The 56,005-nt window shown below is 39.7% G+C and carries 52 protein-coding genes; 19 read left to right on the plus strand and 33 right to left on the minus strand.

Annotated features, from left to right (window positions below; translation table 11 throughout):
- Positions 1-387: 387 nt before the first annotated feature.
- The 15 genes from ABIL39_00505 to ABIL39_00575 are packed head-to-tail and all read left to right on the plus strand — an operon-like array spanning position 388 to position 12,407.
- Positions 388-621 carry a sulfurtransferase TusA family protein gene (locus ABIL39_00505; protein ID MEO0164603.1) on the plus strand — a complete coding sequence of 78 codons (234 nt, stop codon included), beginning with the start codon at positions 388-390 and terminating at the stop codon, positions 619-621.
- A gap of 10 nt (positions 622-631) precedes the next feature.
- Positions 632-1,114: a DsrE/DsrF/DrsH-like family protein gene (locus tag ABIL39_00510; GenBank protein ID MEO0164604.1), complete on the plus strand. Its 483-nt coding sequence runs from the start codon at positions 632-634 to the stop codon at positions 1,112-1,114.
- Positions 1,115-1,121: 7 nt separating this feature from the next.
- Entirely contained in the window at positions 1,122-1,481 is a 360-nt protein-coding gene (locus tag ABIL39_00515; GenBank protein ID MEO0164605.1) for a DsrE family protein, read from the plus strand.
- Positions 1,478-1,828: a DsrE family protein gene (locus ABIL39_00520; GenBank protein MEO0164606.1), complete on the plus strand. Its 351-nt coding sequence runs from the start codon at positions 1,478-1,480 to the stop codon at positions 1,826-1,828. Before ABIL39_00515 ends, ABIL39_00520 begins: the two co-directional genes overlap by 4 nt.
- A gap of 3 nt (positions 1,829-1,831) precedes the next feature.
- A complete protein-coding gene (locus ABIL39_00525; GenBank protein ID MEO0164607.1) occupies positions 1,832-2,092 on the plus strand; it encodes a DsrH/TusB family sulfur metabolism protein in 261 nt (86 codons plus the stop codon).
- Between the two features lie 9 nt (positions 2,093-2,101).
- On the plus strand, positions 2,102-3,319 hold the full coding sequence (locus ABIL39_00530) for a DUF438 domain-containing protein (GenBank protein MEO0164608.1): 1,218 nt from the start codon (positions 2,102-2,104) through the stop codon (positions 3,317-3,319).
- Between the two features lie 8 nt (positions 3,320-3,327).
- A complete protein-coding gene (locus tag ABIL39_00535; protein MEO0164609.1) occupies positions 3,328-3,834 on the plus strand; it encodes a ferritin family protein in 507 nt (168 codons plus the stop codon).
- Between the two features lies 1 nt (position 3,835).
- Positions 3,836-5,056: a cysteine desulfurase family protein gene (locus ABIL39_00540; protein MEO0164610.1), complete on the plus strand. Its 1,221-nt coding sequence runs from the start codon at positions 3,836-3,838 to the stop codon at positions 5,054-5,056.
- A gap of 9 nt (positions 5,057-5,065) precedes the next feature.
- Positions 5,066-6,337, plus strand: a complete 1,272-nt coding sequence (gene rsxC / locus ABIL39_00545; protein MEO0164611.1) for an electron transport complex subunit RsxC — start codon at positions 5,066-5,068, stop codon at positions 6,335-6,337.
- Complete coding sequence (locus tag ABIL39_00550; GenBank protein ID MEO0164612.1) at positions 6,324-7,322, plus strand: RnfABCDGE type electron transport complex subunit D; 999 nt, start codon at positions 6,324-6,326, stop codon at positions 7,320-7,322. The genes rsxC and ABIL39_00550 overlap by 14 nt, the downstream gene beginning before the upstream one ends.
- Complete coding sequence (locus ABIL39_00555; GenBank protein MEO0164613.1) at positions 7,307-8,212, plus strand: FMN-binding protein; 906 nt, start codon at positions 7,307-7,309, stop codon at positions 8,210-8,212. Before ABIL39_00550 ends, ABIL39_00555 begins: the two co-directional genes overlap by 16 nt.
- A complete protein-coding gene (locus ABIL39_00560) occupies positions 8,209-8,787 on the plus strand; it encodes an Rnf-Nqr domain containing protein (protein MEO0164614.1) in 579 nt (192 codons plus the stop codon). The genes ABIL39_00555 and ABIL39_00560 overlap by 4 nt, the downstream gene beginning before the upstream one ends.
- Positions 8,784-9,356, plus strand: coding sequence for an Rnf-Nqr domain containing protein (locus ABIL39_00565; protein ID MEO0164615.1), 573 nt, complete (start codon positions 8,784-8,786; stop codon positions 9,354-9,356). Before ABIL39_00560 ends, ABIL39_00565 begins: the two co-directional genes overlap by 4 nt.
- Entirely contained in the window at positions 9,353-11,287 is a 1,935-nt protein-coding gene (locus ABIL39_00570; protein ID MEO0164616.1) for a UvrD-helicase domain-containing protein, read from the plus strand. The genes ABIL39_00565 and ABIL39_00570 overlap by 4 nt, the downstream gene beginning before the upstream one ends.
- Positions 11,259-12,407, plus strand: coding sequence for an aminotransferase class V-fold PLP-dependent enzyme (locus tag ABIL39_00575; GenBank protein MEO0164617.1), 1,149 nt, complete (start codon positions 11,259-11,261; stop codon positions 12,405-12,407). Before ABIL39_00570 ends, ABIL39_00575 begins: the two co-directional genes overlap by 29 nt.
- Before the next feature lie 128 nt (positions 12,408-12,535).
- On the opposite strand, the gene ABIL39_00580 is transcribed toward ABIL39_00575, so the two are convergent.
- From ABIL39_00580 to ABIL39_00610, 7 genes are all read right to left on the minus strand, one after another.
- Positions 12,536-13,717 carry an Ig-like domain-containing protein gene (locus tag ABIL39_00580; GenBank protein ID MEO0164618.1) on the minus strand — a complete coding sequence of 394 codons (1,182 nt, stop codon included), beginning with the start codon at positions 13,715-13,717 and terminating at the stop codon, positions 12,536-12,538.
- A 7-nt stretch (positions 13,718-13,724) separates the two neighbouring features.
- Complete coding sequence (locus ABIL39_00585; protein ID MEO0164619.1) at positions 13,725-14,315, minus strand: hypothetical protein; 591 nt, start codon at positions 14,313-14,315, stop codon at positions 13,725-13,727.
- Positions 14,316-14,747, minus strand: coding sequence for a hypothetical protein (locus ABIL39_00590; GenBank protein ID MEO0164620.1), 432 nt, complete (start codon positions 14,745-14,747; stop codon positions 14,316-14,318).
- A gap of 847 nt (positions 14,748-15,594) precedes the next feature.
- Entirely contained in the window at positions 15,595-16,047 is a 453-nt protein-coding gene (locus tag ABIL39_00595) for a phosphatidylglycerophosphatase A (GenBank protein ID MEO0164621.1), read from the minus strand.
- A gap of 99 nt (positions 16,048-16,146) precedes the next feature.
- Positions 16,147-17,043, minus strand: a complete 897-nt coding sequence (gene secF / locus ABIL39_00600) for a protein translocase subunit SecF (GenBank protein ID MEO0164622.1) — start codon at positions 17,041-17,043, stop codon at positions 16,147-16,149.
- A gap of 2 nt (positions 17,044-17,045) precedes the next feature.
- Positions 17,046-18,557: a protein translocase subunit SecD gene (gene secD / locus ABIL39_00605; GenBank protein MEO0164623.1), complete on the minus strand. Its 1,512-nt coding sequence runs from the start codon at positions 18,555-18,557 to the stop codon at positions 17,046-17,048.
- The gene (locus tag ABIL39_00610; GenBank protein MEO0164624.1) at positions 18,554-19,264 is read right to left on the minus strand and encodes a pyridoxine 5'-phosphate synthase; all 711 of its coding nucleotides are present in this window, start codon (positions 19,262-19,264) and stop codon (positions 18,554-18,556) included. Before ABIL39_00610 ends, secD begins: the two co-directional genes overlap by 4 nt.
- Before the next feature lie 87 nt (positions 19,265-19,351).
- Between ABIL39_00610 and ABIL39_00615 the strand changes: the two genes are divergently transcribed.
- Positions 19,352-19,993, plus strand: a complete 642-nt coding sequence (locus tag ABIL39_00615; GenBank protein MEO0164625.1) for a lactate utilization protein — start codon at positions 19,352-19,354, stop codon at positions 19,991-19,993.
- A 111-nt stretch (positions 19,994-20,104) separates the two neighbouring features.
- Here the strand turns inward: ABIL39_00615 and ABIL39_00620 are convergent, their stop codons facing one another.
- From ABIL39_00620 to ABIL39_00635, 4 genes are all read right to left on the minus strand, one after another.
- On the minus strand, positions 20,105-21,478 hold the full coding sequence (locus ABIL39_00620) for a T9SS type A sorting domain-containing protein (GenBank protein ID MEO0164626.1): 1,374 nt from the start codon (positions 21,476-21,478) through the stop codon (positions 20,105-20,107).
- 253 nt (positions 21,479-21,731) lie between these two features.
- Positions 21,732-23,828 (minus strand): T9SS type A sorting domain-containing protein, encoded by a 2,097-nt coding sequence (locus ABIL39_00625; GenBank protein MEO0164627.1) that lies wholly within the window; start codon positions 23,826-23,828, stop codon positions 21,732-21,734.
- A 146-nt stretch (positions 23,829-23,974) separates the two neighbouring features.
- Positions 23,975-25,525, minus strand: a complete 1,551-nt coding sequence (locus tag ABIL39_00630) for a DUF4139 domain-containing protein (GenBank protein ID MEO0164628.1) — start codon at positions 25,523-25,525, stop codon at positions 23,975-23,977.
- Positions 25,526-25,842: 317 nt separating this feature from the next.
- A complete protein-coding gene (locus ABIL39_00635; protein MEO0164629.1) occupies positions 25,843-26,592 on the minus strand; it encodes a L,D-transpeptidase family protein in 750 nt (249 codons plus the stop codon).
- A 189-nt stretch (positions 26,593-26,781) separates the two neighbouring features.
- On the opposite strand from ABIL39_00635, the gene ABIL39_00640 reads away from it, so the two are divergent.
- Positions 26,782-27,051, plus strand: coding sequence for an Hsp20/alpha crystallin family protein (locus ABIL39_00640; protein MEO0164630.1), 270 nt, complete (start codon positions 26,782-26,784; stop codon positions 27,049-27,051).
- A gap of 56 nt (positions 27,052-27,107) precedes the next feature.
- On the opposite strand, the gene ABIL39_00645 is transcribed toward ABIL39_00640, so the two are convergent.
- The 10 genes from ABIL39_00645 to ABIL39_00690 form a co-directional block, all read right to left on the minus strand.
- Positions 27,108-27,635: an NTPase gene (locus ABIL39_00645; protein ID MEO0164631.1), complete on the minus strand. Its 528-nt coding sequence runs from the start codon at positions 27,633-27,635 to the stop codon at positions 27,108-27,110.
- Entirely contained in the window at positions 27,628-28,395 is a 768-nt protein-coding gene (locus ABIL39_00650; protein MEO0164632.1) for a hypothetical protein, read from the minus strand. Before ABIL39_00650 ends, ABIL39_00645 begins: the two co-directional genes overlap by 8 nt.
- Before the next feature lie 239 nt (positions 28,396-28,634).
- On the minus strand, positions 28,635-30,197 hold the full coding sequence (locus ABIL39_00655; GenBank protein MEO0164633.1) for an AAA family ATPase: 1,563 nt from the start codon (positions 30,195-30,197) through the stop codon (positions 28,635-28,637).
- A gap of 172 nt (positions 30,198-30,369) precedes the next feature.
- Entirely contained in the window at positions 30,370-33,603 is a 3,234-nt protein-coding gene (gene carB / locus ABIL39_00660; protein MEO0164634.1) for a carbamoyl-phosphate synthase large subunit, read from the minus strand.
- Complete coding sequence (gene carA, locus ABIL39_00665; protein ID MEO0164635.1) at positions 33,581-34,675, minus strand: glutamine-hydrolyzing carbamoyl-phosphate synthase small subunit; 1,095 nt, start codon at positions 34,673-34,675, stop codon at positions 33,581-33,583. The genes carB and carA overlap by 23 nt, the downstream gene beginning before the upstream one ends.
- 48 nt (positions 34,676-34,723) lie before the next feature.
- Entirely contained in the window at positions 34,724-35,644 is a 921-nt protein-coding gene (locus ABIL39_00670; protein ID MEO0164636.1) for a hypothetical protein, read from the minus strand.
- A 166-nt stretch (positions 35,645-35,810) separates the two neighbouring features.
- Positions 35,811-37,451, minus strand: a complete 1,641-nt coding sequence (locus ABIL39_00675; GenBank protein ID MEO0164637.1) for a tetratricopeptide repeat protein — start codon at positions 37,449-37,451, stop codon at positions 35,811-35,813.
- Positions 37,452-37,521: 70 nt separating this feature from the next.
- Positions 37,522-38,241, minus strand: a complete 720-nt coding sequence (locus ABIL39_00680; protein ID MEO0164638.1) for a sugar transferase — start codon at positions 38,239-38,241, stop codon at positions 37,522-37,524.
- 295 nt (positions 38,242-38,536) lie between these two features.
- Positions 38,537-41,287, minus strand: a complete 2,751-nt coding sequence (ppdK, locus tag ABIL39_00685) for a pyruvate, phosphate dikinase (GenBank protein ID MEO0164639.1) — start codon at positions 41,285-41,287, stop codon at positions 38,537-38,539.
- A gap of 10 nt (positions 41,288-41,297) precedes the next feature.
- Entirely contained in the window at positions 41,298-42,620 is a 1,323-nt protein-coding gene (locus tag ABIL39_00690) for a cyclic 2,3-diphosphoglycerate synthase (GenBank protein MEO0164640.1), read from the minus strand.
- A 460-nt stretch (positions 42,621-43,080) separates the two neighbouring features.
- Here ABIL39_00690 and folD point away from each other — a divergent pair, with 460 nt between their 5' ends.
- Together folD and mtnA are read left to right on the plus strand one after the other, a co-directional pair.
- The gene (folD, locus tag ABIL39_00695; protein MEO0164641.1) at positions 43,081-43,968 is read left to right on the plus strand and encodes a bifunctional methylenetetrahydrofolate dehydrogenase/methenyltetrahydrofolate cyclohydrolase FolD; all 888 of its coding nucleotides are present in this window, start codon (positions 43,081-43,083) and stop codon (positions 43,966-43,968) included.
- Positions 43,969-44,985, plus strand: coding sequence for an S-methyl-5-thioribose-1-phosphate isomerase (gene mtnA, locus ABIL39_00700; protein ID MEO0164642.1), 1,017 nt, complete (start codon positions 43,969-43,971; stop codon positions 44,983-44,985).
- On the opposite strand, the gene ABIL39_00705 is transcribed toward mtnA, so the two are convergent.
- Genes ABIL39_00705 through yajC form a run of 12 tightly spaced genes read right to left on the minus strand, consistent with a single transcriptional unit; the run spans position 44,971 to position 55,847 of the window.
- Positions 44,971-45,768, minus strand: coding sequence for an inositol monophosphatase family protein (locus tag ABIL39_00705; protein ID MEO0164643.1), 798 nt, complete (start codon positions 45,766-45,768; stop codon positions 44,971-44,973). The genes mtnA and ABIL39_00705 overlap by 15 nt on opposite strands.
- Positions 45,755-46,627, minus strand: a complete 873-nt coding sequence (locus ABIL39_00710; GenBank protein MEO0164644.1) for a tetratricopeptide repeat protein — start codon at positions 46,625-46,627, stop codon at positions 45,755-45,757. Before ABIL39_00710 ends, ABIL39_00705 begins: the two co-directional genes overlap by 14 nt.
- The gene (gene cheB, locus ABIL39_00715; protein MEO0164645.1) at positions 46,624-47,634 is read right to left on the minus strand and encodes a chemotaxis-specific protein-glutamate methyltransferase CheB; all 1,011 of its coding nucleotides are present in this window, start codon (positions 47,632-47,634) and stop codon (positions 46,624-46,626) included. Before cheB ends, ABIL39_00710 begins: the two co-directional genes overlap by 4 nt.
- 6 nt (positions 47,635-47,640) lie before the next feature.
- Positions 47,641-48,102, minus strand: a complete 462-nt coding sequence (locus ABIL39_00720) for a chemotaxis protein CheD (GenBank protein ID MEO0164646.1) — start codon at positions 48,100-48,102, stop codon at positions 47,641-47,643.
- Positions 48,092-48,895: a protein-glutamate O-methyltransferase CheR gene (locus tag ABIL39_00725; protein MEO0164647.1), complete on the minus strand. Its 804-nt coding sequence runs from the start codon at positions 48,893-48,895 to the stop codon at positions 48,092-48,094. Before ABIL39_00725 ends, ABIL39_00720 begins: the two co-directional genes overlap by 11 nt.
- Complete coding sequence (locus ABIL39_00730) at positions 48,885-50,471, minus strand: tetratricopeptide repeat protein (GenBank protein MEO0164648.1); 1,587 nt, start codon at positions 50,469-50,471, stop codon at positions 48,885-48,887. Before ABIL39_00730 ends, ABIL39_00725 begins: the two co-directional genes overlap by 11 nt.
- Positions 50,472-52,361: a DnaA/Hda family protein gene (locus tag ABIL39_00735; protein MEO0164649.1), complete on the minus strand. Its 1,890-nt coding sequence runs from the start codon at positions 52,359-52,361 to the stop codon at positions 50,472-50,474.
- Positions 52,358-52,765 (minus strand): roadblock/LC7 domain-containing protein, encoded by a 408-nt coding sequence (locus tag ABIL39_00740; GenBank protein MEO0164650.1) that lies wholly within the window; start codon positions 52,763-52,765, stop codon positions 52,358-52,360. The genes ABIL39_00735 and ABIL39_00740 overlap by 4 nt, the downstream gene beginning before the upstream one ends.
- 41 nt (positions 52,766-52,806) lie before the next feature.
- Positions 52,807-54,063: a 16S rRNA (cytosine(967)-C(5))-methyltransferase RsmB gene (gene rsmB / locus ABIL39_00745; GenBank protein MEO0164651.1), complete on the minus strand. Its 1,257-nt coding sequence runs from the start codon at positions 54,061-54,063 to the stop codon at positions 52,807-52,809.
- Entirely contained in the window at positions 54,060-54,980 is a 921-nt protein-coding gene (fmt, locus tag ABIL39_00750; GenBank protein MEO0164652.1) for a methionyl-tRNA formyltransferase, read from the minus strand. Before fmt ends, rsmB begins: the two co-directional genes overlap by 4 nt.
- Complete coding sequence (gene def / locus ABIL39_00755; protein MEO0164653.1) at positions 54,977-55,504, minus strand: peptide deformylase; 528 nt, start codon at positions 55,502-55,504, stop codon at positions 54,977-54,979. Before def ends, fmt begins: the two co-directional genes overlap by 4 nt.
- Before the next feature lie 28 nt (positions 55,505-55,532).
- The gene (gene yajC, locus ABIL39_00760; GenBank protein ID MEO0164654.1) at positions 55,533-55,847 is read right to left on the minus strand and encodes a preprotein translocase subunit YajC; all 315 of its coding nucleotides are present in this window, start codon (positions 55,845-55,847) and stop codon (positions 55,533-55,535) included.
- Positions 55,848-56,005: the final 158 nt, after the last annotated feature.

Raw genomic sequence — 56,005 nt, forward strand, 5'->3', positions numbered from 1 at the left:
GACACCCCTTGAGTATGCTAAAGAGATTATGCCTGAATTAAATCCCAATATTGCGCTATTTCCACCAGTGATATTGGATAATCTGACTACAAGTTCTTACTGGAGGAGTGTAAATAAGGTCCCCAGACATTACAAAATTTTAAATTCATTTTGAGAGTGCATTCCACTATTAAATAACTCCCTTCTATCGATAGCGATATTTTCATTAATTTAACCATAAAATCATGTTCTTTGATTTTTTAGATAGCTCTTCAGATTTGATTAGACGGTTAGCATATTTAAAAATCTTTGATTGGTCCAAAGTACCACCCATCAAAAGAAAAGAGAAATTGGAAAGCCTAAACGAATAATATTGACTGCTGAAAAAAATTGGATATAATGCATTATATGAAACAGATTGCAAAGACGATTGATGCTCGGGGATTATCTTGTCCGATGCCAATAGTTAAGCTGGCACAGGCCATCAAGGAAGTTGAAATCGGCGGAGTAATAGAAGTTTTGGCTTCGGATCCTTCATTTATTCCCGATGTTGAAGCATGGTGCCGCAAAACCGAACAGATTCTCTTAGAAGTGATTGAAGAAATGGGGTTGATAAAGGCATATATCAAGAGAAATAAGTAGGGGAAGAGTGATGAACAATAGAGAGCGAGTTTCAATAATTGTCTTCAGTGGAGATTTAGACAAGTGTCTTGCTGCTTTTATCATTGGCACTGGAGCAGCCGCTTCGGGTATGCAGGTTGATATGTTCTTTACTTTCTGGGGTTTGAGTGTATTACGTAAAAGAGGGATAAAAGTAAAAGGAAAATCGCTTACGGAGAAGATGTTTGGAATGATGTTACCGAAAGGAGCAGACTCGCTTGCACTATCAAAGATGAATATGTTAGGGTTGGGAACAAAAATGATGAAAGAGGTGATGAAAAAGAAACGAATCGCCTCCTTACCCGAACTTCTTGAGATTGCACAACAATTCGGAGTGAATCTTTATGCCTGCGAAATGTCGATGAAGGTAATGGGTTTGAAAAGAGAAGAACTGATCGACGGAATAAAAGGAATAGTGGGAGTGGCTACATATCTGGAAAATGCTGCTAAATCTCAGATAACCTTGTTTATTTAAAAAGGCAATGAAACGAATCGGTTTTCTCGTCACCGGTGGTCCCTACACATTTGAACATCTTGATACGGTTTATCATTTAAGTAAAGCGGCTTTAGAAAAAGGTATTGCTGTCGATATCTTTCTTTATTTAGACGGTGTCCTGGCTTTGAATAAAAACATTAAATCACCTGGGGAACGCCATATTCCATCAATGATGACGGAACTTGTTAATGCGGGTGCGAAGATTGTAGCTTGTGGTGATTGTGCACACTTCAGGGGAGTATTTCGGGAAAATGTGGTTGAAGGAACAAAACTGACTGGTATTGCCACTCTGGCTGAGATGATTGACGAGTGTGACCGATTTATAAGTTTCGGTATAGACCAATGAAAAAAATAGTAATTTTGAGCACCAAACCACCCTACGGGTCTTCAATCAATGCTGAAGCATTTCGCGCGGGTTTGGGACTCGCATTTTCGGAAATGAAGGTTGATTTGATACTCATCGGTGATGGAGTTTATTCCGGAATAAAAAAGCAATCCCCAGAACAACTACAAATGAAGCCACTCTCGGAAGTTTATAAAAATATCACTGAATATCGCATAAATCTGTTTATTGATAAAGATTCAATCGAAGAAAGGAATCTAAAAACGGACGAACTGGTCTCAGCACCTTTGATAACGCGAGCACAATTGAAAGAGAAAATTAATACCGCTGATGTTATTTTAACATTCTAAAATATGAAAACCCTTTATCTTTTTACCCAAACACCAAACGAATTTAACATTAAATTATTAAAAAATTTAATCGATGATACTGATTGTGTTATATTTATCCAAAACGGAGTTTATTTTGCCAGACATGAGCTTGCCTTGGGTTGTCAAGGATATGTTTTAAATGCCGATTTAAAGGCGCGGGGTATTGAAACAGGTCTGAAAACAATTAATTATGATGAACTTGTTGATTTGTTTTTTACTTATGAAAGAATAGTCACAATATAGGAGGCCTTAATGAGTGAAATATTTGGAAAGGGTATAGATAAAAAGGCAGAGATAAAAGAAATAATAAGAAAGATACATCGCGGGGTGGGTGTGGGAGAGATGAAAAAAAAGTTTGCTGATATAATAAAAGGCGTATCACCAGAAGAATTAGCCAAAATTGAGGAAGAATTAATAAAAGAAGGAATCCCGGTTGAAGAGATACGCCGGCTCTGTGATGTTCATATTGCCTTGTTTAAAGAATCCATCGAAAAAGAATTACTCCTTGCACCGGAAGGACATCCAATACGGATCTTAATGGAAGAACATAAAATATTGTTATCATACGCGCAGGGAATAAAAAATCTTGTTGAAGGGCTAAAATTAAAAAAGTCTTTCAATGAAGTCAAAAATCAGCTTGATACACTTGAGGATATCGCTTCTCATTTTAAAGATTCTGAAAAGCATTATTTAAGGGAAGAAAATGTTCTTTTTCCCTACCTCGAAAAACACGGTATCACCCAACCCCCCGCGATTATGTGGTCTGAACATAATCAAATTCGTGAACTGAAGAAACATTATTATGATATTCTTGCAAAAAAGAATGTTTTAGATTACAACGAATTTATCAAACAGATTGATGAGGTTGGAATAAAAATTAATGAAATGCTTGTGAGTCATTTTTACAAAGAAAATAACATTTTATTCCCAACTGCAATGAAAGTAATTAACCAGGATGAATGGGGCGCAATCAAAAAGGAATTCACGGAAATAGGCTATTGCTGTTTTACCCCGAATGTTGCAGAAAAGAGTTTGGAATCAACCGGTGAAACGCTTTCTCATGTATCCGAAAACCGGATAAATCTTGAAACCGGTACTTTGACGATTGAAGAACTCGAAAATATCCTAAATACACTGCCAGTAGATATCACATTTGTCGATAAAGATGACACGGTGGTCTATTTCAGTCAAACAAAAGAACGAATTTTTACAAGAACCAAGGCAGTAATAGGAAGAAAGGTTCAACAGTGTCATCCACAAAAAAGCTTACATGTTGTTAATCAAATTCTTGATGACTTCAGAAATAAAAAAAGGGATTTAGCAGAATTTTGGATTAATATGGGCGGAAGGGTGATTTATATAAGATATTTCGCAGTAAGAAATAAAAGTGGCGAATATCTTGGATGTTTAGAAGTAACCCAGGACATTACAGAAATACAAAAAATTACTGGTGAAAAAAGATTATTATAGGAGGGTTTATGGCTAATCTTTTTTGTGCCAGCGAAGTTGTGGAAATAAGCATTGAAGCCCGGAAAAGAGGATTTGAATTTTATAAACGCGTAGCAAAAAAAACAAAATCCCCAGACATAAAAGAGACATTTAAATGGTTGGCGTCCCAAGAAGAAAAACAGATTGCCATGCTACAAGATATTCTGAAAAAAATTGAAGTCTGTCAGCCCTTTGAACTGTATCCTGATGAATACGCTATGTATGTGCAGGCATTATTAAAACGCCATACTTTTAATGATATAAAAAAGAAAGACTTATTAAAGAAAATCAAAACAAATGCGGATGCCGTGGATACAGCGATTGAATATGAAAAAGATTCTTTACTCATTCTCTACGAAATGAAGAATTTCGTCCGCAAACAGGAGAAGAAGATTATAAACAAATTGATAAAAGACACCCAGGCCGATATAAACCGACTAAATAATTTAAAAAAATGTCTGTCAAGCAAAGATCTTAAAACATGTCTGTTGAAATAAAATGAAGCAGGTCTATCTTGATAACGGATCGGCAACCAGAATTGACCCCAGGGTTCTTGAAGCGATGTTGCCTTTCTTAAAAGAGGAATATGGTAATGCTCAGAGCCTTCATTCTTTAGGTCAACGAGCGAAGGATGCTCTTGAGACTGCTCGGATAAGCGTTGCCCGATTGATAAATGCCCAGCCGGAAGAGATAATCTTTACTTCATGCGGTTCAGAATCTAATAACCTCGCTCTTAAAGGTATTGCTCATGCCTACCAGGAAAAAGGGAAACACATCATCGTTTCCAGTATTGAACATTTTTCGGTTTTGCAGGCAGCAAAAAGACTTGCCCGAGAAGGTTTTGAGATAACCTACCTACCAGTTGATAAGTATGGATTCGTCAAACCTGATGATTTAAGAGCAAAACTGCGAAACGATACCATTTTAGTTTCAATCCAGCATGCCAATCCCGAGATTGGAACGATACAACCGATAAAAGAGCTCACTGAAATTACCCATCGGGCGAATGCCTTATTTCACACCGATGCCGTGGCGAGTGCGGGTGTTATACCCTTGGATGTTAATAGACTTGGCGTTGACCTTCTGAGTTTTGTTGGTGCGACCATGCACGGGCCTAAAGGAGTAGGAGCATTATATTTAAAGAAAGGAACTCGAATTATTCCATTGATCGACGGTGGGGTTCAAGAATCAGGGAAAAGGGCGGGTACCGAAAATATTCCTGCGATCGTCGGTTTCGGCAAAGCCTGTGAAATTGCTCTTATGGAAATGGAAATAAATCAAGCAAAAATACAAAAATTGCAACAAAGATTGATTCAAGAATTACCGCAAAGGATTGAATATATTTATTTAAATGGCCACCCCCAGGAACGTTTGCCTAATAATGTAAATTTCTCAGTAGAATTTGTGGAAGGTGAAAGTATGCTTTTATTTTTAGATCAGAAGGGAATATATGTTACCAGCGGCTCGGCTTGTACATCACGAGCTTTGAAAATGTCCCATGTATTGGAAGCCATAAAGCTTGATCCCGCTGTAGCCCAAGGTTCGGTATTGATGGTGTTATCAAAGTATAATACCGAGGAGGATATTGATTATGTTCTCAATGAATTTCCACCAGTAGTTCGCCAATTGCGAGACATGTCTCCACTCTATGCTTATTTTTTAAAAACTGGAAAGAGAATGGAAGCCGGACCAGGCACTGATTATGAACACCATCATTAAAATAAGAAGGTGGACGACCGTCTAGTAAAATTGAAAAAGCCAAAAAACCTTTTAGATCTTCCTATTGAAGTGATGCCCACTCCGGCACGAGTCTTTATTCCGTTACAACAACATAAAGGATTACCAGCAATTCCGGTGGTAAAAAAGGGAGAAACGGTCAAAATTGGTAGCAAAATTGGCGAAGCAAATGGTTCTGTCTCGGCAAATATTCATGCCAGCGTTTCCGGAAGGGTTGTTGATATTAAACTTCATCCTCATCCTAATTTGAGAGAAAGTTGGTGTTGCATAATCGAAACGGATTATGCTAATAATTTGGCCCAAGAATTTTCTGATTTTGATTTTTATTCACTTCGTCCTGAAGAACTTCTTAATAAAATTGAGGAAGCTGGGATTGTAGGTTTGGGAGGCGGTGGGTACCCCACCGCTCAAAAATTGCGGGCGGCAATGACTCGGGAGTTAAATTTACTGCTTATCAACGGTTGTGAATCGGAACCCAACCTCACCGCCGATTATCGTATCATGCTTGAGTATCCTGAAAAAGTAATAGAAGGAGCAAAAATCATCCAGAAAATTTTGGATGTACCAAAAATGATTTTTGTTTTTACCAAGCGCTATCAAAAAGCCGCTGAATTATTTAAGAAAAAGGGAGTCCAAGTGAGGGTCTTTGCTGATAGTTATCCTCTTGGTGCTGAGCGTCTTCTTTTAAAAGAATTTACCAAAATTGTTCTTCCCTATGATAAGTTGCCCATCGATGCTGGAGTAGTAGTGCATAATGTAAACACATGCTATGCAATTTATCAGGCTATAAAGTCCGGCAAACCGTTAATTGAGCGCGTGGTTACAATCAGCGGTAATGCCATTAATAAACCAAAAAATCTCTTGGTAAAAATTGGGACACCAGTGCGCGAGATAATCCAGTACTGTGGAGGTTTGAGAAGAAATTTAAAGAAAATAATCTTTGGCGGAGTGATGACCGGCAATGCTCAGTTTTCTCTTGATACGCCGGTCATTAAAACCACTCCGGGCATCGTGTTTCAAGATACGATTATGAATGAAGAAACACGGGATTGTGTCCAATGCGGTAAGTGTATTGACGTTTGCCCAGTTGGTATTTTTCCTGCTATGATTTATAGAACTATCCGAAGGGGACAGTTTGAAGAGGCCCCTAAATACGGCCTTAACGAGTGTTTAGAATGCGGAAGCTGTGCTTATATTTGCCCCGCATTCATTCCCTTGGTTCACTATTTTAAATATGCGCGGCTGCGAAATGTTGCCGGATGATAATCTAATTGTTGTCTCCTCTCCCCCACATATTCACTCCGGTCTAAGTATAAAGAAAGCAGTATTCATTGTAATTTTATGTCTTATACCTGCTGTGGTTGTAGGAACAATGGTTTATGGTTTTTATGCATTGAGCGTGGTGTTAATAAGTGTCATTTCGGCCGTGCTCTTTGAGCAATGTTTTGAATATTGGCACAAGCAAGGTCGATTCATTACCGATGGCACAGCGGCTTTGACTGGACTGCTCCTGGGACTTTCCTTACCACCTGCGATTCCTCTCTGGATTCCTGCAATAGGAGGAGGTTTTGCCGTTATCATTGCTAAGCATGCCTTAGGTGGCTTGGGATTTAATCATCTCAATCCCGCATTGACCGCCCGGGCATTTCTAATGCTATCCTTTCCACAGATAATGATTACGAGTTATAAATCACCGTTTCATGGGACATTATTGGGGTTGGATACTATCACTACTGCTACCCCCCTCACACTATTAAAAAACACTGGTTATTATGGCACACCAACGGGTGTTTTAGAACAATTGCATAGTCCGGAAATGTTTAAACTCCTTTTTCTCGGTAATATTGGTGGATCTATTGGAGAGACTTGTAAAATTGCCCTTATCGCTGGCGGCGCCACCCTTTTGATATTAAGAATCATTGATTATCGAATCGTTACCGGTTACATGGTTAGTTTTTGCTTGATTAATCTCATTCTACCCGGAAGAATCAATCTTTTATTTCAACTATTTACGGGTGGATTGTTGCTGGGAGTATTTTTTATGGCCACGGATTGGGTAACTTCTCCAATCACCCCAGAAGGCCGCTGGTTATTTGGAATTGGTTGTGGCTTATTTACGGCCCTCTTTCGGTATACTTTGGAATATCCGGAGGGTGTAACACCCGCCATCCTGCTGATGAATCTTTCTGTGCCCCTGCTTGATAAAATTGTGGTTTGGAAAAGGAGTAAAAAATGGCAAAGAAATTAAATGCTAATTTAATCGTCTTTATTTTTCTTTTATTGAGCTTCATTGTAAATACCGAGATTTACTTTCACATCCGTCCCCTGATTGCACAGACAGTGACAAATAACAAGCAAGGAAGATTTAAGACCCTTATCGATGGTGCTGAATTTTTTACGATTATTCCCGATACCCTGTGGCAGGCACTTGATTCGGCAAAAAACTTAAAGGGATATATATTTAAAGTTTGGCCCAAGGGCTATGTTGGAATTATCCCAATAACTGTAGGAATTGATACGGCTCAAAGGGTCAGCGGTATCTATATCGGTGGTCCTGCCGAAGGTTTCAAAGAGACCCCTGGTCTTGGTTCTCGGGTTCGCGAGAAATCATTCCTTAACCAATTTTTGGGCAAGGAAATTTCTAAAATCGCATTAAAAAAAGACGGAGGTGAGATTGATGCAGTATCTGGGGCAACAATATCGTCCCGGGCAGTGTGTGAAGGGATCAAAAAAGGGTTTGAACAATTACAGCCTCTGCTGTTTTCATCTGGCAAGTCTGATATACGCCAGGAAATCTTTTCCGGTGCCAGAGTTTTTGAGGAAATTATAAAGGACACACTCTGGTATGCCCTATCTGGCGGTGAAACTTTGGGGCTCGTGTTCACCGGATATACCCTCGGTTACCTGGATACAATTAAATACCTTGCAGGTATAAATAAAAATGGCGGTATAGAAAGAATTATCATCACCTATTCTCACGAGACTGATGGAATCGGAGAGAAAATTAGAGAAGCAGAATTCCTCAATAAATTTAAAACCGAGATTCCCGACGCGATAAGTGGGGCGACAATATCTTCAATGGCATTAATAGAAAGTATCAAACAAAACCTCGAAAGATTTAAGGAATACCTTAAATGAAAGAATCCATCAATAAAGAAAAAGAATTTATACAAATCATCATGGGCACCATACCTTTGATAACATTTACGGATTCAATCACGAATGCCTTAACAAGCGGAGTTTTATTGCTTTTAACCTATCTATTATCAGCCACCATTTATCTACCAGTTGTTAAGAGGTTAAATGAGCCAGCAAAAACATTCACCTTTTTGATTATCACTGCGACTATCATTTCAATTTTTGATAATTTTATTGCCGGCTATCTACCCCAAATCCATATTGGTATAAACCAATTTCTGCCCCTCATTGCTGTGAATAGCTTCCTCTTTGCGGGATTAAGAAATCCGACGTTGACAGATTCAAATGCAAACTTTATTCTGTATCATACGCAGAAATGTTTCCATTGCATTTTTTTACTGACTATTATTGGAATGTGCCGAGAAATAATCGGGAAAGGAACTTTATTTAATCAACCATTGATAATTTCGGAACCTGATGGATATCTATTTTTGCCGGCAAGTTCATCTTGGGGTGCCTTGTTGATTGTCGCGATGGTATTTTTAGTTTACGGTCTGCAACGTAGAAAAAAATGAACGCAATTTTATCGCTCCTTTGGGAAACATTAACAAAAAATAATGTTTGCCTCTATTACCTGCTGGGAATCTGCCCGTTACTTCTCTATAATTTAAATTTAGGAGAATCATTCATTACCGGCTTGGTCATTATCCTCCTCATGGTGCTTGGTAATTGGGTAGTTTTTATTATAGAGAAAATTTTCCTTTTACCACTGGGATTGAGCTATATGCAAATTTCTTTCTTTGTTTTAATCATCTATCTCCTTCTCTATTATTCAAAAATTATGGTTAAAAGGCTGCCGGGGAACTTATCAGATTTATTTGATAACTACCCTGAATTCTTTTTCACCAACTATGCAATATATGGGGTGATATTTTTAAATCGATCCAGCAATTTGCCATTTTGGGAAACTACCGTTGCTTCATTTGGTTTTGGATTTGGTTATCTGGTAATATTAGTCCTCTTTATGCTGATAAAGGAAAAAATGAATATAAATGAAAGAATGCCTATCCCTGTTTTCCGACAATTGCTCATCCTCAGTTTGATGAGCCTGGTTTTTATGAGTTTGATTTTTAAGCAAAGATGAATAATCGTTTCCAGATCAATTTTACAGGAGAATTGAACAAAGAACAATGGGAAGCCGTTCAGATAATCGATGGACCCATTTTAATTCTCGCAGGTGCGGGAAGTGGCAAAACAAGAGTCATCACCTATCGCATTGCTTATTTGATAACAAAAGGAATAAATCCGGAAAATATCCTGGCAGTAACTTTTACTAACAAAGCAGCTGAGGAGATGAAAAATCGGGTTTGTTATTTGTTAAACCAAGATGATACCGGAGTTTGGATTCGGACTTACCATTCAACCTGTGCCCGAATTTTAAGGAACGAATCGGAAAAAATTGGAATTCCGCAGAATTTTGTTATATATGATGAAACCGATCAACTCTCTCTAATCAAAGAAGTGTTGAGTGAATTGAATCTTGACACTCGGGAGTTAAAACCGGATTTTGTCTTACAGTGCATTAATCATGCAAAGGAAAATTTGATTGACCCTGATAATTATTATAATCCAGTCGATGATAGATTCAGCAACATAATCAAAACCATTTATCGAATATATAATCAAAAACTTAAGGAGTCTAATGCCCTGGATTTTGATGACCTAATTTTAAAAACAATCGAATTGTTTAAAATCCAGCCCGAAATCCTTGAAAAATATCAGGAGCGCTTCAAGTACATAATGGTGGATGAATATCAAGATACCAACCGCGCGCAATACATTTTTACCAACTTATTGGCAGCAAAATACCGAAATCTCTGTGTGGTAGGTGATGATGATCAGTCCATTTATTCCTGGCGCGGGGCTGAAATCAGAAACATTCTTGATTTTGAACGGGATTACCCAGAAGCCAGAATTATCAAGCTTGAACAAAACTATCGTTCCACGAAAATAATTCTTAGAGCTGCATCAGAAGTAGTAAAAAATAATACCCAGCGGAAGCCAAAAATCCTTTGGTGTGAGAATGAGACTGGTGAGCCAATTGAATACTTCAATGCAGAAGATGATAAGCAGGAAGCACAGTTTGTTGCTCAGAAAATCCTCGAGGAACATTATCGAGGCATGGAATTTAGCGAAATCGCCGTTTTTTATCGTTTAAACTATCAATCAAGAATTTTTGAGGAATATTTCACAGAGTATAAAATTCCCTATGAAGTGATCGGTGGATTAAAATTTTATGAGCGCGCCGAGATAAAAAATATACTCGCATATTTACGAGTAATAAACAATCCTACCGATTCGGTAAGTTTGAAGCGAATAATAAATCTACCAGCCCGAAATATCGGAAAAGAAACACTTGATAAAATAATCAGATTTCAAAAAGAAAATAACTTAACACTTTTTGAAAGTTTAAGAAAAATTTCTGAAATAAATGGAATAAGTAAAAAAAGTTTAGAAAGTTTAGAGACTTTTATAAAAATGATAGAAAAATTTAGGGAATTGAGCAAAAAATTAAATCTCTATGACCTAACTCTCCGCATCGCCAATGAAACGGGTTATCTTGAATATTTGCATAGAAGAGAGACAGAAGAAGAAATCAATCGTCGTAAAAATGTAGAGGAATTGCTCATATCCATAAATGAATTTGTCAAAAATAATCCATCAGCCACAATTCAGGATTATTTAGAAGGTGTTTCTCTAAGAAGCGATATTGATGACTGGTCAAATGAGAAGGTCTCTTTAATGACATTACATAATGCAAAGGGACTTGAGTTTGATGTTGTGTTTATAACCGGATTAGAAGATGGGATAATACCGCATTATAAGGCAAGGGAAGAAGGACGGTATGAAGAAGAGAGAAGATTGCTATATGTGGGGATAACAAGGGCAAAGAAAAAATTGTATATTACAACCGCGGATAAACGTCGAAATTATCAGGGCAATTCTATTTTTACAAGAAATTCACCATTTTTAAAGGAGATACCCGATGAAGTCTTTGCAACATTATACAGATAGAATAAATAAATTTCGGAAATTATTTCCAATAACCAAAGATAAAATTTACCTAAATCATGCAAGCACCGGACCGATGAGTATAAACGCAAAAAAGGCAATTGAAGAATGTATAAAGGTCTATCAGAGCCAGGCAGAATTTGATTTCGAGACATATTTTGAAAAATTGCGCACCAGCAGAAAACTCTTTGCAAAACTTATCAATGCCGAACCTGAAGAGATCACATTCACCCATAATACATCAGAAGGGATATATATCGCCCTGATTAATCTACCTCTGAAAGAAGGTGATGAGATAATTGTAATGAACGAAGTCTTCCCCGCGGTCCGTTATGTTGTTCAATACAACATCCCAGGAATAAATAAAAAATTTGTGAATCTGTGTGGCGGAGATCCGCTCAAAATAATTAAGAAAAATATCACCCGTAAGACCCGTGCAGTGGTGCTTGACCATACCCAGTTCTTTACTGGAGAAATGATTGATTTATTCCCATTATCCGAATTTTTAAGAGATAGAGAAATATATCTTATTGTTGATGGGATACAATCAATCGGAGCGATTGAATTTGATACAAAAAAAATACCAGTAGATTTTCTTGCTTCGGGTGGTGGTAAATGGTTATTTGGGCCGGGTGGTGCGGGCTTTTTATATGTAAATAAAAGAAATTTCAAAATTTTAAAAAGGCTTCATACCGGTTGGCTCGGCGTTGACTGGAAGGGTTTTGAAAATTTTGAGACCTCTCCCCCACTATTTAATGATGCAAGGATGTTTGAAATGGGCACGAGGAACATAATTGGATTGAGCGGATTGACTGAACATATAAAAATCTTGCTGGAATTTGGTGTGCGTAATGTTGAAAATAGGGTATTAAGATTAAAGCGGCTGTTAAGAGAAGGATTTAAAAAATTAAATATCCCAGTAATTACGCCTGAAAAAGGACCACAATCAGGTATCATCACGATAAAGCCAGAAAATCCCAGAAAAGTATATGAATACCTGAACAAGAACAAGATAATTATCTCATTGCGTAATAATTGTTTGCGCTTTTCCCCCCATTTTTATAACACGGAAAACGAAATAGAAAGGGTTTTTGAAATATTAAAAAAATCCTTTAACTCTTAGCGAATAATGAATTTACCATACCTCGGACCGAGACAAAATTCATAGTAAAAATAACACCGGATAAATATTTCAATTTCCATTGCACATCGCTTTTACAATAGAGATTAAGGTAATTTCGTTTTTCCGATTCACAATTCATACTTACCAACCGGGTCATCGCACCGCACCTCCATTGTCTTCATATCGTTATCCCAGGTTATCTCCTTTATTTCAACATCACTATCTCTATCTTTGTTTTTCACTTCCATCGCCTCCCGCACCGAAACCGTATCCATCGCCTTATTAAACACCACCTTAATCTTTTGATAGATATCAACATCATGAGTACCTGCCTGTGGGTCGGTGGATTCCACCACCGGTGGTCCTTCCACCCGCAATTGAAAGATTGTCTCTTTGGATTGATGCGTTGGGTCATTGGTTAAATCCTTCACCCTGATTATCACCGGCAATAACTGATTTGGAGTTTCAAGGGTATTGGAAAGCTCATACTCAATCTGATACTCATGCTTTACCCCATCAACCTCAATAATTGATACCTTTGCCGGGTCAAATGCCTTATCAACCTGAGAAAAGTCCACAGTCAATGTTGAATTATTCCCAATATGCACCTTATCACTCAAATCAACTTTTAACCTGACTTTTTCTTTTGGTTTATACCAGTTATCTGTATCAAGATTCAATACCTCTCTCGTTGAGCCATTTTGGGGATTCTCTTGATATGATTTCTGAAAGACCGGCACAATCGCAAAGGAATAGCGATACTGAATCTCGGCACCTGAGGTATCAAGATTTGTTGGGATAAAAATAATCTCGGCAATATCATTCGGGTCTGAACCACCAATCGGAATTGGATAATTGTATGCTTTGTTATTTGCCAATATAATCTCACCCTTCTCTTTTGTGCCATTAACTTTTACTTTCACAAAAGGCACAGCCCAGATTAACTTTTCGCCATCACCTTCAAAATTGAAATAGAGCATCGTCCTATCATCAATCTGGACAGGCTTAACTACTCTGATATAATGGCAGGCAAGATGGGGTAACCAGATTGGTGAACCATTTGGAAAATTCCCCTCCTCCCAGGGCACCGGGGAACCAATGTTATCTGGCGGTCTATTGGCATAATGCTGATTGTTGTTGGGTGGAACTGTATTATATCTTTGTTCAATGTGAACTTCTGGATAATCGGCTCCCTCCTCATACCCATCCACCCCAGTCTTTATATAATTCGCACAGACAAAGGATTTGAAGAAATCCTGAAAACTTTTAAGTTTATCAAGTCCCGGGGATGTCTCTACCAGCACTTTCATCACACTATTACCCCGTTTGCACTCCGCAACCCTGCCAGATCACCCGAATCTGTCCAACACCCCGACGCTCCGAAATCAACTTCGGAAATATCACAGCCCCATACTCATGGTCACTATTAGAATTATCCAACGACCACTCAGGACAGTCAGTAAAATGATGAATATATCCTACATAATTATTCACATCATCATATACTTCATCCTCCATCCATACCGCAGTCCCCTCAATCCACCACTCAGCTTCTCCAGGATCATAACCCGTGAACTGAACCGCATGAAAAAACTCATGGGCAACAAAAACACCGCGCAACTGTATAGGGATATCATTATCTAAATGTATTCTAACTACATTAATCAAAAATTCTGTCTTGACTGAACCACCAGTATTGTAAAGATATACCTGAAGAGGTAAATACCCCCCTGAAATCTCCTTATATTTATACTCACCTATCTCCTGCTGCCAGGAAAAATTAAACCGCCCATAAAGGTCATCTATGTAATCTGGCACACCATTTTGATTATTATCTGCACTACTTATCGCATACTCACCCTCAAGCGTATACCTAAAGACAAAACGCCCACTTGCTTTCCAGGTCAACTACTCAATCGGAGGTAAATCAAGAATTATCTTGGTTGTGTCACCCGGATAATATGAAAAATAATTAAGCAACGCTTGTTTTATTCCAAAAGGCAGTGACATCCATTTCTCTTTTATCTCATCAATCACACCAGTGCCACACCTTAATCGAACTATGCCCCAAGGTATATCAGGTATCCTCGGTAACTTCGTGGTGTCAAATAAGGCATAAACCCTGTATAAAACTGCTGAATCAGGACTTAATCTCCCGATTCGCTCCCAATAATCAATACCACCCAGTGAACCCCGACGGTAAACCTCTCTTTGCCAAATTCTGGTAAAAAGATAGTAAGTTGTATCAGGTGCTTTAAACCCACTTTCCTCTGCCCCTGCCAGTGAGACCAAACACAGGGCAGAGATGATTGTGATCATTAAAGTCCTTTTGCTAAGCATTTATACCTCCTTTTTTAGCACTGAAACACTGAACAAAAAATAAAACACTGAGGGCACTGAAAAAATCAGGGCGGATGCACTTCCTGCAAGCGGAGCGATAATGCAATTCCTGCAAGTCCCAAAGGGACGATACTGCAAGCGAAGCGATACTGCCTCCGTTTGACTCCGCTCTAATCCGTCTGCAGCTAAAAATTCCTTTCATCATCTCATATCCCCTCTACAAACTTAATACAACCAATTATACAAAATCCATTGCAGATGTCAAATCTAAAATTCTCAAAATTTCTTCTACTATGATGTCATATTCAAACAAACCATTAAGTCAATATGTAAAGTGTCTGAATCATCTCCAGTTTTATTCAAATTATTTTTATCTTTTAAACAGCCAATTGGGAAATATAAAAATAACACGAGGATATAAATGAAGGGCTTACTCGGCTTTTAAATATTTGCAGACCAAGGTCTGCCACTACAATAAACAATTTTTTATAGTGGGCGAGCTTGCTCGCCTTTAGCAGAGTAAACTCTGCTACTACAGATAATCATTTTATCCCGTAGTTGTCGAGCTTGCTTGACAACTTACAGCCCAAACCCCGAAATGGGTGTATCGCAATTTAAAATGTCGCCAATTTGTAGCGGTTTGACCCGTGATTTGCATCAGGGTAAGTTTATCAAACATTATCAAATTGCATCCCTTTTTAATTCTTTTGACCCATAAATGCGATTGCTACAGTGGTTATGACACATGCTCTGAAGGTTTGTCCTGCGATTATTTTATATAAAAATCATACGCAGGCTGAAGTTTGCGGCTCCGAGATGGGGACTGATGAAAATCGGAGGCGGATAGTTATAATTGTGGATAGAGAAATTTTATGATAACGATTATTAATGCTGTATAGATTGCGGACCCGAGGTCATCCAGCATAATGCCCCAGGCACCAGGAAGTCTTTCCATCTGTCTTAGCGGCGGTGGTTTTATGACATCAAAAATCCTGAATAAAACAAATGCAATAACAAGTGGCAAAATTCTTTTCGGCACAAAATACAAAGGTAAAAGCAGTGTTGCGTATTCATCAACCACTATTTTCCGCGGGTCTTTACCCCATTCTTTTACAAATTCCTGACTAATTATCAAACCCCATATAAATAGATTCACAAAGACCGCCCAATAAATTAATGGAAAGTCAACGAGAAAATACCAGATTATGACACTTATTAAACAGGCAAATGTTGCTGGAGCAATTGGGATGTAACCTGTGCCGAGTCCAGTAAGAAATCCAATTTTCAAAATTTTAATCATATCAGTTTAAAAAGACACATCAGCAAACTAATGCATTCCTACAATGCAAACTCATTATCGTGCAGATGCGTTAATAATATAATTTTATTCAGAAAAGTCTTATTTTCTCTTCTGGGGAAATTTTGTTTCCCACTCAGTTACCAGTGCACAAACCACAAATGTTGAAGAATATGTTCCAAATATTAATCCGACAATGAGTGTAAACGCAAAGTCAGCAATAACCGGACCGCCAAGGAAAAATAGACAGAAGAGCGTTACAATTACGAAGAATCCTGTTAAAATGGTACGGGAAAAAGTTTCATTAATACTGGTATTTATAAGTTCCACGAATGGAATACCACGGAGTTTTTTACGGTTCTCACGAACCCGATCGGAAATGACGATAGTATCATTTATTGAATAACCCACAATCGTCAGAAGTGCTCCAACGACAACAATTGTAAATTCTCTACCAGTAAGGACCAATGCACCTATTGTAATCAAAACATCGTGGAGTATTGCAATCACCGATGCAGCGCCAAATCTAAAATCAAATCTAAACCATACATATATGCCCATTAGGAACAATGCAACAAGCACTCCAATGATTGTGTTTCTTGTTAATTCAGCACTTATCTTTGGCTCAACTGTTTCTTTTGCCCTTAAATCCAGTGGATTATCAGCAAAGTCCTTCTTCAATTGGGCGATCACATCATTGGCGAATTTATCCGGGTCAACCTTAGTGACCGAACGGATAACAAATTCATCCGTTCCTGCAAGTTTTTGAATAGATGCCTGTTCCTGTCCGATCTTCGCAAGCGAGTTTCTGATATCACTTACTTCCAGGTGTTTCTCAAATTTTACCCATACGAGTGCACCACCGGCGAAGTCAACACCGAGTTTCGGACCTTTTAAAAATATTAATAATAGCGAAATAATAACAAGAATGCCGGAGAAGATAAATCCATACTTTCTCCAGGACATAAATGGTAGGTTGGGATTTTTTATCAATTCCATGGTTATATCCTTAGCTTGCTAACTTCAAATTTATAAGTAAAGTAATCAAGAATTGTTCGGGTAACAAAAACCGCGCAGATGAGATTAGCGATTAGACCGATGATCAGAGTTAGTGCAAATCCTCTTATTGGACCGGTTCCGAAGATATAAAGTACAATGCCAGTGATAATCGTGGTAACATTGGAGTCAAAGATAGCCAGCCAGGCCCGAGAAAAACCTTGGGCGATAGCAGTGCGGACCGTTTTCCCCAAGCGCAGTTCTTCTTTTATTCGTTCAAATATCAGAATGTTTGCATCCACCGACATGGCAATTGTAAGGGCAATCCCGGCAATGCCTGGCATAGTCAAGGTCCCCCCGAATGCCGAAAGAGTACCGATCAACAAGATTACATTAAGAAGCAAAGCAAAATTTGCTACCAGACCAGTGAGGTAGTAATAAACTAACATGAACACTACCACAAATAACGAGCCAATTAACGATGCCCGAATTCCGTTGATAATTGAATCTTTCCCCAATGATGGTCCCACCGAGCGTTCTTCAACAATCTTCAGTGGAGCTGGCAGGGAGCCTGCTTTTAAAACAATCGCCAGGTCCCTTGCCTCTTCTGCTTTAAAATTTCCGGTAATTATGGCTTTACCTTGAGGTATTCTCTCCCGAATGTAAGGTGCGGATTGAACAACATCATCAAGAACAATCGCCAAACGTCTCCCAATATTCTTGCCGGTCACTGATGCAAATAATCTTGCTGCTTCTCGTCGGAATTCGATTTCTACTATCCAAGAACCTGTATATTGCAATTCAGCTCCTTGATAGGGTCGATGCTGGGCATCGCGAATCATCTCACCGCTAAGCTCAGGCTCTTTTTTAAGGAGATACAATCTCTTAATCTCTTTGCCCTGGTAATGCTCTTTGGGTCCAAAGTAAAATTGCCATTCTTTAGGAATTATTTCTTGTGCCTGAGCAATCAGCATCTTCAGTGAGTCTTCATCCCTAACATCAAAACCTAAATCGCCTTCAACGCTGAAGAGATAAGAACTGAAAGGCTCTTCGAAACCAAGGGTATCCCCTTTCGCAAGGTATGTATCGATGTTTTTTATCACATCCCGGGTCTTATCGCTTACCAATTTGAATTCCAAATGGGCGACTTTTCGGATGATATTCAAAGCGCGCTCGCGGTCCACTCCCGGCAGTTGAACAAGAATTCTTGAACTTCCTTGTTTTTCTATAACAGGTTCAAAAACCCCAAATTCATCGATTCGATTTTTTACGATTTCCAGTGCTCGATCGCGTAAATCAGAGGGTTTTTCTTTTAATCCGGTGGTATCAATTTCAAGGACCAAGTGCATTCCGCCTTTTAAATCCAACCCGAGGTGAATTGCCCTTTTGAGTAAATTATTTTCTTCTTCTTTTGACAATCCAGAAGCAGTATAAAGGCGCAGAGTTGGATAGATAGTATATAGTCCAACGATAAAAATAATTATGACCACAGCCAATCTAAAACCAATATTTCTCATCTTGCTCCTTTGATAATCCTAACCATCTCCTCAGTTGCCTGACGCATGCCTACAAAAACTGCGCGGGCAACAATGGCAAAACCGATAGAATAACTTGTTATTTCTTTTATCTCCAACAAACGGGTGATATTCTTATAATCAATACCGTGACCGGCGTGGACTTCGAAACCAGATGCATAGGCTCGCTTTGCGAAATCTCTTATTTTCACTATTAGCGATGGCGACTTGGGATTTTTAGAGTATTCATTGGTATTTATCTCAATGTATTCAGCCTGAACCTTCAGGGCTTCGTCTATCTGATTTATATCTGGGTCAATGAACAACCCTACCTTTATTCCAGCTTCTTTAAGTCGCTGAATAAATACCTTTAAATCACTGGAAAAGTTTATTAGATTAAGACCACCTTGAGTGGTTATTTCCCCTGGTGCTTCGGGAACAAGTGTCACCCGATCCGGTCGAATCTTGCAGGCAATCTCAAGCATTTCGTTGGTAACCGCCATTTCCAAATTCAATTCAGTTTTGATAATGTCTCTTAATAGACGCAAATCTCTTTCTTTGATATGTCTCCGGTCACCTCTTAAGTGAACTGTAATTCCATCTGCACCACCCAACTCCGCCTCTACAGCAGCATAAACGGGATCCGGGAATTTCTCCCTGCGTGCCTCGCGCAAGGTAGCAATATGATCAATATTAACAGAAAGTTCCATTGGAAATTATATCCATTTTTTTATTTGTGTCAACAGCATGAAAAATTTTGGTATTGACATACTTGATTGATTACATATAATCATTCCATGAATGAAGTGAAAAAATGGCATCAGGAAAAGATTTTGCTGCGGGTAGTAGAAGCATTAAGAAAGCGTGATTTTAACGCCGAATATTTCCACTCGGTTAATGAAGTAAATGACTATCTTTTAAGAAATATTCCCGTTCACGCCAGTGTTGGCATCGGTGGTTCTATGACAATTAGAGAACTTAGCATCATTGAAAAACTTGAAGAGAGAGGGAATAAAGTAATCCACCATTGGCAAAAAGGATTGACCGAAGAAACAGATAAAGAAATACGGAAAAAAGAAATGCTTGCTGATTACTATCTGACAAGTGCCAACGCAATTACGAAAAATGGTGATATCATCAACATCGATGGAATCGGAAACCGCATTGCGGCCATGGTTTATGGTCCGGATAATGTTTATATAATCGCGGGCTATAACAAGATCGTTCCTTCAATCCATGACGGTATAAAAAGGAGCAAAGAGATTGCCGCGGTAATGAATGCCAAACGTGTCAGTGCTCAAACCCCATGTGTTAATACCGGAATGTGCATTGATTGTAATGTAAAAGGGAGGATCTGTCGTGTGATCTCAATAATGCAATTTCGTCCTTGGCATACAAATATCACGGTTTTACTCGTCAACGAAACACTGGGATTCTAAAGATCTTTATCTTATGTAATATACGAGAATCTTACAACATGCTTTTTAATGCGATATCAGGTATGACTTAATTCACCATCATTCTTATCATCAACTTAAACCAGTCTGGAATTATTTTAAAAATGCAATCCTCTTTATTGAACGATTATTATTTAAATTGCAGTGCAAGATATATAAACCAGCGGGAATTTTTTTTCCGGTGTCATCCTGGCCGTTCCAAAGGATTTCGTAGGAACCGGGTTCTTGTATCTCGCTAACCAAGACTTTAATCTTTTTTCCAGTAATATCGTAAATGACGATTTCGGACAATGTTTTGAAATCCACAGTATAATTTACTTTCAATTCACTAGCAGTTGGATTAGGAAATATTTCGATAAATTCCTTTAGCAACGGAAGTGCAAGATGATTTTCATTTTCAATGCCTACATAAGGATGGACATGCGTGAATTCCCAAACCTCACCATTTCTATTGCAACCATAAACCCTTACTGTATCATCATTTCTCCCCCTGCCGATTGCAACACCGCAGGTAGCAGCAGATACCGCATCAATCACCGTATCAACCCAGGCTGACCCTGTCCAGGATACTTCAAGCAATTGTGTTCCCGAGCAGGTTACATAGACACGATTTTTTCCATCAGACTTTGTCCTGCCTAATGTGATATTATACCGACCTTCATTTCCATAAGCGGGGATTATATCCACTGTCTGCCATACCCCTGATTGGTAAGTAAATTCATATACTTTTGCCCTGGAACTTACATACAAACGATTTATTCCATCATTCCTGCCCGGACCGATCACAATACACAAAGGATTTCCATCAACTGGAGGTAAGTCTGAACGCACAAAATTAGAACCAGTCCAAGTATATTCAGCAACAGTGTATGAAGAACCCATTGAGTTGGGGAGATATAAGCGATTTATCCCATCATTCCTTCCCGGACCAACATAAGGCAGCCATTGTTGGAGATTTGCATTTTCGACTGTATCTTTATCCCAGAAGGAACCTGTCCATGAATATTCAACTGGTGGCACACCATCACCGCTTGCATAAATGCGATTTATTCCATCATTCCTTCCCGGACCAACAAATACACCATAGATTGTAGAATTTGGATTTCCAAGTGCGGTCCTAATCCATTGTGTTCCATTCCAGAAGAATTCATAAACATTTCCATCAATTTGTGTAGCATAAACACGATTGAGCCCATCATTTCTACCCTTTCCAATGTCTATACCAAGACACCAGCCTGAACCAGGCAGTATGCCAACAGTAGCACGTGTCCAACCACTCCCTGTATATGTCCATTCATAGACACGTGCATCCTCACATATTGCATAGACCCGTTGGACTCCATCATTCCTGCCATCGCCAACTCGGATCAGATTTAACACATTCGGTGCTGTTCCAACGAGTGATTTACGCCATTGCCCATAGAGGGCTATAAAAATTGATAACCCAACAAGGATTTTCGTTATCATAAGACCTCCTCGGATATATCAAATCCCTCTCCCCCTGTGGGAGAGGGCAAGGGTGAGGGGTAACCAATTTTATCACCCTCACCTTAATCCTCTCCCCTCAAGGGATAGGATAATCTTATTAAATTTCATAGCATTTTTATGTACCATAAGTGGTACCCCAACATTCCCTTGATTTAATCAGGGAGCTATTAAGCCTTATCCTATTAAAATTATTTTTACTTTTTCTCGTTACCATAAGTCTTTTAAATTGAATTCATTTCACTTTTACGAGCCTTATCGTGAAATCGCCACCTTTCAAAAAATAAACACCGGATTTAAGTGCGCTGGGCAAATAAATCACTCCATTGGTAGGTCTACAGATGCCACGATATCTACCTGACGCATCGTAGATTTCTAAAGTTTCTATACCTTCTGGAAAATCTACTTTGAATGAACAAACAACTGGATTTGGATATATCAGTGTATTAGAACAAATTTGTTTCTTTTCCGTTTCTTGAATTCCTACAAGTGGACCTTGATAAACCTGCAACCCTGCACCATAATCAGCGATATAAGTGTTATTGCCCGATACATATACTCCGTATGCCAAGTCAGGAGTAATATAATAACCAACTTCAAAAGGATTTGTCGGAATCGTTACATCAACTATTCTCAAACCAGTTTGGTAGCCGGCAATGTAAGCATAGCCACCTGAAACAAAAATATCTTCATTAAAACCGGTTAGACTGCAGAAACCTACCTGCTGGGGATTGCTGGGAATAGAGATATCAATGATTCTCAATCCTTGATACCAATCAAGGACATAGGCATAATTACCTGATACATATACACCCCAGGCATAACCGGGTATATCGCAGACACCGACTATTGAAGGTGCATATGGATTTGAAACATTTATTATCACTAAACCCATTGATGTATCTGCCACATAAGCATAATTCCCTACAACGAATACATCCTTTGCCCAACTCGGTGGCATACAGACACCTACCTCAATTGGGTTAGATGGCGTTGAGACATTGATAATTCTTAGACCCATATTCCAGTCTGCAACATAGGCATAATTGCCTGATACAAAGACACTCAATGCAATACCCGGACTTGGCCAGGAACCGAGTTCAATCGGGTTTGATGGCAGAGACACATTTATTATCCTCATTGATGTATAATCAGCAACATAGGCAATATTATTGTTCACAAACACATCCCAGGAAATTCCGGGTGTATCAAGGTATCCTGCCCTTGATGGATTATTGGGATTAGAGATATTGATTATTTGCAGTCCTGCGTAATCATCAGCAATATAAGCATAAGAACCACTCACAAAGACCTTGCGCGCATAGTTTAAGGGATTGAAATAACTTACTTCGTAAGGGTTATTCGGTGTTGATACATTAACTATTCTTAATCCGCCATAATCATCTGCCACATAGGCATAATTACCATATTGAACGACCTCGTATGAATTTCCCGGAGTATTATAATAACCAACTTCATAAGGAGATGCAGGATTGCTTATATTTATGATTCTCATCCCGGCATCAAAATTTGCCAGATATGCATAATTACCAGATACCCAGACACCCATACACCAACCCGAAGGAAAACACGAACCAACATAGTATGGATTTGACGGGTCAGAAACATTGAGAATCAAAAATCCTGCCACCATATCAGCAATATATGCATAGACACCAGAAACAAAAACATCCCAGGCAATACCCGGTGTATCATAACTTCCAACCTGATATGGATTTGACGGATCAGCAATATTGAGTATAATCAATCCACCCATATCATAGTCTGCAATATACGCATAACTACCTGCAACTACAACTGCCATTGCAAGTCCCTGGTCCTGGTCCCAGTAGCCAACCTCAATAGGATTGGAAGGAGTTGAGACATTGACAATTCTGATACCGTTTGTCCAGTCTGCAACATAGGCATAATTGCCGTATACATAAACATCCTTTGCCCTTCCTGGTGTAATGATTGACCCTAACTTAGCAGGTGAACTCGGCGTGGTCACATCCCATATCTCCAATCCATATTTCCCACCTGCAATGTATAATCGGTTATTGAGATAAAATAAACCTTCAACAAAACCCCTTGATTTAATTTGTGAGACTTCAACTGGAGCTGAAGGGTTTGCTACATTCAAAATACTTATTCCCCCGCCTGAACCCATAAACACAAGATTTCGCGCTTGGTCTATTGCCACTGCATTTGAAGGACCAAAGGGCCAGTTTCCAATGAATCTAACATTTGATGAGTCATAGGCAAAGATAGAATTATCCCCACTCCCGATTGTTTGAAAAAAAGCAAAAAAACATAGACAGATAAAATTCATAAAACCTCCCTGCTCTAATGTAAAAAATTTTATTCAAAATATTTTACAAGTCAAGCATCCATATCAAATCAATCTTATTATCTCCTCTTCACCCTTCTTTACCCTTATTCTCCCATCTTCACCCCTTTTCTTCCTTCTTCACCCTTTCACACTAATCCTTCTATCCTCACACCTTCGGGTGATTCTACTACAAAAGAAACTTCTATTTTTAACTCTTTTTCTGGTCCCAATTCACCTTTCCAGTAATAGATACCAAGGTCCTTCTCCTGTTCAGAAGGTTCAGGTTCAAATTTCACATCCTGAATCTTCAATTCTGGACTCTGTGGAACTGGTAATTGGTCAATGAGTGTATATTTAACAGGTTTTTTATGGAAATTTTTCACAATATTTTCATAGGCAAATTCATATTTAAGAGCCTTCTTCACAAGCCCAGTCTTTTCAATGTGTGATTTTTTCTGTTTCCTTTCCACTTTTAGATGTTCGTCAACACCAAAAGAGAATACTATTTTCTCGTTCGGTGCGATTGTATCAAGATAAACCTTACCGGTCAAATCATCACCAACATAGGTGTTTCCTTCGCCACTCAAAAATAGATAGGCAGTTGTATTCTTCGCTTCCCCTTTCAAATATGCGAGCTCTGTGATTCTTGGGATAATAAAATATTCAAATTCTGCATCCAGTAGAGCATCGCAGATTTTTACTTTTTTCGCCTGTTCACCACTTCTAATCATATATTTGCCGGGTAAGGGATATCTAACAGCAATTCCAGTTTCTACCGGAGGTGCTGGTTCGTATTCAACCTTTTGGTCCATTGCTGGTGCAGATGCCAATGCTTCAGCAGACTCTGGAGGCATTGCCCTTTTTGCCTTTGCTACCGCCGGTCTTGGCACATAAATGGTTATATACCAGGGTTGTGGTTCTGGTGCAACCCCACCAATAGACGGCTGTGCGGTTGATAAAATTATCTGAGCATTATCCCAGTCTTCCCCTGTTCTCTGTTCAATCTTGGCAAAATAAGAAAGTTCAATCTTTGATTCAGAAGGATTAGCCCTTACTTCATAGTAAGTATACCAGTTTGCACCATATACTACATAACTGATTTCTATCTGTCCTTTACCTTTTGATTGCGGATAGGCATCAAAAATAATGGTCTTTTTATTCTGGGATACTGCCTGCATGTCGTTCATTTCCCTTTTCAACTCTTCCATTTTCTCTCTGAGTTCAATCCTTTTGCGCTCTATTTCGGCAATTCTCTTTTTGACATTGAAAAGTTCTTCACCAATAAAATTCAATCCTGCACGCCAGGCGTCAGGTGAAATACTTCCGGTAAAGAGTTCTTTTGAAATGGTCTGGGGGCTGCTCACCGAGATTGTGCTGAGATACTTCGCTTTTTCCTGCAGGACAACGGTCTCATCAGCAAGGGCTCTGTCTTCTATTGAGATTTCTTTAATCCTATCTTCAATTTTCTTTACATTTGGAGCCAGTTCTTTTGTATATCCAGGCTTTACCTGGACTTCACCCACTTTTATGCCCTTTGCCTTTATCCTCACTGATTCATCATCAAGAGAACCGGGAAGATTTGGAATTAAAATATCAGAACTTTCATTTAAATTGACTTCACAGGTTCTTATTACCTGAACACGGTCAGGATAAACTATGACTGTATCAATCTTTGGAAAAATTTCTATTTCTGGCATAAAACCTCCCTGTTTATATTAAATAAAATGGTAGAATGGCTCAAAAAGACTCAAGGTGTCTTTTTTTAATAAAGCATTTCTTCAACATTTGCCGTCTCCGGTGCCTCAACTGAGAATGAGCTCCTTATCTTGAATGTTTCACCTGGTTGATTGTAACCTTCCAGTAGTATATTCCGCGGTCTTTATCTTCTCCACAAGGGACATCTCGCTCTGCGCAATAATTCGCATGGGAGCTCCCTGCGATATGGGTGAAAATGGAGGGCAAGGCTTTAGCCTTGCAAAAATCTGCAAACCTGAAGGTTCGCCCTACATTAAATTCATAAATCATACAGATATTTTCCTTTATCATTCACATGAAATTTAAGAATCTGCTTATTCTTCATAAAAATATCATAACCCTGTTTTAAATTCTGCCAGAAAGACCATAAGCCCGTATCTTCTCCTGCAATCATCTTGAGCGAATCCATATTTAAACTATCCATCTGACAGGGGAAAATATAAACCATAATCTTATTCTGCCCCTGATTTTTCGTATCAAGGCATATCAGGTACAATTCTTCTATCGCCTCATTACCTATGGGAATGCATCCAATCGTCACCGCCTCACCATGAATTAAAATATCACCACCAGGGTCTCTTCTGCTACCCAGAATCTTATCCGAAGCATTCGGGTAATTTATTCGCAGCGATAAATGAAATTGTGACCTCGGATTGAAACGGGTGATATGATAAAAACCTTCTGGAATCTGCAAGTCCCCCCTTTTTCTTTTCGGACCGAGTTTTCCACTAAATGCAGTAAATTTGTATTCCCTCGCCTTCAAAAATTCTGCCCGGTCTTTTGATTCCACCCACAATTGAAGAATTTGTTCTTTTTTATATGCGGTAATCAAGACCTTCTCCGGCGGATATTCTACACCCAGACTATCAAAGAGCAAATCAATCTGTGATTGATGTTTCTCCCTTGCAGCATTAACCCGGTCTTGATTGCGCGGTTGCAATATTAGATCGCCTGTAAGGATAACAATCATCAAGGGGACAACAGAAAAACGCTTTGTTGGTAATTTCATCTTATTAGTTATTCTATTTAAAAGATGCATAAAGTCAACCAGAAAGCAAGCCCAAAATTGTATTTTTGCACAATATATGTAATCTTTTACCTATTTTTGTGCATATGTTAATCTAAATTTATGATATTTCAAGACAAATTTTTGAAAAATCAGGCACGATTATTGCCTTATATAATTATAGGAGATTTTATGCCAGCCATTAAGCAAAGAATTGAACCACAAGTTTGCACATATCTTGACCCTGAAGCGTATATGCTCATAGTTCAAGTCGTTCTCCCCGGTGCTGAAAAAGATAAAATTTGTGTTAAGGTTAAAACGGATGCAATCTTAATCAGGGCAGAAAGTGATGAAGTGGATTATTGCAAATATATCTTTTTATCAATGCGTTTGAAAAAAGCATTGAGTAAGGCTATATACGAAAATGATATTTTGCGAATAACAATTCCGGCGCAGGAGTAGAATATTTTTTAACCCCCCCCTACTATCCCCTCTCAAAAAGAAAGATTAAGGCAGATTTAATCTCTCTGTATCAATAATTCAATTATCTGCTCAGGCAAGGTATCCCGATTTGCCAATGTTACTTCAAAAATTTTTGTATCCTTCCTTTCTTTGATTCTGTCGCAGAATGGATTGGATGAGTATAGAATCGTCGCCAGCACAGGACATTTTGAATTGAGAGTCTCAATTACTACATCTCTAAATTTATGGGAATAGAGTTCCATCTTACCAATTTCATCAATTATTACAATCTTATTTTCTACGATTGCTTTCTTTATTGCATCAACACCGATATAATCAATGCACTTCAGGTCTACGCCATACTTACCCACCTTATAAGAGCTTTTTATATCCTTATGCGCCATTATACAACTATTTCCGCTTAATGTAATCAATTTAAATCCAACCCTTGTATTATTTTCTCTTATCTCTTCAGTATAAAATCCCGCACACTTATCTTTATACCTTTCTACAACCTTTTTTATAATCGTCGTCTTCCCCACCCCAGGCAGACCAGTTAGCAGAAAATTCTTTATTTCATTCATTATGCGTATAAATCACATATTTTTTAAGAACCGAAGGGGTTATATAGTGGCTCGTAACCGCCGTCTTTATGCCATACCTCTTTTCAATAAGTTTCTTTGCCCTCATAACACTATTCTTTGTTAAATACAGCCCGGTATAACCATGATAAAAACCATCTTTTTCATACTGGTAGAATGACATCGGTGAATATAATCCACCTTCAACCTTAAGCCATAAAAATTCCTCATCAGGGCGGTCATAATTTATATCTAAACCTTCAATAAGTGCGAGTATTCCATTTTTTGTTTTGCACACCCCTATATGGAGTGAAAATAACCAGATACCGGCGGTAACATTTGGGCTGATTGTATAATCCTTTATTCCCCATAAATCTTTCAAAATCTTATTAACCGCAATTGAATCTGTAAGCCGTAAATGAATTTCTTTGCCATTCTTTATATATGACTCCTTAGGTATCCTAAAATTTCCTGCATAATTATCTATCAATTTATACTGCAGGTAATTTTTAATTAAACCCCGTCGCACATTACTTTTAATCAAACTATCAAGTCTAATGACAACATTTGTAACTTTTATTGCATCTTTAACAAAATTTTCTGCACGTTCATCGCCACCATAATTATTGATATATGTGGCATTGAAATATGCTGAATTGAAATAGCATTCTTCAGTGTCAGTGGCAAAGAGAAATGTTGTAAAAAACATATTACATAAAAATGCGATACCAATAAATTCTTTGATAAAAATTTTCAGCAACATCAACAAATTATATTTATCATCCTTCAGAAAGTCAATGCAAAAATACCTTATGAACTCTGCAGTGACATCTATGCCACCCATATATCGATTCAAAATAAATCTCATCACCTGGACCGTCATTTTTTATCTATTTCACTTTTTGCAAAAGCGAAATAATCTTAGACAATTGCTCGCTAATTTCAGAAGGTTAATCGAATATTGCAAGAATGAGAATAACTCGCATATTGGTTCTTGTAATATCAACATATTGTTTTTAAACTTAGAATTCGGTCGATGCGGAAGGTTCTCTCTTCTTTTCTTTTTTCACAATATGCCCTTACTCCCAAAAATTTCTTATTCTGAAAATCAAATTCACCAACTTCATAGGGCTGGATTATCCTCTTGCTCTTTTCGTCATTGGGTTTTAAATATACAATCTCAAGTAAAGCCCCTCTGGCAATTGCATTTTCTATAATTTCAATTTTTTTCTCAAGGGATATCTCCCTTTCTGATAATTTATACTGGAAGTTCGTCAAAAATTTTACAATCTTCCAGTCGGTAAATATATGTCCTTTTTTAATCGGTTTTGACAGACTTATTCCTTCAAATGATGTGCACCTGCTCAATGCCACATAGACCTGTCCACCCGCAAATGTTCCCCGACCTAAATCAATTATCACCTTATCAAATGTCTTTCCCTGACTCTTATGAATCGTCACCGCCCAGGCAAGTTTTAATGGATATTGGGTGAACTTGCCGACTGTTTCTGATTCAATCGTCTTTGTATTCTCATTATAATAAAAATGGAAAATCTCCCAAGTAAATGGTGTAACATATTCAATATTATCATCCTGAAGCTGAACCGCTATTGTATCACACCCCTCCTTTTTACTATAGCGAACATTCAAAACCCTACCGATAGATCCATTAACCCACCTGCCCATAGAATCGTTATTTAACATCATCACCTGGGCACCGGGTTTTATCGTCAAGATATAATCGGTTGGAAAAGAATTTTTATCAAACTCACCCTCAATATCAGCAGTCCATTGATAAACCTTACCAGGCAACTTTTGGAGGCATTCTTCGTTTATCCTGTGTGCCACTTCATTAAGTGTTGTGAGATATACTACAAAGTCATTTTTTCCTTTTTTTAGTTGTGCACCAACCCGGGTATTTAAAAGTCTAATGTCCTCTTCAGTAACCGTATTGTTTCTAATTCTATTCAAAAGTTCAATAAAATTTGCATCCTTCTGGCGATACACCTTTTCCAGTTCGACAAATTCTACAGGCAAATCCTTAAATACTTTTGCATCAAAGAAATAGGCACTTTTATAATATTCGCTGAAGATTTTCTTTTCTTTAGATGTTACAACCGGCGGTAATTGATATAAATCGCCGATAAAAATCATCTGAATCCCTCCAAAAGGTTTATTTGAATCTTTACCGTTCAACCTTAAAAAATGGTCAACACAATCAAGCAAGTCAGCACGCACCATAGAGATTTCGTCGATGATTATGGCATCAAGTTCCCTGTAGATTCGGGCGTCTTCCGGTTTTAGTTTTTTGACCGTTTTAATCGTTACATCGGGTTTGAAGCCAAAAAATGAATGAATTGTTTCACCCTGGACATTGAGTGCTGCGACACCAGTTGGAGCTAAAACAACAATCTTTTTACTGGTTATGGAACGGAAATATTCTAAGAGTGTTGATTTACCTGTCCCTGCCTTACCGGTAACAAAAACATTTTTGTCTGTGTTCTCCATCAAAGCTAATGCTTTTTTAAACTCATCGTTGAATTCGATGTTAATTGAATTGCTCATGGCTTTTTTCTGTATTATTATATAAAAAATGTAGGGGTGGTCAAGAAACTAAAAGAATGATGGTTGAAGCAGTTAAAAATTAAATGATAATCAAAAATGAAAGATATGAGAGTTGAGGTGTGGTATTCCCCAATGACCCTTAAAAGACACCAATTTAAAAATTAAGATTCATTTAAAATTGATAAGAGATACTTTTTTTAAACTCATTAATTGCCCGGATCTTGATTTCACCCTGACAAGCAAATCTTATTGCTTCAATCTCGGCATAGGCAGAATTCAAAGCAGTTATAAACGGAATGTTGAGTTCCACAGCGAGGCGGCGCATGGTATAACCATCCCTTTTGGCACTATAATTCATTGTTGGGGTATTGATTATCAAGTTGATCTTACCCTGACGCATCAAATCCAGGGCATTTGGCGATTTGTGCTCACTAATACGATAAACAGTCTCAACTTCGATACCCTTTTCCTGAAGATATTGAGCAGTTCCCCGGGTGGCGACAATTTTAAATCCCAGATCCTTCAACGCCTTTGCAATCTTGACTATTTCTTCTTTGTCTTCATCGCGTACAGTGATGTAGACAGTTCCTGATTTGGCAAACTTATTATCAGCGAGGATTGCCTTATAATATGCAGCACCAAATGTTTCATCGACTGCCATCACTTCACCGGTTGATTTCATCTCCGGACCAAGTATTGGATCAACACCCGGCAATTTGAGAAATGGAAATACCGGACCTTTTACTGAAACAAAATTTAAATTTAAATCTTTAGGTAGATTTAAATCTTTAATTTTATAACCGAGCATGATTTTGGTGGCGATTTTCGCCAGAGGAATTCCAATAGTTTTTGAGACATAAGGAACCGTTCTTGATGCCCGGGGATTTGCCTCAAGGACATATATTGTGCCATTTTGAATGGCTAACTGAATATTTATCAGTCCCACAGTATTCAACACCAATGCGATATCCCGGACAATTCTTTTTATCTCCCGGATGGTTTCCTCTTGAAGATTTTGAGGTGGCATCACACAGTATGAATCCCCAGAGTGTACCCCTGCTTGCTCGATATGTTCCATGATGCCGGCGATAAAAACATCTTCGCCATCACACAAGGCATCCACATCTACTTCGATGGCATTAGCAATATATTTATCAACAAGAATTGGGTGATCTGGCGAAACTTTTACTGCCAATCGGATATATTTTTCTAATTCCTGTTCATCATAAATGATTTCCATCGCTCTCCCCCCTAACACATAACTGGGGCGGACGAGCACGGGATAACCAATCTTTTTTGCAATTTCTCGCACGTCTTCGAAACTGTAACCGGTAGCAAATGGTGGCTGGAGGAGATTGAGTTGGCGAAGAATTGTGGAAAATGCCTCCCGATCTTCAGCCTGATGCATGCTGAGTGGACTAGTACCCAAAATTTTAGTTTTTAAGCCATATTTTTTCAAAGCATGAAACAATGGCATCGCTAAATTGACCGATGTTTGCCCACCGAATTGTAATATTACTCCGTAAGGATCTTCCCGCAATATTACATGCAAAATATCTTCGAGCTTCAAGGGCTCAAAATATAATCTCGTGGAAATATCAAAATCAGTTGAGACTGTTTCGGGATTATTATTAATTATGACTGCTTCATATCCTATTTCTTTTAGAGCCAGTGCCGAATGGACGCAACAATAATCAAATTCTATCCCCTGCCCAATGCGAATTGGTCCGGAACCAATTATCAAAATATTCCTCTTGTTTTTCTTTCTTCGTTTTTTGGCTTTGGCTTCAGCCCAATAGGTAGAATAATAGTAGGGAGTATATGCCTCAAACTCACCGGCGCAGGTATCAACAATGTTATAACTCGGCAATATCTTCTGCCGAAGACGAAATTCCGTGACCTGTTCTCGGCTTAAATTGAGAATTTTACTTATGTATTCATCACTAAAACCCATTTTCTTTGCCTGCAGAAGACACAAGGACTCCATGCCGTGTTTCTTTATCGCTTTTTCCATTTTCACAATATTTTCAATTTTGGCAATAAAGAATTCGTCTACTCTTGATAAAAAAGCAATTTTTTTCCTTGAATAACCACGACGTAGGGCTTCTGCCACCGCGAAGATAAAACGATCTGTTGGTTCCTGTAACTCTCTGATTAATTCGTATTCCTTCCAGGCATCCGGTTCCAGACCAACTTTATCAATCTCTAAAGAACGAAGTGCCTTGAGGAGCGCTTCTTCAATCGTAGAACCGATCGCCATCACCTCACCCGTGGACTTCATTTGAGTGCCAATGCGCCGGTCGACCGTGGGAAATTTATCAAAAGGCCAACGCGGAATCTTGATCACCACATAGTCCAGTGCTGGTTCAAAGGCGGCGGTGGTTTTTTTAGTTATTGCGTTGGGAATCTCATCAAGATTAAACCCAACTGCAATCTTAGCACTCACTCGTGCAATAGGATAACCAGTGGCTTTAGAAGCGAGAGCTGAAGAACGGGATACCCGTGGATTCACTTCAATCACCCGATATTCCCATTTCCTTGGATTCACCGCAAACTGAATATTACATCCCCCAGCAATCTTTAACGCCCTGATTATTTTTATCGCCGAATTCCGTAAAATCTGATGTTGCTTATCAGTCAGGGTCTGGGCGGGAGCAACCACGATACTCTCGCCTGTATGTATTCCCATTGGATCAATGTTCTCCATACTGCAGATGATAATGCAATTATCGTTATTATCTCGCATGACTTCATATTCGTATTCCTTCCAACCCAGAACACTTTCTTCGATTAAGACCTGATGGATTGGAGAACGATTAAGTCCAGTAATAACCGAATCATATAATTGATCAATATCGTATACCACACTGCTCCCGGTGCCACCAAGGGTATAGGCTGGGCGGATTAACAGTGGAAAATTAAGATTTTTCACTACCGTCCGCGCTTCTTCATAATTGTGAACGGCATAACTGCATGGAATCGGTTCGCCAATCTGCTTCATCAGGTTACAAAAATATTCACGGTTTTCAGCCATCTCTATCGTCTGGAGATTAGAGCCGAGCAATTCCACTTTAAATTTTTCCAGAACGCCCTGACGTGCAAGTTCATAGGCTAAATTCAAACCAGTCTGACCGCCGAAACCAGGCAAAAGTCCCTGTGGTCTTTCTTTTTCGATTATTCGAGCAATGACCTCAGGGGTAAGAGGTTCAATATAAACAATGTCGGCAGTCTCAAGATCGGTTTGAATCGTTGCCGGATTTGAATTTACAATTATCGTTTCGTACCCTTCTTCGCGTAAGGACCGGCTGGCTTGAGAGCCGGAAAAATCAAATTCTGCGGCTTGACCGATGATAATCGGTCCGGAACCAATTATTAAAACTCGTTTAATATCCCTGCGCCCGGGCATTGATTAGCTTAAAGAATCTCTCAAAGAGAAAAGAAGTATCATGGGGTCCAGGAGCACCTTCAGGGTGGAATTGAACAGAAAAGATTGGAAGTTGATGATGACGCATCCCCTCAATCGTGCCGTCATTGAGATTTATCCAATCAAAAATCATATCCGATTTTTTGTTTTCGCCTAAAATTGCATAGCCGTGATTTTGGGCGGTAATGTAAACGCGATTAGTCTCCAAAAACTTAACTGGATGATTATAGCCCCGATGGCCAAAGGTCAATTTATAGGTCTTTAACCCCAGAGCCAAGCCGATAAGCTGATGGCCTAAGCAGATGCCGAATATTGGATATTTATTTTCAATTAATTGCTTTAAAGTCTTTACCGTTGTGTTAAGTAGCGCGGGATGGGCGGGATCACCAGGACCGTTGGATACAACAATCCCGTCAGGGTTTAACTTTTTTATGTCTTCAAGGGATATATTATAAGGCACTTGAAAAACTGATGCGTACCGGAGAAGATTATTCAAGATACTCTTTTTAACTCCGCAATCGATGAGCACAATCCGATGATTCTTCTTTCCTTTATGAAATATCACCGACTGACATGAAACTTCATGCACAAGATTTTCAGAATGAGGATGGGGTTTTTTTATTAACTGAGTCAAAAGGTTTTTTATATCGATCCTTCGTGTGGAAACAGAAAGCATTGCTTTCATGGTGCCGTAATATCTAAGTTTCAATGTAAGCTCACGAGTATCAATGTCCCAGATACAAGGAAGATGATTCTGGATTAAATAATCATCAATCCTTCTTCTGTTAGTTGAAAAAAAAGCAGGTTCTTTTATAACAAGCCCACGAATTTTAACCGCAGCGGATTCCTGAAATCTATGGTCAAAACCGTAGTTGCCAATCAGTGGATAGGTTAACAATAAAATTTGCCCAGCATAAGAAGGGTCAGTGAATGCCTCTTCATAGCCGGTCATTGAAGTATTAAAAACAATCTCTCCATATACGGTTTTGTTTGGTCCCAAGCCTTTACCCTGAAATACAGTCCCATCTTCAAGAATCAAAGTTCCTAATTTCATCCGGCTATTATAATCAAAAATTTATAAAAAGTCAATATTTATGAAACTTTATACATCAAAATTTTTGAATTTCACATACACCGGCACGACCAGATTAATAACGCTCTTGGCATCCTGAGTCTTTTGAATATAAGGATCTTTGATATAGTTGAGGATTATTGTTATAAATATTGAATCCTTGAAGCGTTCAAGTTCATCATACTCGAAAGCTGATTTTTTTTCAACAAATTTGCGGATTCTATTCAAGGGTTCTCTAACTATTCCCAACCCATTATAATTTATCCCACCGATGCGTTCTTTTGCTTTTTTTATCTCCTGATCAGTGGTAAGAAGAGCTAACTCCACCTTTGTTTCATAGTCATCGATAAGGATTGATAGATCCTGCTGGGGAATTGTATAATTATGCAATTTGGTGGTATCAATATGTTGATTTTTGTTCAAAAGTCCGTAAAGGTCCCCCACCTGCCTTATATACTCTTTCGTTTGTTCACTCAGCCGACTGAAAAGACTTTTGTGTTGAAGCCAACGTAAAGATACTGCTACCTTAATCCTTCTTTTGGTTTTATCGACGTGGGTCTCCCCAGGTTTATTATTTGTCTCTTCAAGAATTTTTTCAATATTCTCGGTATTCAAGTAAATCGGCTCGTATTTGGGTTTTTTTAGAAGTTTGTGGATATCATCAAGAATCTTCTCAATTTTCTCTTTTCGCCCAACCTCTGATAGCTGGGGATAGGTGCGGTCAATAAAAAACTTTACCAAATATTTATTTATTGTGTACCTTCCTTCCTCAAGTTCTTGTTTGCTCACTGCCTTTGGGCACCATTCGGCGAAAATTTCCACATCCGGTCTTTTTAAAAAATCAAGATCAAAAGGCAATTCTGTTATCACAGTATCAGGCTGAATAAGCCACTGGAGATTCATTAAAATCTCTTCCAGATTATCAAGATGCGTCTTACCCGACCAAGCCATCAATCACTCCTTTTTATGGAAAAAAACGAAACATTCATTGAACATAATCGCAGATCACTTATGATTTTATGCAAAAATTTAAAAATGTCAATCAGCGAAAAGCCCGCCTTTTTCTGGCGGGCTTTTCGCGGCAAATCTTAGATTTAAAAATTTATCTAAAAAGGATTTATTCACCCCCTTTTAGCACCTTTAACCTTGCCTCGGTCCTCTTCTTATAATCTTTGGCACCTTTGTGATTAGGATCGAGTGCCAATACCTGATTAAACACCTTTAAAGCTTCATCGTAATTGTTTGCTGAGAATAGACTAACCCCCTTTTTATAAAGTGCTTCAATTTCCTCAGCCGTTACCTGCTTAGCGGGTTCTTTCGGCTTTGTTGTTGTGGGAGGTTTCTTCTCCTGCCCTAGTTTCGTTTTCAATCGGTTTATAGCCGCACTCGATTCTGAATTCTGGGGGTCAAGTTCCAAAACTTTCTGATAAAATTCAATAGCCTTTGCCAAATCATTCGCCTTTTCACGATTTCTTGCTTCAGTTAAATAAGCATTGATAAGTTCCGTACGCCTTGTTTCAATGTTCTTTAAATAATCTTTGGCTTCAGCATTGTCCGGGTCTAAAGATATCACCATCGCAAAGGCCTTTTCTGCTTCTTTTAAATTACCTTCAGAAAAATATATCTTCCCCTGAGAGAGATAGGTTTTGATGCTCCTTTCCCGTTCCATTGCGGCAATTTCTCGTTGAATCGCTTCCTCGGTCTTTTTCATATTGAAGATAAGTTTGCTCTTCACCCCAGGCTTAACCGTTATTTTTGCCATGTAATCAACATAATTAGGTGTCGTGACGGTTATGGTATAATTTCCTGCTGGTAAACTCAAACTGAATGTTCCTGCAGGTGCCCGATACCGTTTGTTGATTTCTTTTATGTCCACGATGCAATTAGGCAAAAGTTGTTTATTGGTTTGATCCTGAATAACACACTCAATTGAACCGACCTTAGGTGCTGATACAGCAGTACGGTTATTACCTTCAAGCCCAAATGTCCATCGAGGAGACCAAGGACGGAAGTGACCTAAATATTCTACTTTACAAAGTGCTACTGTAGCAGTTACAACTGGGAAATGATATTTTACTCCCAAATTCGCATCACGGCCATCCATTTCTACTGACATTTCGAGTCCGAAAGGAAATTTTAAAGCTCCACCGGCAAAAAGACCGAACGCCCACCAGGAATGGTCTTTGGTGTCGTAATCGTCACCCAATACCAAAAAGTCAGTATTGAAAATATGACTTCGCCACCCATACCCGACAAACCTGCCCCGTCCCAGCCCCACAACGATGTTCGCAATATTCCCGAAATATTTTTGCATGGCAACATATGCAGAGAAAAGTTCCCAAGGCCGGCCGTTGGCATATTTGTGATAACTTATCTCTTCTATTGAACCATCATTTCCGCCAGCACCGAGTGTGGAAATGTGTTTAGCATATGATATATCATCAACCCCACAGAACCAGTAAGTTCCACTCTCTTTCCCTTCTTTCAACAAATAACTTACACTCGCGACCCAGGTAGTGGGAGTGAACATTGATAATGCCACCTCACCTTTACCTAAGCCATATTTGAAAGCCATGGCGAAATCTTTTGGGTCAACATAGATACTGTCATTAGGGTTGGGATCTTCGGTATACATCGGAAATGAAAACATTGTGGTTATGCCCCACATACCCCGAATATCATACTGTGGTACAGTAGGGATATCGAGATACCCGGATGTGCGACATAACTGGGAAAGGATTAAACAAATGATTAACATAGTTCCCCCTTTTTTAAAAACATGACCCTCATAAACACTCCAAGGTTATGATAGATTATATCCATAATTGCTATTCTGTCAAGCTCCATTTCGATGCCTTTAGAAAATTTAGTTTATTACGCTTGCGCTCCCAGGTGCCTTTGAAGGTTATGAGGAAAGAGATAAAAATCAATTTCAAGTCCAGCCAAAAACTCATCTTACGAATATAAAGTAAGTCATATTTAAATTTATGCCGACGAGGTAAATCCCGGGGAGTGAATATCTGGGCAATTCCCGTAAGTCCCGGCCGTACCATTATTCTTTTGTGGTATCCAGGGATTTTCCAAACATGAAGATAACAATCATTCTGTTCTACTTCGGCAGGCAGCAAAGCCCGGGGACCAACAAAACTCATATCACCAAGGAGAATATTCAATAATTGGGGTAGTTCATCTAAGGCAGTTTTACGCAGAAACCTGCCCATCCGCGTAACCCTTGGATCATTCGAGCTTGCCTGAATGTTTATTTTTTCATTTAAAGAATTCCGGCGCATGGAACGGAATTTTATCACTTTAAAAAGTCGGCCATTTTTACCCACCCGGAATTGCCGGATGCAAACCGGTGAACCATCTTCGCACCAAATCCCTATCCAGATCAAAGCCCATAGCCATGATGAAAACAACAAACCCAAACTGCTTAAGATAACATCAAAAATTCTTTTCGCCCTTGGTTCTCTTATGGTTGCATTCTCTTCGATTGCTTCCAAAGGTTTAACAGACAAAAGCATATCCGATCTCACTTCCATATGCATTTGTATTTAACCTCCTTTTTGAATCAAAGATCGGGGGGTAGAGTATAAGAACTGTGGATAATTATATCAAAATATTTAATTCTGTCAACAGGGCGATTTGAATCAAACACGAGCAATCTTAGATAGAGTTAATTAGAAAGGCGTGGCTATGAACCCTATAGTCATTCCAAAGCATGAAAGCAACAATTTAACGAAACTTCAGCTACTTAATCAAAAAGTGAAAAATAGCGAAATATCGCCTTTCGCAAAGGCGTGCTCAATGAAATTTGGGAAATTTTAAAATATCAAGAGGCCTTTATCTCTTCTTACTCCGTTTACCCTTTTTTGTTTTAAACATTACATTTGCTTGGGCCGCTGCAAGCCGGGCAATCGGCACACGAAACGGAGAACAGGAAACATAATCCATTCCCACCTGATGGCAGAAGTAAATAGAATTCGGATCTCCCCCATGTTCACCGCAAATTCCTACCTCCAGATTCGGCCTCACTTTTCGACCACGCTCAATTCCAATCTTGATAAGTTCGCCAATTCCACGAATATCAATCGACTGGAATGGGTCTTTAGGCAGGATTTTTTTATTCAGATAATCGGGTAAAAAGCTACCAATATCATCACGAGAAAAGCCAAATCCCATTTGAGTTAAATCGTTCGTTCCATAAGAGAAAAATTGAGCAACCCGGGCAATCTCATCAGCCACTATACAGGCACGGGGAATTTCAATCATCGTACCGTACATGTGCTTTATCTTTTTTAAACCAAATTTTTGCAAAACTTCTTTATATACCCGTTCCACTATCTCCGCCTGATGTTTTAGTTCATTGACATCGCTCACCACCGGCACCATGATTTCCGGATAAGGATTTTTACCTTCTTTAATCAATTCCGCGGCCGCTTCGAATATCGCCCTCACCTGCATCTCGCTTACCTCTGGATAGGTAATACCCAGTCTCACCCCTCGATGCCCCATCATTGGATTTGACTCGTGGAGACTGTCTGCCCTTTCGTTCAATTCCTCAATTGTAATCCCCAATTCTGCAGCGAGTTTTTCTCTTTTTTCTGGCTCATTGGGAACAAATTCATGGAGGGGTGGATCAAGCAATCTGATTACCACTGGATAGCCATCCATCGCCTCCAGCACACCCTTGACATCCTTTTTTACATAGGGAAACAATTCATCCAACGCCTTGCGTCTTTCCTCTTCAGTCTTTGAAACAATCATCTTCCGCAGGATGAAGAGTGGTTCATCAGAACCTTTTCCATAAAACATATGCTCGGTGCGCATCAAACCGATCCCTTTGGCACCAAACTTCCTTGCCCGCGTGGCGTCGGCGGGAGTGTCTGCATTAGCCCTTATCCCAAGCCGTTTTACAGAATCACAGATTTTCAAAAATTCCTGGAGTAGCACATTCTCTTCAGCAGACGCGAGCATGGGAAGTTTTCCTTCATAGACATTCCCCTTGGTACCATTGAGGGTTAACCAATCACCTTCCTTAAATACCTTGCCGTTAACTCGGAGCACTTTTTCTTCATAGTCGATCTGTAACGCTCCACAGCCTACGATACAACATTTGCCCCACCCACGGGCAACCAATGCTGCATGGGATGTCATACCACCACGGGCAGTCAGAATTGCTTGGGCTGCGCGCATTCCATCAACATCCTCAGGATTGGTTTCTTCGCGCACTAAAATTACTTTCTTGCCTTGTTTGGTCCATTCTACTGCATCTTTAGAAGTAAACACAATTTGACCAGTTGCTCCTCCAGGACCCGCGGGCAATCCTTTTGCGAGTACCTTTGCGTTCATCTCGGCTTTCGGATCAACCATCGGATGCAATAGTTCATCAAGCTGCGCCGGAGTAACCCTCATCACAGCCTCTTCCTTTGAAATCAAGCCTTCTTTCAACATATCCATTGCGATCCTTACAGCCGCCGGTCCATTTCGCTTCCCTACGCGACACTGGAGCATATAAAGAACACCTTTTTCAATCGTAAATTCAATGTCGAGCATATCCCGATAATGACGTTCCAGTTTTTTCTGGTACTGGTATAACTCTTTGTAGACTTCGGGCATCGCTTTTTCAAGAGAAATAAGATCTTTGTTATGTTCACTCTTTGAATACTCATTCACTGGTGCCGGGGTGCGTATTCCAGCTACCACATCTTCTCCCTGAGCATTAATCAAATATTCACCATAAAACTGATTCTCTCCATTGCCTGGATTCCGGGTGAACCCTACCCCGGTTGCCGAATCCTCTCCCATGTTGCCAAAGACCATTGCCTGGACATTGCAAGCGGTTCCCCAGTCATCAGGGATACCTTCAATCCTTCGATACGCAACAGCCCTTTTACCATTCCAGGACGCAAAAACTGCCTTTATCCCTCCCCAGAGTTGTTCATTGTGGTCATCAGGAAATTCCTTCCCCAAAACTTCTTTAACTTTTTCTTTAAATTGTCTGCATAATTCTTTCAAATCATCAGCAGTAAGATCGGTATCACTCTTATACCCCTTTTTTTCTTTCATTTTTTCCATAAGAGCCTCAAGTTGTCTGCGGATTCCAGAATCTTCATCCTTAGGTTCAATACCCGCTGCCTTTTCCATCACCACATCTGAATACATCATTATCAAACGTCGATAAGAATCATAAGCAAATCGCTCATTGCCGCCGCTCTGTTTTATCAACCCTGGTAGGGTCTTTTCTGTCAGACCGATATTCAATACCGTCTCCATCATCCCGGGCATTGAAGCTCGTGCACCAGAACGGACCGAAAGAAGCAAGGGATTGTCCGGATCCCCAAATTTTCTGCCCATGATTTCTTCCACTCTTTTCAGCGCTTTTTCTACTTCTTTCTTCAATTCTTTAGGCAAGCGCCCTTTGTTCCTGTAATAATAATTACAAACCTCGGTAGTTATTGTAAAACCAGGAGGTACCCGGATTCCAAGATTTGTCATCTCAGCTAAATTTGCACCCTTACCTCCGAGCAGATTTTTATCTTTCGCCGAACCATCAGCTTTTTTACCACCAAAATTGTAGACTAATTTTTTCATTGTGCTCCTTTCAATTATCTTCAATTTCTAATAATCTTTTAATCTCTTTTTCAAGTAAATTGCTATTCCTTTCTTTCAATTCATAACTGACTTTAACGGCAGGCTTATTTATCTTTAAAAACTTTCGCAAGTCAACCGGCGTGCCGATGATCACCACATCCGCAGGAGTTCGGTTGATACTCCTGTTGAGCTCCTCCATTTGCAATTTAGAGTAACCGAGCGCCGGGATCAATCTTCCGATATGAGGGTACTTTTCGTATGCCTTTTTGATAGAGCCAATTGTATATTTTTTCGGGTCAATAATCTCTTTTGCTTTATATTCTTTAGCAGCAATAAATCCTGCACCAAAACTCATCTCTCCATGGGTAAGAGTAGGTCCATCCTCAATCACCAAGACTCGCTTATTTCTAATCAATTCCGGATTATCAACGACGATCGGAGAATAGGCTTCAATTATCTTAGCCTTTTTATTTAACATTTTTATATTTTCCTTCAATTTTTCAACATTTTTTGGGGGAGCTGAATCTATTTTATTAATAATCACAATATCCGCCATCCGTAAATTTGTTTCTCCAGGATGATAGGTCATCTCATTTCCCAATCGCAATGGGTCAACGACGACGATATGAAGATCCGGTTCAAAGAAAGGAAAATCATTATTTCCACCATCCCAGACAATGACATCGGAAATTTTTTCGGCAGATTTGAGGATTTTATAATAATCAACCCCTGCAAATACGGTATTGCCTCTCCGGATATGCGGCTCATATTCTTCTCTTTCCTCAATTGTGCAGTTATATTTATCCAGGTCTTCCATACGGGAGAAACATTGAACCTCCTGCTTTAATAGATCTCCATAAGGCATGGGATGACGCACCACCGAAAATTTGATTTTATATTTATTCAATATTTCACAAACCCTTCTTGTAGTCTGGCTTTTACCAGCGCCTGTCCTAACCGCACATATTGCAATAACCTTGCGACATGACTTCAGAATTGAAGATTTGGGTCCCAAGAGCCAGAAATCAGCACCAGCCGCCAGTGATTCAGATGCTTTATGCATCACATATTCGTGCGAAATGTCCGAATATGAAAATACCACGACATCAATATTATATTTTTTTATCAAATTAGTGAGTTCTTTTTCCGGGTATATAGGAATACCCGTGGGATAGTAAGGTCCTGCCAATTCTGCAGGATATTTTCTCCCTTCAATATTAGGAATTTGAGTTGCCGTAAAACAAACCACCTTATAGTCTCGATTATTTCGGAAAAAGACATTAAAATTATGAAAATCCCTGCCAGCCGCACCCATGATCAGCACTCTTCTCATCAAAACCTCCTTAAAGTTATCGACTTTCAATCCATTATTATTAATTAATGGATTTGAGCTGCCCTCTAAGGAAAAATTGGATTGGAAGGGCATTTAAATCGTAAACACAAGGAACCTAAAAGTATATCCAAAACCGGGAAAAAGTCAATATTTATTTGCGGCGCTTTAGTGATGCAACTAATTAGGTAATCCTCCTGGGTAAAGGGCTTGGTCAAGGGAATTAGGCAGAGTTTAATAAAGCCGCGTTAAAAGAATTGAGAATAAGAAAAATCTGTTTGGAATAGTGCAGGAGTTTAAATATACCTGACTCTATTGAATAATCCAGGGGATGTTTAAAACCTCAGGAGAGATTTTAACCTTGGGGTATGGATAACTGCATTGGATTTAGTTAAACCACATTATTGACTTTGTCTTTTTTTGGGATATAATCGTTGTCCAAGCTTGATAGATAGGAGTAAGAATGGCAAGGATTTTAAGTGGCACCGAACTTGCGGAAAAGATGCGCGAAGAGATGAAGCAGGAAATTGCTTTATTAAAGACAAAATATAACATTACTCCTGGACTGGCTGTAATCCTCGTCGGGGATAATCCGGCTTCAATCTCATATGTCAAGGGAAAAGAAAAAGCTTGTGCAGAAGTTGGGATTATGTCCCGAGAGTATAAATTCCCTGCTGATTATAAGGAAGCAGACCTTTTGAAACTGATCGATCAGCTTAACAACGATCCGGCGATCCATGGAATTTTAGTTCAATTACCCCTGCCAGAGCATATCAAAGAAGAAAAGGTTTTATATGCAATCGATCCGGATAAAGATGTTGACGGATTTCATCCCGTAAATGTGGGTAAATTGATGATCGGTGCTGATTGTTTTCTTCCCTGCACACCCCACGGCATCCAACAATTATTGCTTCGCAATGGAATTGAGATAGCGGGCAAGCATGTAGTGATTGTGGGAAGAAGCAATATCGTCGGCAAACCGCTGGCAATGATGCTTGTTCAGAAAAAACCGGGTGCCAATGCCACGGTTACTATGTGTCACACTGGAACGAAGAATATGGCGGATTATACTCGACAGGCGGATATCCTTATCGTTGCTGCGGGTAGACCCCATACGATCACAGGTGATATGGTAAAAGAAGGAGCGGTGGTGATTGATGTGGGTGTCAACCGGATAGACGACCCGACGAAGAAGAGTGGCTTTCGTTTAATAGGCGATGTAGATTTTGAAGAAGTGAGCAAAAAGGCAAGCGCCATCTCACCGGTGCCGGGTGGAGTTGGTCCCATGACGATAACGATGCTGCTTTATAATACAATTTTAGCTGCAAAAAGACATGCGGGTATAGAATAAATGCTCACCTTTAAAACAATCGAATACGATGAGAGGAAAAAGCAGATAATCATCCTGGATCAAACTCGCCTACCTGAAAAAGAAGTCTATTTATGTTTAAAGACGATTCAAGATGTTTACCAGGCAATAAAACAGTTAAAAGTTAGGGGCGCACCACTTATCGGTGTCGTTGCCGCATACGGCATTGTGCTTGCCGCTACTGCCAATAAAACCAAAAAGCTGATAACTGCCGCCGAATATCTAAAGTCTGCCCGACCCACGGCAGTGAATCTCGCTTGGGCGATCGAAAGAATGCTTGAATGCATAAAAAAACACCAAAAAAATAACCTATATCCACTCCTTTTAGCCGAAGCCCGTAAGATTGAAAGGGAAGACAAAGAATCGTGTTTAAAAATAGGTCGTTGGGGGGCTCGGCTTATAAAGAATAATTCAAAAATAATGGTCCACTGCAATGCCGGAGCCCTGGCAACGAGTGGTATAGGCACAGCCCTTGGGATTTTATACACTGCTAAAAAAATGGGGAAAAAATTTAAAGTCTATGCATGTGAAACGAGACCCCTTTTGCAAGGTGCGAGATTGACAACATGGGAATTGACCAGAAACGGCATTGAAACTTATGCTATATGTGATAATATGGCAGCCACTTATATGCCCGAAATGGATTTAGTCCTTGTGGGTGCGGATCGGATCGCAGTAAATGGAGATACCGCCAATAAAATTGGGACCCGGGGACTGGCGATTATTGCCAATTATTATCGGGTACCCTTTTATGTTGCAGCTCCAATTTCAAGTTTTGATTTCAAAATAAAGTCCGGTGCTGAAATACCTATTGAAATCCGCCCTTCAGAGGAAATACGATATTTTAATAAACGACCTGTCGTCGCCCCGGAAGCAAAAATCTGCAATCCGGCTTTTGATGTGACACCCCATAATTTGATCACCGGTTTTATCACGGAAAAAGGTATTGTGCGAGAGCCGTTTGGGATGAAATTTGCGCAATTTTTAAAAGAGACATAGCCGTCTTTTTTCGTTCAATACCTCCAACATCTGGGTGTGGATATAACCATTTGATCCCAATACCTCTTTACCATAGATACTGAATGGCCGTCCCCTGAAATCAGTAATCATACCCCCGGCTTCTTTAAGTATCAAAGAGCCCGCAGCCTGATCCCAAGGCGACAGTTTAATCTCCCAGTATCCATCAAAACGGCCGCAAGCAGTATAACACAAATCAAGGGCCGCTGAACCCAAACGACGCACCGCCTGGGATTTAAGACAAAACCGAGCAAAGTAATTCAGGTTGTTTTCTTTGCTCTCCCGGATATCGTAAGGAAATCCCGTGACCAGAAGACTGTGGTCAAGTTTTCGGGTTTTGGAAACCGAAATTCTTTTCCCATTCAAAAATGCTCCTTTACCCTTTATGGATGAGAAAAGTTCCTTACGTGTTGGATCATATACTACGCCCAATACAATTTCACCTTCAATCTCAAGAGCTATGGAGATCGCCCATATCGGCAGGTTATGGGCAAAATTGGTTGTGCCGTCAAGCGGGTCAACCAGCCATTTGATATTGTCATGGGTATGATAGCTAATATTTTCTTCGCTGAGTATCCCGTAGTCAGGAAATTCCTTTTTTAGGAATTTTACAATCTGACGCTGGGAAATTTTATCAAACTGGGTTACGAGGTTGACCACCCCTTTATAAGCGATCTGTTTTTTAGCGCGAGAAAGGCGGTAAATGCGATCACCGGTAGCGGTCACAATCATAACAATTTTGTCTAAAATTTTATTCAGTTCCATTTTTAATTTGTTTCTTTAAAATCTTTTCCGGCTCAATGAGCGGTCGGATTTTTACCACTTCCTCTGCTGCAAGTTTGCCATATTTAGAATCTTTATCAATTTTAATACAGCGTTCAAAATAATCCACTGCCCTTTGAAACTCATAGCGTTTTAACTCTGCAAGGGCTAAGTAATAGTAGGCGTCTTGAAGGTTTGGTCCAATTTTTAAAGTCTCCTCAAAAAACTTTATGGCGTCCGCAATCATTCCTCTCTCATAGTAGACCAATCCCAGATAAAAATTTGCATAAAGCCTTGCCATCCGATCTTTGGTTTGTTTTGCAACCTTACTTAAATGCTCAATCGCCTCTCCCCAGATGCCTTTTTTATAACAGATAAATCCAAGATTATTAAGGGCAAACGGATTTTCAGGTTCCAAAAGTAAAACTTTTTGGAAGTATAGCATTGCTTCATCATAAAGTTCTTTGTTCATCAACGCCAGACCACTCAGACCCAAGGCGCGAACATTTTTGGGGTCAATATCCAGAGCCTTTTTTAAAACAGCCATTGCCTCGTCATATTCTTCCATCACAATTAAATTCCACGCACGGTCCAAAAGGGTGGCCAAATCAAGTTCCGGGGATGAACGGGCTTTTATAAAAGAGTAAAAACGATTCATATCCACCTGGCTCCGTTTTTTGTCGCGGATGCTCTGGGCAATGGTGCGTAATTCATTCTGCGCTTGATTTAAATATTTCATCCCCCCCGCAATCTCAATATAGATGCTTTTTATCATTTCCTTGATCGTTTTTTCTTTTTCCGGCGTATACTCGCGGACCAGTTTCTTTAATTCTTCCATCTTTTTCTTGATCTCTTCAATCATGTTGCGAGTTCTGTTAGTTTCCTGACGATTAAATGAAGCGGCAGAACATGATCGGCAGCACCGGCGTCGATTGCCGACTGGGGCATACTGGCGATGGTTGCTTCGGATGGTTCCTGAACAATTGTTATTCCACCCATTTGCTTAATCTTCAGTAACCCCTTTGTTCCATCATGCCCCATACCGGTGAGAACGATGCCCAATGCTTTCTGTTTAAAAACCTCAGCCATCGATTCAAAAAGGTAATCGGCACATGGTTTCAAGCCATAGCGCGGTGGTTCGTCACTCAAAGTAACGACTTTGCCCGAAGGATGGATTTTAATATGGGCACCTCCTGGTGCAATGAGCACCGTTCCAGGAAGTATAGAATCGCGGTCCCGTGCTTCTTTTATGTCCAGTCCGGATCTTTCGTTCAGATGATTAGCCAAAGTCGCTGTGAAAAATTTCGGCATATGTTGAACGATGATAATTTTAAAACCCAACTCCCGATTTAACGCGGAAAGGAGAAAATTTAATGCCTTCACTCCACCTGTAGAAGCAGCGATGCCGATAATATAATCCACTTTCTTAATTCCAGGCACAACCGGTGGTTCAAAAACAATCGGTTTTAAATTTGCATTAGCGACATATCTTAATTTCGTAATCAATTCCTCTTTGAAATCATAAAGATCAATAGAGATTGGACCCGAAGGCTTGGGGAAGAAATCTACCGCACCTAAGTTTAATGATTTTATGGTAATCTCGGCACCCTGATGGGTATGAGCGGAAAGCATGAGCACCGGTCTTGGGTTTATTGTCATAACGCGCTGGAGGAAAACCAACCCATTCGTCCCGGGCAATTCATAATCAAGGGTTATCACATCCGGTTTCAATTTATTAAATTTTGCCCACGCTTCATCCACATCCCGGGCATATCCACAAACTTCAAATTCTCCCGAAGATTGGACGATATCGCCGATCACCCTCTGCATGAGGACTGAATCTTCGACAATCAATACCTTCTTTTTCATCTCGACTCAAATCACCTTTTCACCATAGCGATAGGATTTAATCAAGACTTCACCAGTTTGCACATTGAAAAAAACTGTCCTACCCCAATTACCCAGTACATCTTCACCTACGATCGGAATAGAGTGTCTTTTTAATTCTTCACGAGTTTCGTTTACATTACGTGGTCCGACGGAATTCTGAAGCAACTCACCAAACATCGTCGCCCCGCCGACTATCTTTGCCACAATCTTGCTTTTTTCTACCCCCAGTTCGGCAAACCTTCTCAATAATTCTTCTATTGCTCCCCGGGGATGTTTAAAACTGCCATCGACACCATGGGGTAAAAGGATATGGGCAAGACCACCGGTGCGGGTCTGATATTCATAAAAGACCAAAACCACACAGGAACCCACACCGTATGCAGAAAGTATTGCATCCCCTCTTACGACCTTCACCTCACCGATGCCTACACGTAACTCAACTGCCATAAGAGACATCACCTGAAACTTTTTGATAAATACGTTCGGCACGATTTATGATATTAAAAAATTTTGCCTCTGGAATACCAAGAAGGAGTTCCACCTTACCAATCACCAGATAACCACCCGGTTTTAAGGCCTCATTAAAACGGCGTACCAACTCGGATTGCGCCTCCCGGCTCAGATAAATCAAGACATTCCGACACATGATTAAATCACACTTCTCATAAGGGAAACAGTCAAAAAGGTCATGGTGAAAAATGTTCACATTCCTTTTTATTTCATCCTTCACCTGATAGCCTTCAGCACATTTGATGAAATACTTCTCACGATATTTGGTAGGAGTATACTGGAATGCAATATCCGGGTAGATACCTGCCTTGGCTTTTTTCAGAGCATCGTCATCAATATCAGTCGCATAGATTATCGTTTTATCCAAGATACCGATCTCGGCAGCGATTATCGCCAGGGAATAAGCCTCCTCTCCTTGGGCACATCCTGCGCTCCAAAAGATTATTTTTGGAATATCGCTGAATCTAGGGAGAATATCATTTTTCAGATATTCAAATGTCTCAAAGTTCCGGAAGAAATAAGAAAGGTTGATGGTGATGGTGTCCAGCAATGTTTTGAACTCCCCAGGATTATTGTTAAGAAAATCATAATACTCAGAAAACTCCCTTAACCCCAGGGCGCGCATGCGGACGCGGATGCGCCGGGTAAGGGGTCTCTCTTTATAACTATGACATTTAAATCCAGTTTTTTCCTCAATCAGTTTGATCAGGTCTTGAAAACTATGTCCCACGGGACTTCTTCAAAAGTTCAATATTCTGATTGATAATTGGATGGGTAGGATTCAAACTGCGTGCCTTTTCCCAGTAGCCCAGGGCACTATCTCCATCCCCCAGGCGTAAAGCGATGTTACCTAATTTAAAGTAGACTTCCCAGTCTTTTTCTTCTTCCGGTATTCGTTCATAAAATTCCTTTGCCGCGCCGAGTATCTGTGATTCATAATAAAATTCCGCAAGATTCCGGCAAATGCGAGAATTTGTAGGTTCATCACTTAGTGCCTGGCGGTAGAGACGTTCAGCTTCTTCCATTAAATCCAGGCTTTCATAAACCACCGCAAGATTATTTTTGAAAATTCCTAAGCGCGGGAATTTATTGATGCACTCTTTGAGGAAATCAATCGCCTGTGGTAGATTGTTTTGTTTGATATAGATCAGGGCAAGATATACATAGGGTGTTATAAATTCAGGTTTTTTCTCAATGAGGGTTTTCAACACTTTTTCAGCCTCAGCCCAATCGCCTTGATGAAAAAGGGCAATCCCCAAATTGCAAGCAACCCGAGGATTATCAGGTGCAAGTTCTGCAGCTTTTCTTAACCAATTTATGGCTTCTTCAAAACGCGCAAGCCGGTTGTAAAGATAACCGAGATTATTCAATATCGTGGGATTTGTCTCCAGTTCATTCGCCTTTCTGAAAAATTCTTCGGCTTTAGAAAAATTATTCTTCTTTAACTCAATCAAACCGAGATAGAGCAGGGCCTCAATATTTTCCGGTGTGATTTCCAAGACCCTCCGAAATTCACGTTCTGCCTCATCATACATACCCGTCTTAAAAAATGCGAAACCTAAATTCAGATATTCTGCAATATCGGTTACGGATTTTTTGACGAGTTCGGTTCTTTCGACCTTTTCAACTATCCCTGCCGAAAGCAGGGCATAAATCGTGCGACAGGTCTCAAAGAAGTCAAATTCCGATAATTTTAAAATCTCATCAAGTGTCCGATTACCGTCGACCAGTTGGAGAATTCTGGTCTCTTCTTCGGTTAAAGGTACTTCGTGGTAGTCCTTTTTAATTGCCAAAATAGATTCAAACGGGGGCAATCTTTTTTCCAACTTACGCCATTCGTCAATACGCCGTGCGCCTTCCAGGAGTAATTCTTGGGGTGAAAGTTGCACAAGGAATTCTTCGTTTCCGGGCAAAAGATCAGCTTCAAAATTGAAATAACCGGTTTCCCAGGTAAGCATTGTAAAAATTGTCTCGGCAATTTGATTGGCCAGTTCACGTTCAAGGGTCTCGCGGGTTATGTGACCTTTTTCCACCAAAATTTCACCGATACGCTTATTGGTTTTTCTCTGTTCCTCAAGTGCCCACTTTAGTGTTGCCTCATCAATAATCTGTTTTCGTACCAGTAAGTCACCTAATCGGTCCTTTCTGTTTAACAATGTCGCATATATTATTTTGCCATCTTTGATAAAAATATTCCCGAAATTCCTACCATCGGTTAACGAAAGGCATCCTGAACGCAACGAAAAACTCAGCAGTTGAATCACATCTGGAAGAGATGCTTCGCTCAATGAACCTTTTATTGCCATTTATCTTTCCTTCTGACTGGTGACATAATTCTCTTCAATGAGTTCATCCGGTATTTCCTGGATTATCAGCCTTTCTTCTTTGAACTTTTTAAGAGGCATCTCAACCCTTGGCGCGGATGGTTCAATACCGGGTTCGATGGCATGGGTTATTTCCAGTGCTGGTTCAATTTCTTTAACTTCCTCAGCCTTCTCCAATTCTTCTTCCCCAGGCAATCCCAGCATCACCAGTCCTTCTTCGGTTGTCTTTTCTTCACCAGGTAGACTTCGGGCTTTAAAATCGGCAATATATGTATCTATTTCAGCAAAATTTTCAAATTGAGGCAGGGATTCATTTTTTATGGCTTCATATTCCTCCGGGGCAAGTTTTGATTTGAGATAATTATCCACCATTTGAAGATCCGGTTCCTTTAAACTAACCTCCACCCCACATTCAAAGATAAGCTTTTCATCGTCATTAAGCACTGCCCCCTCCAGGGGTTCCGAAAAGATAAAAATTCCCTTCTCTTTTTTTATTAAGTCCAAAATTTTTCCGGCAATTTGGGTACGCAACTCCGAGTTTAAATTAAAAATTTTATGAAAGTTATCAATCAATAAAACATCAAATTTTCCCTCAACTTCTGAAAATCTTTCACCATCTTCAGCAAAATCAACTATCAGCGGATTTAAACCGCGTAATTTTAAATCCTCAGCAATTTTCTGGGCAAGAAAAGTCTTGCCGGTTTTATAATTTCCAAAAATGATATAAGGATTGAATTCCTTCCCAAGAGCCGGAAGGATACTCTTTTCATACAGCTCAATAACGTTTTGATTACAGGCACTGATAATATAACCTTCAAACCGACCTTTTATTGGGGCTTGAAGTTTTTCTTTTACGGTATTTAATAATCGTTCAATCTCTTCTACCTTATTCGGTGAAAAAAACATGCTTTCAATCTTCAAAGCCTCTTCCGGAAACTGTGAGATATCAAGGGCACCGAATTCTTTCTGTAATTCAATCAACCGTTCCACTTTTTTGATGAATGAGTTGTAAGCTTCGGTCAGTTTCTCTATATCCCCATCGAGTAATGGTTTCAATTCCGAGGTATCAAAACCTTTCATCTCCCAGATGTAAATCTTTTCTTTATATTCAGTGCGGGGATCTTTGATTTCTGTTATCTGGGTGAGCACCTCATCGGCACTCTTTTTCAACTCTTCTACCAGTGAGGAGACCGGACTGTAAATTCCACGCGGATAAAACTCTTTTAAGATTAAACGAATGGTGTTTAAATCAAAGGTGATATTACCCAGCGAGGCATATGCCACCAGCCGATTTAACATACCATCGATCGTGCGGAATGAACCTCCAGAAAGCTGGGTGAGTTCCAAGGCGATCTCATCAGGGACAATTATTCCCCGTTCCTCCGATTTTCTCTTGATAAATTCCACCAGGGCAATCTCCCGGGGTGCCTGTAGATCACAAACAAGACCTCCTTCAAGTCGAGAAGCGATCTTGGGACCGAGGTTTTTCAACTCCCGGGGCGGTGCATTCCCACTGAAACAAACTTGTTTATTTTTTGCAATCAGCGCATCGATCATTGCTAAAATTGCATCCTGATACTTTTCACTTACTCGATTGACATCATCCACAAAAATTGCTGAATCAAATTGAGTATTCTTTTGTAGATAGTCTTCGAACTCCTTGGGCGTAAATATCAGGGCAGGTTCTTTTTTGCTCAGTTCGGTATAAATAGTCCATAAAAGGTAAGTCTTTCCGTAACTTCCCAAGGCATACAAATAAAAGGGATTAAAAATCTCACCAGGGAACTCCACGATCTTGCGCGCAGCCATCAAGGCAACTCTGTTACCTTCGTAAACATAAAAATTTTCAAAACTAAAACTCTTTTTAATCATACTGTTTTCAAAATCCTTTTAACATTCTTCGAAAACTCAGCAGCCGCCACTTTCACCACTCCAGGTAGTGTGCGGTCGTCGAATAATGATACAAGCAGATAATCACCATCAAGCGTCACATAGTAAATACTCGTCCGTTTGCCTTCCTGGAGTAACTCACAAAAGTTTCTTTCCCCGATGAGATGTGCCAGCTCCATGGTAGAATTAAATATATTACAGGTAAGGGCGGCAATTGTTAATACATCGAAGGTTCGCGTGAAGCCACGCTGAACCAAAAGATGTCCAGAACTTGTAATGACTATCGCCCATACTACATTTGTCTGGTTATAAAAATCCTTAAGCATTTTCTCTAAACTCTTGATCTGTGCATCCGTGAGCGTAATGGTCGTCAGATTCCCTTTCACAGAAAATTATAATAAATTTTTTAAAAAAAGTCAATACAGAACTATTTAATTCTTTTCAAACGCGCGGCGAACACGCCATCGGTACCATGAAAACCAGGTAAAATTTTGAGATAGACATCGGCGTTGGGAACAAACTCCTTTGCTGGTTCTAATTCAAAATTTTTATTCTCGTTTAGAAAGCGTTCGATAATCTCTTCATTTTCTCGGGGGAGGATACTGCAGGTAGAATAGACGATTGAGCCCCCAACTCTCAAAAAGGTTGCAGCATTGGTCAGTAGACCATACTGTAAATTAGTCAATCGTGCAAGCACTTTTTTGTTTACCCGTTCTTTTACCTCCGGTCTTTTGGCAATAACTCCCGAATTGGTACATGGTGCATCAACTAAAACTTTATCAAAATTCTCTAAGCAATAACGCCGTCCATCGGCGAGCAGATATTTTATTATCCCCAGCCCCAACCTCTCTGCGTTTTCCACCACCAGCCGGAGCCGGGCGCTGCTTACTTCCCCAGCGACAATTAAACCATGATTATTCATTAACTCTGCCATATAGGTTGCTTTACTACCGGGTGCAGAACAGAGATCCACAATCCTCTCACCAGGTTTAGGGTCTACGAGTCTACATATCATCCCCTGGGCTTCATCATGGATCGAGATAAAGCCCTGTTTGAGCAGAACATTATTGATCAAATTACCGAGACGGCTTATCTTGCGAAAATCCTCCAGCCAATTTGCAGGTCCAAATTCAATCCCCATTTCTTTAAGTTTTTGCTCCACAATCTCCGCGTTAGCTTTCAAACGATTGATGCGGATATAAGGGGTGGGACGCTCTTTAAACGATTCAATAATCCTTTCCCCCTCAACCGGATAGGCTTCAAGAATTTTGCGCAAAATCCATACCTGCGGTTCGCGCATCGATTGTACTTTTTTATTGCGTATCACACCCCGGAGCACAGCATTGATCAACGCCTTCTCCTTAAGGCTGCGCCCCAATTTTACTGCCTCATTGACCACTGCGTATACCGGGATACGGTCCAGGAACAAATATTGATACACAGCAAGACGAAGAATATTTTTCAGCACCGGGTCTGCAGCATTGAAATCCCCTACGAATGTCTCCTTGATTATCTGATCAATCTCTTCCTGATGGCGGAGGGTCCCAAAGGCAATCTCATTGGCTAGCGCCCGATCTTCTTCAGAAAGTTCATCGCGCTCAAAGATTACCCCCAGGGCTAATTTTAAATTTGTGCCCTGATCTACCTCACATAAAGCTTGAAGCGCTGCTTCCCGAGCATTCATCTTTTAAATGCCTCGCCGTTTTTAATCCGATAACCATTTATAAAGTCACTTCCAGACATTACCCTGCGATTTGCAGGTTTTAAGAGTCTAATAATCAGTGCACCATCACCACTACCCACTAAGAGTTCTTTATTTCTGATGTATAGCACACCCGGATCAATCTTTTCATCACAAGGTTCAACCTCGAGAATGGTCAATTCCATTTGCCGGAAATGGGTTCGGGCACCCGGACAGGGATTAAGGGCACGTACCAGATTGAATATTTTCTTGCTGGGCTCATACCAGTTGATAAATGTCTCCTCCTTTTTGATCTTTGGAGCATAGGAAGCTTCGTTTTCGTTTTGCGCAATGGGTTGATATTCATTTTTTTCAATCATACGTAGCGCCTGGATTGCGAGTTCCCCTCCTAGTTGTGCGAGCCGCTGACTTAGACTTCCGTAAGTTTCCTTTTCACCAATTGGCACCTCTTGTTGGAGGATGATCTTACCGTGGTCAATCTTTTCGTCCATAAAGAAAATCGTAATGCCGGTTTTTTGTTCGCCAGCCATGATTGCCCTCTGTATCGGCGCAGCCCCGCGGTATTTGGGCAAAAGTGAAGGATGAATATTGATGCCACCAACTCGGGGGACTTTGAGCAAATCACCGCTGAGGATGTGGCCATAGGCAGAGAGCACGAAAATATCGGGTGCGATATCTGTTAATTGTTTGATAAAATCAGGAGCGTTGGGGTTATCGGGTGCAAAAAGCATTATATTATTTTCATTTGCCCATTTACCCACCAATGGCAATTCGACCGTCAAGCCGCGGCCTTTAGGTTTAGGTTTGGTTATAACCACACCCGCCAGTCCATAAGACTCATGGATTTTTTGCGCAATCGGCTGGGAAAAATCGGTAGAACCAAAAAAGATTATCTTCATAATTGACTCAACGATTGCAAATACTGTTTCACCTTTGCCTGTTCCTCTTCTTTCGTATAGTCAATAAAAAGAATTCCATCTAAATGGTCACTCTCATGCTGGATTGCCCGGGCAAGAAAACCTTCAGCCTCCATCACTACCCTTTCGTTGAAGAGATTCTGGTAATGAAGGAGCAATTTTTTCGCGCGGGGAATGTGCAGATATAATCCAGGGAAACTGAGACATCCTTCTTCTTCCTCTATTACTCCTTCCTTCTTGAGAATCTTAGGGTTAATTATTACCGCAGGTTCAGGAGTATCTTCAAACGGTTTGAGATTTACCACAAATAAGCGCCAGAGGGCACCAACTTGGTTCGCTGCCAGTCCCACACCATCATTTTTTAGCATCGTCTTAATCATTCCTTCCGCGAGCTCGAATATCTCATGGGTGATCTTTTCCACGGGCTTGGCTTTTTCCCTAAGCACTTGATTCGGATATTTTATAATATCCAGCTGCTCATTCTTTTTTACTTTTGAACTTAACATTTCTAATCCCGACCAACTTACTGGCCACTTATTTTTCGTTTTCCACCGAACCCACTTTAGAGATTATATGGTTCTTATCGATATCCACCTTTACTCCATCAGCAATTACCAGACTGACGATATTATCCTTCAAATTGGCAATCGTCCCGTAAATACCAGCCGAGGTAATCACCCGGTCGCCTTTTTTCAAGGAATTTAGTAATTGCTGATGTTGTTTCTGCCTTTTCTGCTGGGGCAGAACCAGTAGAAAGTAAAATACGATAAAGATAAGGATTAACGGTAAAAGGCTTAACAATGGGTTCGATTGACCCTGATTTCCGGTTTGTCCAAAGAGTAGTTCCATTCTGCTCCTTTATCCAATTATATCCACTTTTTGACAGAAGTCAATAAATCGATTTGAATCAAAAATAATCTTACCGAAGTGGGGTTATTTAATCAAAATAAAATATCTTACCCAAATACTTGAAAACATAGGCACCCCTGGATATATTCTATCCGAAA

It is taken from the genome of candidate division WOR-3 bacterium, assembly GCA_039802205.1.
Taxonomy (GTDB): domain Bacteria; phylum Hydrothermota; class Tepidihabitantia; order SM23-42; family JAOAFX01; genus JAOAFX01.

Coding starts and splice junctions, on each gene's coding strand:
- ABIL39_00505 (MEO0164603.1), top strand. CDS start 388: ATGAAACAGATTGCAAAGACGATTGATGCTCGGGGATTATCTTGTCCG.
- ABIL39_00510 (MEO0164604.1), top strand. CDS start 632: ATGAACAATAGAGAGCGAGTTTCAATAATTGTCTTCAGTGGAGATTTA.
- ABIL39_00515 (MEO0164605.1), top strand. CDS start 1,122: ATGAAACGAATCGGTTTTCTCGTCACCGGTGGTCCCTACACATTTGAA.
- ABIL39_00520 (MEO0164606.1), top strand. CDS start 1,478: ATGAAAAAAATAGTAATTTTGAGCACCAAACCACCCTACGGGTCTTCA.
- ABIL39_00525 (MEO0164607.1), top strand. CDS start 1,832: ATGAAAACCCTTTATCTTTTTACCCAAACACCAAACGAATTTAACATT.
- ABIL39_00530 (MEO0164608.1), top strand. CDS start 2,102: ATGAGTGAAATATTTGGAAAGGGTATAGATAAAAAGGCAGAGATAAAA.
- ABIL39_00535 (MEO0164609.1), top strand. CDS start 3,328: ATGGCTAATCTTTTTTGTGCCAGCGAAGTTGTGGAAATAAGCATTGAA.
- ABIL39_00540 (MEO0164610.1), top strand. CDS start 3,836: ATGAAGCAGGTCTATCTTGATAACGGATCGGCAACCAGAATTGACCCC.
- ABIL39_00550 (MEO0164612.1), top strand. CDS start 6,324: ATGTTGCCGGATGATAATCTAATTGTTGTCTCCTCTCCCCCACATATT.
- ABIL39_00555 (MEO0164613.1), top strand. CDS start 7,307: ATGGCAAAGAAATTAAATGCTAATTTAATCGTCTTTATTTTTCTTTTA.
- ABIL39_00560 (MEO0164614.1), top strand. CDS start 8,209: ATGAAAGAATCCATCAATAAAGAAAAAGAATTTATACAAATCATCATG.
- ABIL39_00565 (MEO0164615.1), top strand. CDS start 8,784: ATGAACGCAATTTTATCGCTCCTTTGGGAAACATTAACAAAAAATAAT.
- ABIL39_00570 (MEO0164616.1), top strand. CDS start 9,353: ATGAATAATCGTTTCCAGATCAATTTTACAGGAGAATTGAACAAAGAA.
- ABIL39_00575 (MEO0164617.1), top strand. CDS start 11,259: ATGAAGTCTTTGCAACATTATACAGATAGAATAAATAAATTTCGGAAA.
- ABIL39_00580 (MEO0164618.1), bottom strand. CDS start 13,717: ATGAAAGTGCTGGTAGAGACATCCCCGGGACTTGATAAACTTAAAAGT.
- ABIL39_00590 (MEO0164620.1), bottom strand. CDS start 14,747: ATGCTTAGCAAAAGGACTTTAATGATCACAATCATCTCTGCCCTGTGT.
- ABIL39_00595 (MEO0164621.1), bottom strand. CDS start 16,047: ATGATTAAAATTTTGAAAATTGGATTTCTTACTGGACTCGGCACAGGT.
- secF (MEO0164622.1), bottom strand. CDS start 17,043: ATGGAATTGATAAAAAATCCCAACCTACCATTTATGTCCTGGAGAAAG.
- secD (MEO0164623.1), bottom strand. CDS start 18,557: ATGAGAAATATTGGTTTTAGATTGGCTGTGGTCATAATTATTTTTATC.
- ABIL39_00610 (MEO0164624.1), bottom strand. CDS start 19,264: ATGGAACTTTCTGTTAATATTGATCATATTGCTACCTTGCGCGAGGCA.
- ABIL39_00615 (MEO0164625.1), top strand. CDS start 19,352: ATGAATGAAGTGAAAAAATGGCATCAGGAAAAGATTTTGCTGCGGGTA.
- ABIL39_00620 (MEO0164626.1), bottom strand. CDS start 21,478: ATGATAACGAAAATCCTTGTTGGGTTATCAATTTTTATAGCCCTCTAT.
- ABIL39_00625 (MEO0164627.1), bottom strand. CDS start 23,828: ATGAATTTTATCTGTCTATGTTTTTTTGCTTTTTTTCAAACAATCGGG.
- ABIL39_00630 (MEO0164628.1), bottom strand. CDS start 25,525: ATGCCAGAAATAGAAATTTTTCCAAAGATTGATACAGTCATAGTTTAT.
- ABIL39_00635 (MEO0164629.1), bottom strand. CDS start 26,592: ATGAAATTACCAACAAAGCGTTTTTCTGTTGTCCCCTTGATGATTGTT.
- ABIL39_00640 (MEO0164630.1), top strand. CDS start 26,782: ATGCCAGCCATTAAGCAAAGAATTGAACCACAAGTTTGCACATATCTT.
- ABIL39_00645 (MEO0164631.1), bottom strand. CDS start 27,635: ATGAATGAAATAAAGAATTTTCTGCTAACTGGTCTGCCTGGGGTGGGG.
- ABIL39_00650 (MEO0164632.1), bottom strand. CDS start 28,395: ATGTTGCTGAAAATTTTTATCAAAGAATTTATTGGTATCGCATTTTTA.
- ABIL39_00655 (MEO0164633.1), bottom strand. CDS start 30,197: ATGAGCAATTCAATTAACATCGAATTCAACGATGAGTTTAAAAAAGCA.
- carB (MEO0164634.1), bottom strand. CDS start 33,603: ATGCCCGGGCGCAGGGATATTAAACGAGTTTTAATAATTGGTTCCGGA.
- carA (MEO0164635.1), bottom strand. CDS start 34,675: ATGAAATTAGGAACTTTGATTCTTGAAGATGGGACTGTATTTCAGGGT.
- ABIL39_00670 (MEO0164636.1), bottom strand. CDS start 35,644: ATGGCTTGGTCGGGTAAGACGCATCTTGATAATCTGGAAGAGATTTTA.
- ABIL39_00675 (MEO0164637.1), bottom strand. CDS start 37,451: ATGTTAATCATTTGTTTAATCCTTTCCCAGTTATGTCGCACATCCGGG.
- ABIL39_00680 (MEO0164638.1), bottom strand. CDS start 38,241: ATGCATATGGAAGTGAGATCGGATATGCTTTTGTCTGTTAAACCTTTG.
- ppdK (MEO0164639.1), bottom strand. CDS start 41,287: ATGAAAAAATTAGTCTACAATTTTGGTGGTAAAAAAGCTGATGGTTCG.
- ABIL39_00690 (MEO0164640.1), bottom strand. CDS start 42,620: ATGAGAAGAGTGCTGATCATGGGTGCGGCTGGCAGGGATTTTCATAAT.
- folD (MEO0164641.1), top strand. CDS start 43,081: ATGGCAAGGATTTTAAGTGGCACCGAACTTGCGGAAAAGATGCGCGAA.
- mtnA (MEO0164642.1), top strand. CDS start 43,969: ATGCTCACCTTTAAAACAATCGAATACGATGAGAGGAAAAAGCAGATA.
- ABIL39_00705 (MEO0164643.1), bottom strand. CDS start 45,768: ATGGAACTGAATAAAATTTTAGACAAAATTGTTATGATTGTGACCGCT.
- ABIL39_00710 (MEO0164644.1), bottom strand. CDS start 46,627: ATGATTGAAGAGATCAAGAAAAAGATGGAAGAATTAAAGAAACTGGTC.
- cheB (MEO0164645.1), bottom strand. CDS start 47,634: ATGAAAAAGAAGGTATTGATTGTCGAAGATTCAGTCCTCATGCAGAGG.
- ABIL39_00720 (MEO0164646.1), bottom strand. CDS start 48,102: ATGGCAGTTGAGTTACGTGTAGGCATCGGTGAGGTGAAGGTCGTAAGA.
- ABIL39_00730 (MEO0164648.1), bottom strand. CDS start 50,471: ATGGCAATAAAAGGTTCATTGAGCGAAGCATCTCTTCCAGATGTGATT.
- ABIL39_00735 (MEO0164649.1), bottom strand. CDS start 52,361: ATGATTAAAAAGAGTTTTAGTTTTGAAAATTTTTATGTTTACGAAGGT.
- rsmB (MEO0164651.1), bottom strand. CDS start 54,063: ATGAATGCTCGGGAAGCAGCGCTTCAAGCTTTATGTGAGGTAGATCAG.
- fmt (MEO0164652.1), bottom strand. CDS start 54,980: ATGAAGATAATCTTTTTTGGTTCTACCGATTTTTCCCAGCCGATTGCG.
- def (MEO0164653.1), bottom strand. CDS start 55,504: ATGTTAAGTTCAAAAGTAAAAAAGAATGAGCAGCTGGATATTATAAAA.
- yajC (MEO0164654.1), bottom strand. CDS start 55,847: ATGGAACTACTCTTTGGACAAACCGGAAATCAGGGTCAATCGAACCCA.